This is a genomic window from Bacillus hominis, assembly GCF_030348325.1.
Taxonomy (GTDB): Bacteria; Bacillota; Bacilli; order Bacillales; family Bacillaceae_G; genus Bacillus_A; species Bacillus_A hominis.
Window position 1 is genome coordinate 1460067 of record NZ_JAUCFS010000005.1, and the last position, 57671, is coordinate 1517737.

Genomic DNA, 57671 nt, shown 5'->3' on the forward strand with positions numbered 1-57671 from the left:
ATATTTTTCATCCTAGTTATGTTCTATTCTTGTCCAATTCCACATATTTTGTACTAGTAGTTATAGGGGGGACCGGGATGAAGAGAACATTAATTGGACTGATAGCATTTCTAATTATAATGTTTCCAGTACGTATATATGCTGAAGAGTGGAGTGAATTAACTGGATTGCTAGATGACTCTTTGCAGTTAGTGAAGAAAAAAGAAGATGAAAAGGCAATACAAGTACTGCACCATTTTTCAGAGCAGTTTCTATCAAGGGAAAATGAAAAAAATTCAAAAGTAACTCCGGGACAAATTAGAGTCGTTTCTTTGGCGTACGATAAGGCGAAACAATCTCTCGCGGAAGATTTAGATAGGCAAGTTAAAGTGGATAATATGTTAGCGTTACAACTTGCTGTTGATGCACAAGTATCTAAATATCAGCCACTTTGGGTGGAAAGAGAAAGAAAGATAATGAATGCTTTTTCTCAAGTAGAAAAAGCGATGGAAAAAGACGATGATGGACAGTTCCAACAGACGCTAAATACATTTTTAAATGAATTTAATATTATTTATCCTAGTTTAATGATTGCTCTGCCAGAAAACGAAGCGCAGCGTGTAAATGCACATTTATCTTATTTGGATGAATTTCGTAATATTATGTTAAAAACGAAAGGTGGACAAATGCAACTAGGGATTATTAAAGGTGATTTGCAAAAAATATTTCATACCGTAAAAAAAGATGAGGTTGCTCCCTCTCTCATTTGGTTTATGACAATTACTGGAGGACTTATTCTGTTCACTTTAACGTATGTTGGATGGAGAAAGTATAAAGGTGAGAGAGAGAAGCGGAGAAGTAGCTTGCATTCTAAAGATAGATAATGCGTATAAATAAAGATACGGATTGTAAGGTTTGTTTATTGACAACGGTGGAAGAAAAAAATAGAATGAGAAGTACTATAATTAAAACTTCAATGGAGGTTTATGATGTTTTATTTAATTTACTTCGCGATCATTTTGATCATACCGTTGTATGCACAGTCAAAAGTACGTAGTGCCTATAGCAAGTATTCACAAGTTTATTCAACATCAGGTATGACAGGAGCGGAAGTGGCTCGGAAAATTTTAGATGAAAATGGATTGTACAATGTAGCTGTAGAAGAAACGCCAGGTCATTTATCGGATCATTACGATCCAACTGCCAAAACAGTTCGATTATCAACAGATAACTATTATGGACATTCAGTTGCTGGTACAGCTGTAGCAGCACATGAAGTAGGACACGCAATTCAAGATGCGAAAGATTATAACTTCATGCGTGTACGCCATTCGCTAGTGCCAGTTGCTAATTTTGGTTCAAACATGTCATGGGTTTTTGTCCTAATTGGTGTATTTGCACAAATGTCTGGTTTGTTGTTACTAGGAATTATTTTAATGGCAGCAGGTGTTATTTTCCAACTTGTTACATTACCAGTTGAGTTTGATGCATCAAAACGTGCAATGCAACAAATTGAAGCACTTGGTATCGTATCGACAGATGAGTACGGTCAAGCTCGTAAAGTATTAAATGCGGCAGCATTAACATATGTAGCAGCAGCTGCTGTAGCAGTATTTGAATTATTACGTCTCGTATTAATTTATACTGGTATGCAGCGTAGCGACGATTAAAGACTATCAATTATGATAGTCTTTTTTTGTTTTGTGGATTGAATCTTATAACATGTTACAAATGGAAATAATAGAGATAATATGGGTATAGAACTAGTTAAAATAAAGATAAGTATGGAATGATGAAAGAAGGTGACGGAAATAGAATATCCAGATTATTTAGTTAAACAAGTGAAGGAGCGTAGTGCTACGTACCAATTAGAAGGTTTTTTAAGTGGACAGGGTCCTAGAAATCCGAAATTAATGATTGTTGGAGAAGCACCTGGTGAAACAGAAATTCATAATGGTATCCCGTTTAGCGGGAAAGCTGGAAAACATTTAATGGAGTTTTTAGGACGTATTCACATTACGAGGGAAGAAGTATATATTACGAGTGCGGTTCGGAGTAGACCGTATAAGTGGAGAGAGAAAAGAGAGCGAAGCGGCGAAATAATACAAAAGAAGTACAATAGAACACCGAATCAAGGTGAGATACTTGCCCATGCGCCGTTGTTAGATTATGAATTGGCACATATGGATTCGCCAGTTATCGTGACGCTTGGTAATATTGCGTTAAAGCGTTTAGCCGGAAATAATAAAAAGATTACAGATGTTCACGGACAATTATTAAAGCAGCCGATCCAAAAGCTAAAGAATATACAACAGGCAGAGTTTATATGGACTGAAAAAGAATATAATATATTTCCTACTTTTCATCCGGCTTCAATTTTTTATAATCGCAGTTTATTGGAGCTCATTTATGAGGATTTGGAGAAACTTAAAAGATATGTAATAAAAAACTAGAAAAGCTAAAGAGCTTTTCTAGTTGAATTTAATTATGTAACGGATTTTTATTTTCATCTAATGTAAATCCTTCGCCGACGACATCATGTACATCACTTACAGCAACAAAGGCGTGAGGGTCTACAGAAGTAATGATATTTTTTAATTTCACGATTTCGTTTTTTGCAACAACACAATATAGTACATTTCGTTCAACTTTTGTATAGGATCCAACTGCTTTTAAAAAGGTTGCTCCGCGCTCCATTTCGGATAAAATTTTTGAAGCAATTTCATCGTTTTTATCCGAGATAATAGTAGCTCCTTTTGCTGCATAAGCTCCTTCTTGCATAAAATCAATAACCTTAGCCCCGATAAATACAGCAACTAACGTATACATGCCTTCACGATATGATAAATATGTAAGAATAGAGACAATGATAACGACCGCATCAAACATAAACATCGTTTTTCCCATACTCCAGCCAACATATTTGTGAGCTAGTCTTGCGATAATATCAACACCGCCAGTAGTCCCGCCATATTTAAATATAATTCCAAGTCCTATACCGATAAATGCTCCTGCGAATAAAGCAGCCAGTGTCATATCATTTTGCAAGTTTAAATGTAAGTTGAGTACTTCGTAGCGCTGGAAAATCCATAGGAATAAAGATACGCTAAATGTACCGATTAATGTATATAAAAATGTTGTTCGGCCGAGTAACTTCCAACCAATAAAAAATATAGGGATATTTAAAATTAAGTTTGTATAGGAAGGGTCAAGCGAAAATAGAAAATATAATAATAGCGTAATACCGGTAAATCCACCCTCTGCAAGGTGGTTTTCAATATTGATATTCACAATACCGAAAGAAAAAATAGCGGAACCGATTAAAATGAAAATGATATTTCGAATCTTCAAGTTTGCTTTCATATAGAAATCCCCCTAGTTATGTAATGATTGGAATTGCTCCGCTTAAACGGTAAAACATAATAATAAGTTATTTCTAGTTGCTAGTAAAAATAGAGAATGGTATAAGAGCTTAATTAGTTCAGGCTAATCTTTTGCAAAAATCACGCAAAAGAAAGTTTCACTTTACCCCGCTCAAACGGCTGGTAGGGGGTAAAGCAGAGAAGACAGAGCGAACCAGCCGTAAGAGCCCGATTGGTTCAACTAATCTTTTGCAAAAATCACGCAAAAGAAAGTTTCACTTTACCCCGTCCCAACGGCTGGTAGAGGGAAAAGCAAAGGAGAAAAGGGCGAACCAGCCATAGGGACCCGATTGGTTCAACTAATCTTTTGCAAAAATCAGGCAAAAGAAAGTTTCACTTTATTATAGTCTATCCAAAAAAGAGTCGTAAATAGTGATATGAGAGAATAATATTTGTCAAATCGCGATGAATTGGCTAACATGAAAGAAGAAGGAATAGAGGTGACAAGTATGGAAGCAAAAACGATGAAAGATATGCAGAAGGAAGTAGATGCATATATTGGTCAATTTAAAGAAGGTTATTTTAGTCCGCTTGCAATGATGGCCCGTTTAACTGAAGAAATGGGAGAGCTTGCAAGAGAGGTTAACCATTATTATGGTGAGAAGCCGAAGAAAACGACTGAGAAAGAACGAAGTATTGAAGAAGAGCTTGGAGATGTGTTATTTGTTATGATTTGTATGGCAAATAGTTTAAATATTGATTTAGAAACAGCGCATAACATTGTAATGAATAAATTTAATACACGTGATAAAGATCGCTGGACACGTATTGATGAGGGAGAGAAAGACGCATGAAAGAAATTAAAGTAATTATCGCTGGACCAAGAGGACGTATGGGACATGAAGCAGTCCTTCTAATGGAAAGAACAGCGCATTTCAATTTAGTAGCAGCAATTGATTATAAGCATGGCGGCGAAAAAATTTCTGATTTACCTGGAATGCCAGCGCTAGATGCACCTATTTACGCGGATTTACATACTTGTTTAGATGAAGTAGAAGCAGATGTATTGTTAGATTTAACAACACCAGAAATTGGAAAGAAACATGTGACACTTGCAGTTGAACGAGGACTTCGATCTGTTATTGGTACAACTGGATTTACTGAAGAAGAACTAAAGCAATTAACAGAAAATGCAAAAGAAAAAGAAGTAGGAACAATTATCGCTCCAAACTTTGCAATTGGTGCAGTTCTTATGATGAAATTTTCACAAATGGCAGCGAAGTACTTCCAAGATGTTGAAGTAATTGAATTACACCATGATCAAAAATTAGACGCACCATCAGGTACGGCTGTAAAAACAGTAGAATTAATCCGTCAAAATCGTGTACCAAAAGAGCAAGGACACCCTAATGAAACGGAACAATTAGAAGGAGCACGTGGTGCAAATGTAGATGGTATTCACATTCATAGCGTACGTTTACCAGGGCTTATTGCACACCAAGAAGTAATGTTTGGCGGAGATGGACAAATGTTAACAGTTCGTCACGATTCGTTCAATCGTGCATCATTTATGTCAGGTGTAAAATTATCAATTGAAACAGTAATGAACTTAGATCATCTTGTGTACGGTTTAGAAAACATTATCGACTAAAGGGGAGACAACGGATGAAAATTGCCTTAATCGCACATGACAAAAAGAAAGATGATATGGTTTCGTTCGCATACGCATATAAACCAATTTTTGAAAAACATGAACTTTTTGCAACAGGAACGACAGGACTTCGTATTATGGAGGCAACTGGTTTAGTTGTAACAAGATATCAATCTGGTCCTCTTGGTGGTGATCAAGAAATTGGTGCAATGATTGCAAAAAATGAGATGGATATGGTGATTTTTTTCCGAGATCCACTAACAGCCCAGCCGCATGAACCAGATGTCAATGCGTTACTTCGTTTATGTGATGTATACGCCATCCCACTAGCAACGAATATGGCAAGTGCTGAAATGTTAATGCATGCATTAGAGCGGGGAGATTTAGATTACCGAAAGTTAAGAAAATGAGGGGAACAATTATGAGTGGATTACATATATTAGCGTTTGGTGCTCATGCCGATGATGTGGAAATCGGCATGGCGGGTACCATTGCAAAGTATACGAAGCAAGGATATGAAGTAGGCATTTGCGATTTAACAGAAGCCAACCTTTCTTCAAATGGAACGGTAGAACTGAGAAAAGAAGAAGCAAAGGCTGCAGCTCGTATTATGGGAGTAAAAACGAGAATTAATTTAGCGATGCCAGACCGTGGTTTGTATATGAAAGAAGAGTACATACGTGAAATTGTAAAGATTATTCGTACATATAAACCAACACTAATTTTCGCACCATATTACGAAGATCGTCATCCAGACCATGCTAATTGCGCGAAACTTGTGGAAGAAGCTATCTTTTCAGCGGGAGTTCGTAAATATATGCCTGAACTTCCGCCGCATCGTGTAGAGTCTTTTTATAATTATATGATTAATGGTTTTCATAAACCGAATTTTTGTATAGATATTAGTGAATACCTTTCTAAAAAAGTGGAAGCGCTAGAAGCGTATGAAAGTCAGTTTTCAACAGGGAGTGATGGTGTTAAGACGCCACTAACTGAAGGTTACGTTGAAACAGTAATCGCTCGTGAGAAGATGTTTGGGAAAGAAGTTGGAGTGATGTATGCCGAAGGATTTATGAGTAAGAAACCGGTTTTATTACATGCTGATTTAATAGGGGGATGTAAATGAAATTGAAAATAGGTATTACATGTTATCCTTCTGTAGGTGGTTCTGGTGTTGTTGGAACAGAATTAGGAAAGCAATTGGCGGAACGTGGGCATGAAATTCATTTTATTACATCGGGTTTACCATTCCGATTAAATAAAGTGTATCCAAACATTTATTTTCACGAAGTAGCAGTAAATCAATATTCAGTATTTCAATATCCACCTTACGATTTAGCATTAGCAAGTAAAATGGCCGAAGTTGCTCAAAGAGAAAACCTTGATATTTTACATGTGCATTATGCGATTCCTCATGCTATTTGTGCATATTTAGCAAAACAAATGATTGGGGAGCGTATTAAAATTGTTACAACCTTACACGGAACAGATATTACTGTGTTAGGTTCCGACCCTTCGTTAAATAATTTAATTCGCTTTGGTATTGAACAATCTGATGTAGTTACTGCTGTGTCGCATTCGTTAATTGAAGAAACGCATGAGCTTGTAAAACCAGATAAAGAGATTCAGACAGTATACAATTTTATTGATGAACGAGTATATTTTAAGCGTGATATGTATCAACTAAAGAAAGAATACGGTATACAGGAAAATGAAAAAGTGCTCATTCACATTTCGAATTTCCGAAAAGTTAAGCGAGTACAGGATGTGGTTCATGCATTCGCCAAAATTGTTAAAGAAGTAGATGCAAAGTTGCTTCTTGTTGGGGATGGACCAGAATTCTGTACGATTTTACAGTTAGTGAAAAATTTACATATTGAAGATCGTGTCTTATTCCTAGGAAAGCAAGATAATGTTGCAGAGCTTCTTGCGATGAGTGATCTAATGCTACTTCTATCAGAAAAGGAAAGTTTTGGTCTTGTTTTATTAGAAGCAATGGCATGTGGCGTGCCTTGTATCGGCACAAGGGTTGGAGGTATTCCAGAGGTCATTCAACATGGTGAAACAGGATACTTATGTGAAGTTGGAGATACAGATGGAATAGCTAAGCAAGCAATTCAACTACTAGAAAATGAAGAACTTCACCGTAATATGGGAGAGCGAGCGATGAAATCTGTATATGAGCAGTTTCGTTCGGAAAAAATCGTTTCACAGTATGAGGCGATTTATTATGACATACTAAGGGATGACAAGAATGGAAAGATTTAAAAAAGCTAGTTCAATTATTGAGATATTAAAACAGCACGGACATGAGGCTTACTTCGTTGGTGGAAGTGTACGCGATCTTATTATCGATAGACCGATTGGAGATATCGATATCGCAACATCTGCTTTACCAGAAGAAGTAATGGCTATTTTCCCAAGACATGTTCCGGTTGGTCTTGAGCATGGAACTGTAATTGTTGTAGAAAATGGTGAACCGTATGAGGTAACTACTTTTCGAACAGAAAGCGAATATGAAGATTTTCGGAGACCTAGTAGTGTTCAATTTGTCCGTTCATTAGAAGAGGATTTAAAACGACGTGATTTCACGATGAATGCAATTGCAATGACAGAGGAAGGCGAAATGGTTGATTTATTTGCTGGGCAAGAAGCGATTTGTCTGAAGGAAATTACAACGGTTGGAGATGCTGCAGACCGTTTTCAAGAAGATGCGCTGCGAATGATGCGTGGTATTAGGTTCGTAAGCACGTTAGGTTTCTCTTTGGAAATAAAGACGAAACAAGCAATTGAAACGTATGGGCATTTGCTCGAACATATAGCGATTGAAAGAATTACAGTTGAATTTGAAAAATTGTTGACCGGTACATATTGTGTGAATGGTCTTCAAGAGTTAGTAGAAACGAAGTTATTTTCTCATCTGCCATATTTACAAATGTCAGAAGAAAGACTCTTGAAAGCTACGCAGTATAAATGGGATTCTTTCGAAACAGACGTTGAGGCGTGGGCATTTTTCTTATATTGTATCGGAGAAGAGCATCCATCTGTCTTTTTACGTCAATGGAAGTTCTCGAATAAAAAGATTAAAGATATTGTAGCGGTTTTATTAGCAATTCGTTCTAGAAAGGAGAAGGAGTGGGATACAATCCTTCTTTATAAAACTGGACTTCACATCGCTGAGATGGCGGAAAGAGTATATGAAGCGATAATAGAAAGTTATAATAGTGCGTCTGTTAAGCAAGTACAATCATTATTTCATGCATTGCCGATAAAAAATCGTCAAGAAATGAATGTGACTGGTAATGATTTATTAAGCTGGGCAGATAAAAAGCCAGGTCCGTGGGTTGCCGAAATGCTTCAAAATATTGAAGAAGCAATCGTACAAGGAGATTTAGTTAATAAGAAAGAGAATATAAGGGAGTGGCTACAAAGATGCAATCTACTATAAGAAAGCAGTTATTACAAGTTTTTTCTGAAGCAGATGGTGCATTTGTATCTGGTCAAACACTTAGTGACAAACTCGGTTGTTCGAGAACCGCTGTATGGAAGCATATGGAGGACCTTCGTAATGAAGGATATGAACTAGAAGCTGTACGCCGCTTAGGGTACCGAATTGCTAGTAAACCAGATAAAGTAACTGCTAATGAGATTCAATTAGGATTACAAACAGAGCGTATCGGTAGAACGGTTTATTTTGAAGAATCGGTTGAATCTACTCAGTATATTGCAGCAAGACTTGCTTATGAAGGCGCAGAAGAGGGAACAATTGTCGTTGCAGAAGAACAAATAGCAGGTAGAGGACGTTTAAGTAGAAAATGGTATTCTCCAAAAGGAACAGGAATTTGGATGAGTATTATCTTGCGTCCATCTATTCCAGTTCATCATGCACCACAGCTTACTTTATTAGCAGCTGTTAGCGTAGCTCAAGCAATTGAAAAATGTACTGGTGTAAACGTAGGGATTAAATGGCCAAATGATATTTTAATTCAAGGTAAAAAAGCTGTCGGTATATTAACGGAGATGCAAGCTGATCCAGATAAAATTAATGCTGTTATTATGGGAATTGGCATTAATGCAAATCAGAAACAAGAACATTTTGATGAGGAAATTCAGCAAATTGCAACTTCATTAGCAATTGAATCGGGTAAGCCGATTGTTCGTGCGGAACTTATGCAACAAATTTTCTTGCAACTAGAGAAATTGTATGAAGAGTATTTAAAAAATGGCTTCTCTGTTATTAAAATTCTTTGGGAAAGTTACGCAGTAAGTATCGGAAAAGAAATTACAGCTCGAACGATGAAGGAAACTATTACTGGGCTAGCAAAAGGGATTACGGAGGAGGGTGTATTGTTACTTGAGGATCATCAAGGACAAGTGCACCACATTCATTCTGCTGATATAGAAATTAAGTAAAAGAAGTTCCTATTTTGGAGCTTCTTTTTGTCATGTAGATACTAATAAATTTCACATACCGTAATAGGAATAGAAAATTATTTTTTCGAAAAAATGTAGCAATTCCTTTTCAGAGTTTGCTATAATTAGTTCGAATATGGGCAGTATCAAAGCGAACTGCACCATTATTTTACGCAGTATGAAAAAATAATAATTTGGATTCTGCCTTGATCCAATACCGGACTGGGACAGAGGGATGAATAATGCCGACTAACACACAACCCTTCTGCCCTTTTATGGCCAGAGGGGTTTTTTATATGATTTCGGCCATCTCCTCTCTCCTGCATAAAGGAGGAGTAGTTTTTGAAAACAAAAACAGATTTTTTGAAAATGAAAGAGCAAGGTGAGCCGATTACAATGCTAACGGCGTATGATTATCCATCTGCTAAATTAGCAGAAGAAGCTAAAGTCGATATGATTTTAGTGGGTGATTCTCTAGGAATGGTTGTACTTGGGTATGATTCAACAGTTCCAGTAACAGTAGAGGATATGATTCATCATACGAAAGCTGTACGCCGCGGAGCGAAGGAGACGTTTATTGTAACTGATATGCCATTTATGTCTTATCATGTCTCATTGCAAGATACGATGGTTAATGCACGTCGCATTGTTCAAGAGAGCGGGGCACATGCATTAAAGGTAGAAGGTGCTGGAGAAGTTATATCAACTATTCACTACTTAACGAATGCGGGAATTCCCGTTGTGGCGCATTTAGGTTTAACTCCTCAATCTGTAGGAGTGTTAGGTGGATATAAAGTACAAGGGAAAGATGCTGAAAGTGCAAAAAAATTAATAGAAGATGCAAAGAAATGTGAGGAAGCTGGTGCGATAGCACTTGTGTTAGAGTGTGTGCCAATGCAATTAGCAGAACTTATTTCAGAGCAGTTAACAATTCCTACAATCGGAATTGGAGCAGGAAAAAAAGTAGATGGGCAAGTTCTTGTATACCATGATCTTATCTCGTATGGCGTAAATCGTGTTCCGAAATTTGTGAAGCAATATACGTCTGTTCAAGAGGAGATTGTGCGAGGGATTTCGCAATATGTTACTGAAGTAAAGACAGGGCAATTTCCTGAAGAAAAACATTCATTCACAATGAAAGAGGAAGAATGCTTAGCGTTATACGGAGGAAAACAATAATGAAAATCATAACTACAGTGCAAGAGATGCAGCAAATTACAAACGAACTTCGTACAAGTGGAAACAGTATCGGTTTTGTTCCAACGATGGGGTATTTACACGAAGGGCATGCTACTTTATTGCGTAAGGCAAGGGAAGAAAATGAAATTGTAGTTTTAAGTGTATTTGTAAATCCACTACAATTTGGACCAAATGAAGATTTAGATCGATACCCACGTGATATTGATAGAGATGAAAATGTAGCAAAAGAAAATGGTGTGGATTATTTATTTTATCCGAGTGTAGAAGAGATGTATCCAGCAGAACAAACGACAACAGTAGAAGTTGTGAAGCGTACCGACGTATTATGTGGTAAACAAAGACCTGGTCATTTCGCTGGTGTTGCTACTGTACTAATGAAACTATTTAATATTACATTGCCAACGCGTGCTTATTTCGGTATGAAAGATGCACAGCAAGTAGCTGTAATTGAAGGATTCGTAACAGATTTTAATATTCCAGTTACGATCGTACCAGTTGATATTGTAAGGGAAGAAGATGGATTAGCGAAAAGTTCTCGTAATGTGTATTTATTACAAGAAGAACGTGAAGAGGCTCCTCATTTATACGGCAGTCTATGTCTAGCGAAAGAACGAATTGAGGCAGGCGAACGTAATCCAGAAATCATTATGAATCTTGTGAAAGAGCATATTGAGAAGTATACGAAAGGCACTGTAGATTATGCTGATTTATATGCATATCCTTCATTAAAAGCAATAGATAAAATTGAAGGAAGAATCATTTTAGCGATTGCAGTTAAGTTTGAAAATGTACGATTAATTGACAATATAACATTAATGGGGAAATAAGGGGGAGCATCTATGTTTCGCACAATGATGAGAGCGAAGTTACATCGCGCAACTGTAACAGAAGCAAATTTAAATTATGTAGGTAGTATTACAATTGATGAAGATTTAATGGATGCGGTAAATATTGTAGAAAATGAAAAAGTACAAATTGTAAATAACAACAATGGGGCTCGCTTAGAGACATATGTTATAAAAGGAGAGCGCGGTAGTGGAGTTGTTTGTTTAAATGGTGCAGCTGCAAGGCTTGTACAACCGGGCGATAAAGTTATTATTATTTGCTATGGTTTAGTGGCAGAAGAAAATATTCATAAACAAGAGCCGAAAATTGCAGTATTAGACGATGATAATCAAATTATTGAAATGTTAGGTGCTGAAAAAGCTGGCACGATATTATAAGTAGGATGGCTATCTCTAATTAAGGAGATAGCTTTTTTGTGCATCTTTTCATTAAGATGAGGTAAAACGTGGTATAGTAACATTATATAATTTTTGTGTTTGATAGGTAAGAAATTGAGGTGTTACATATATGAGTAAGCGTTATGTCGTTGTTGATTTAGAGACGACAGGGAACTCCTGGAAGGATGGGAAGGATAAAATCACCCAAATTGCAGCTGTTGTAGTGGAAGATGGAGAGATATTAGAGATTTTTTCATCTTTTATTAATCCGAAGAGAGAGATTCCCCTATTTATTACAGAATTAACTGGGATTGATGAAGATCTTGTAAAACAAGCCCCGTTATTTCGAGATGTAGCCCCGATGATTGTTGAGCTATTACAAGGTGCGGCTTTTGTTGCACATAACGTTCACTTTGATTGGAATTTTTTAAATGAAGAATTAAGGCAGTCTGGATATACAGAAGTACATTGTCCTAAAATCGATACAGTTGAATTGGCGCAAATTCTTTTGCCGACAGCTGATAGTTATAAATTACGTGATTTAGCTAAGCAACATGAACTAGAGCACGATCAACCACATCGTGCGGATAGTGATGCTCTTGCAACAGCGGAGTTGTTTTTACAATTTTTAAGTGAAATTGAAAAGTTACCACTTGTCACATTACAATCGCTTTATGAATTAAGTGATGTTTTCCAAAGTGATATAGCTGATGTACTTTCTGAAAATATTTTAAAGAAAATGATGCATGGTAAAGAAAGGGCAGAAGAGTATGAAGTGTATCGAAATATTGCGCTTCGAAAGCGGAATTATTCTTTAAGCCTCAGTGAAACATGCTCATCTAAATTTGATGCTTTCTTACATAAGACAATGGATAAACTTGAATTGAATATGCCAAAGTTTGAAAAAAGAGAAAGCCAACAGATTATGATGAAGGAAATATATACAGCGCTAAGAGATTCTAGGTTTTCACTGATTGAAGCAGGAACAGGTACGGGGAAGACACTTGCATATTTACTTCCAAGTATTTATTTTGCAAAGAAAAAAGAAGAACCTGTCATTATAAGTACACAAACTGTACAATTGCAACAACAAATACTAGAAAAAGAAATTCCGTTATTACAGAAAATAATGCCATTTTCATTTGAAGTGGCTCTTCTGAAAGGAAGAAAGCATTATCTTTGTCTGCATAAATTTGAATATGCTTTGCAAGAGGAAGAGAAAAATTATGATATGGCGCTCACAAAGGCAAAAATTTTAGTGTGGTTATTGCAAACGGAAACCGGCGATCGTGATGAATTAAATATTCCTGAGGGTGGAAAGTTACTTTGGAACCGTATTTGTAGTGATGCATATAGTCCGGGCGGAATGCAAAGTAACTGGTTTAGTCGTTGTTTTTATCAACGAGCGAAGAATAAAGCATTGTTTGCAGATATTGTTATTACAAATCATGCGTTATTATTTCAAGATTTTTCAAGTGAAGAACCACTGTTTGCTTCATGTGAATATATTATTTTTGATGAAGCTCATCATATCGAGGAAGCGGCGAGTAGAACATTCGGTGAACAGTTCTCATGTATGTATTTTCAATTAGCTTTATCCCGTCTTGGTACGCTAGAAACAGATGATGTGCTTTCTAAAGTATATAAAATGATGAAAAAATCAGAGCAAGCCTCTCGTTCGACTTTCCGTATGGTGAGTCATAGTTTGAAGGAATTGAAATTTGATGCGGATGAACTATTCCAAATGTTACGTGCTTTCATATTTAAACAAACAAAGCAGGAACAAGGGATGAGCAATATGCCGCTCATTTATCGATATAACACGGAAGTAGAGAAAGGTAAGTTGTGGGATAGCATTACCGAGTTAACAAATCGTTTTGTATATGATGTAAGAAAATTAGTGACTACACTTGAGAAGCAAGTTGATATATTGCAAAGTAAATTAGAATGGCAGATGCATGTTGTTACAGGTGAATTTATGCACTTAATTGAATTGTTGAGAACGATGGTACAATCTTTACAATTACTCATTTTAGAAAAAAATTCATACGTGACATGGATGGAGACTGAAACGAAGGGAACGATTCATTCAACAGTTTTATATGCGCAGCCTGTTCATATTGGTGAAAGATTTGCGGATGAATTTTTAACAGAAAAAAAGAGTGTTATTTTCACATCAGCAACGTTAACAGTTAGTGATTCATTCGACTATATAAAAGAGGAGCTAGGTTTGCATGATTTTGCGCCCAATACATTAAAGGTTCCATCACCATTTCGTTTTGAAGAACAAATGAAATTAATGGTTTCAACGGATGTGCCTTTTATTAAGCAAGCAAGTAATGAGGAATATATTGAGTCTGTATCGGCACATATTGCGAAAATAGCGAAAGCTACAAAAGGTAGAATGCTCGTTTTATTTACTTCGTATGAAATGTTAAAAGAAGCGTATACGAATTTGAAGAATGATGATGCATTAGAGGGATATTTATTATTAACGCAAAGTGTGAATAACAAGAGTCGAAGTCGCTTAATCCGTAAATTTCAGGAGTTCGACAAATCGATTTTGTTAGGAACAAGCAGTTTTTGGGAAGGAATAGATATTCCAGGAGATGCTTTGAGTTGTCTTGTTATTGTCCGTCTCCCATTCACACCTCCTCATCAGCCAATGATGGAAGCGAAAGGTGAGTGGCTAAAAAATCAAGGAGAAGACGTATTCGCTAAGTTAGCGCTCCCACAAGCGATATTACGTTTTAAACAAGGGTTTGGTCGTCTTATTAGAACAAATACAGATACGGGGACGGTATTTGTGTTAGATCGTCGCTTGACAAGCTCTTCCTATGGAAAACGATTTTTACAATCAATCCCGACTGTCCCGCTCTATGAAGGACCGTTAGAAGAATTGTTAGAGCAATTAGAGGAACGGCCAAATAAATAAAAATTGGAAGAAAAAATACGCCTGAAGTACATTTAAACTTCAGGCGTAAAAAATGTGGGTAGGAGGAATTTTATTTTTCTTACTTCTTGTATACAAAATGTATTGCTTTTCGACTTGAAACCTTTTTTTGCTGTACATGTCCTGCTATAATAGATGGGTGATGAAGCAGGGGTTGTAAAGAATGTACTCTTATTGTAACCGCATTGCGTTCTTCTATAATTAGAAATTTTTGTGTAACGGAGGAGTTTTTTCATGGATAAGAAAATCGAAGTCCTATCAACGACGCGTATTAAATATTCATCTGACTTGTATAAAATTGTTGATAGCTTGAATCGTACGTTAAAAGAGCAGGACCTCATGTTCGGGTTAGCATTAGACGAAAAAGAGAAAGAAATAGCTGTATTTACGATTTACAGAACGTAGTGATACAATGAAAAAGTGGATCTTTGCAATCATTATCGTTATCGTTGCTAGCGGAATATATGGGGCGTATGTTTATAATAAAGCAATGGGGAAGAAAATTCCAAAAGAGTCGAAATTTGTAGAAATTGCTAAAGAAAAAGCAAAGCTTACAAAGGTGAAATCTGTTGATTATTACAACGGAAAATCTGCATATATAGTCGTGCAAGGTACAGATGAAAAGGGAGAACAACTTATCGTTTGGGTGCCGGAGAAAAAAGGGGATACTGTAGTAAGGAAAAAGAGCGAAGGTATTTCTGAAAAAGAGGCTATACAAAGAACATTAGAACAAGTCGGCAATGAAAGTAAGGAATCAAAAAGTAAGCCGAAAGAAATTATGAAAGTGAAATTAGGCTTTGAAAATGATGTACCACTATGGGAAGTTACATATATTGATGATGACAATCGTTATAGTTATTACTATCTTGAATTTAAAGATGGAAAATTTTTAAGACGATATAGCATTGAAAAATAGATGTAGGGGGAACTACAAATGAAATTAGCAAAGCGAGTAGCTGCTTTAACACCATCTGCAACTTTAGAAATTACAGCAAAGGCTCAAGCATTAAAAGCGGAAGGTCATGATGTAATTGGATTAGGAGCAGGAGAACCTGATTTTAATACACCAGAGCATATTATGGATGCTGCGCATAAAGCGATGTTAGAAGGACATACGAAGTATACACCAACGGGTGGATTACAAGCGTTAAAACAAGAAATTGTGAAGAAATTTACTCGCGATCAAGGCATTGCGTATGATCCGTCTGAAATTATTGTATGTAACGGTGCAAAGCATGCGTTATATACATTATTCCAAGTGTTACTTGATGAAGGAGATGAAGTTATCATTCCAACTCCTTATTGGGTAAGTTATCCTGAACAAGTAAAGCTTGCTGGTGGTAATCCAGTTTATGTAGAAGGTTTAGAAGACAATGAGTACAAAATTACAGCAAAGCAGCTGCGTGAGGCAATTACAGAGAAAACGAAAGCAGTTATTATTAATTCACCGAGCAATCCAACAGGAATGATTTACAGCAAAGAAGAATTACAACAGCTTGGAGAAGTATGTTTAGAACATAATATCTTAATCGTTTCAGATGAAATTTATGAAAAATTAATTTATGGTGATGCAGAATATACTTCAATTGCCCAGCTTTCTAATGTATTAAAAGAACAAACACTTATTATTAATGGTGTATCTAAATCACATTCGATGACAGGATGGCGCATTGGATATGCAGCAGGAAATAAGCAGCTTATTAAAGCGATGACGAACTTAGCGAGTCATAGTACGTCAAACCCTACTTCAATTGCTCAATACGGTGCAATTGCTGCGTATGCAGGCTCACAAGAACCTGTAGAAACAATGCGTCAAGCGTTTGAAGAAAGATTGAACATTATTTATGATAAATTAATCCAAATTCCTGGTTTCACTTGTATCAAACCACAAGGTGCTTTTTACTTATTCCCAAATGTAAAAGAAGCCGTAGCGTTAGCGGGTTATGATACAGTTGATGAGTGGGCAAAAGCATTATTAGAAGAGGAAAAAGTAGCTCTTGTTCCAGGTACAGGATTTGGTGCACCAAATAACGTTCGATTATCGTATGCGACATCTCTTGAGCAAGTAGAGAAAGCATTAGAACGAATTCATACGTTCATGAAAAGCAAAGTACAGGCTTAATCTTCTGTCTTTTGTAGTAAATGGCAAGTAACCTCCCTATATATAGGGAGGTTTTTTTGACGAATTGTGGCAAAAAGAAATGACTGAAGGTGTGTTATACTAGAGAACGAGGTGTTTGGTGATGAAAAAGAAAATGATGTTACAATGGTTTGAACAGGGAAGCATAGCAATTCCTAAATTGCTTATGATGCATTATAAAAAGTTAGGCTTAAATGAAACGGAATTTATGGTGGTACTTCATGTACACACATTTTTAGAATCAGGTAATTCGTTCCCGACTCCTTCAGAGATTTCAGAGCGGATGACGATAACAGAAATGAAATGTATGGAAGTGATTCAGACATTAATCCAAAAAGGTTTTTTAGCACTAGAAGGTGGACAAAGATCAGAAGCGATGATGTGTGAAAGTTATTCTTTACAACCACTTTGGGAAAAAATATTGCATTTTTTAATGGACGAATCAATAGAAGAAGAACAGAAAGAAAAAAAGAAACTTCAAGTAAATTTATATACAGTATTTGAAAAAGAATTCGGAAGACCGCTCTCACCGTTTGAATGTGAAACATTAGGAATGTGGGAAGATCAAGATCAACATCATCCGAATTTAATTCAAGCTGCTCTCAGGGAAGCTGTTATGAGTGGTAAACTTAATTTCCGGTATATTGATCGTATTTTATTTGAGTGGAAAAAGAACGGAATTAAAACAGTAGAGCAAGCGCAAAATCAAGGCCAAAAATTTAGAGCGAATCAACAGCGCGCGCAACAAACAACAAAACAAGAAACAAAATTTACTGGGAAAGTGCCTTTTTACAATTGGTTGGAGCAGTAATGTAGGAGGAAAGACATGTTGAATAAAACGCAAATTCGCTATTGTTTAGATACAATGGCGGACATGTATCCAGAAGCGCATTGTGAATTAATTCATGATAACCCATTTGAACTTGTAATCGCGGTGGCATTATCTGCGCAATGTACAGATGCACTTGTGAATAAAGTGACGAAAAACTTATTCCAAAAATATAAAACACCAGAAGATTATTTAAGTGTGTCTTTAGAAGAATTACAACAAGATATACGTTCCATTGGGTTATTTAGAAATAAGGCGAAAAACATTCAAAAATTGAGCAGGATGTTACTAGATGATTATAACGGGAAAGTTCCAGAAGACCGTGACGAGCTGACGAAATTACCAGGAGTAGGGAGAAAGACAGCGAATGTAGTTGTTTCGGTAGCGTTTGGGATTCCCGCAATTGCTGTTGATACGCATGTAGAGAGAGTGGGTAAACGGTTAGCAATTTGTAGATGGAAAGACTCTGTGTTAGAAGTGGAAAAGACATTGATGAAGAAAATTCCAATGGATGAGTGGGGAGTTACACACCACCGTATGATTTTCTTCGGACGTTATCACTGTAAGGCGCAGCGACCACAATGTGAAGAGTGCCGATTACTAGAAATATGTCGCGAAGGAAAGAAACGAATGAAGGGGAAATAAAGGATGGAGCGAGTTATAGAAATACCGAAAGAGTTTCGGTGCGTACCATTTTTTAAAGAGAGTGCAAATTCGATTACGTATCACACAGACCAATCTTTTGAAGAAATAATACAAAATACTTACTTTATATTTGATATTGAAAGACAATATGAGCCATGGAATGAAATTGAAACAAGTATTCCAGCGGTGTTAAATGTATGGAAAAGCAAGCATGAAGAAATTGCTACACTATTTCGAAACAGAAAAAAACAAGAAGCTGAGGGTCCGATGATTCTTTTTGCAGCGCACTTTCTATCGGTTATATATTGGTTAAATGAGCAGCCTGTTCATAGTTTGAATGATATGCAAGTAAATACGAATAAATTGGAAGTACAACCTGTTAATTTTATGGAGCGATATTCATTTATTATAAAGAAACCGAGTAATTACCATTCATATATTCAATTAGTACAGTTGTATATCGAAATAGAAAAGCTATATGTAAAGAAAATGATAACAAAAAAGAAGTCGGTTTCTCGTTAAGAGAAACCGACTTCTTTTTTGTTTATTAAGACTCTGTTGTAACAACATCTCCGTCTGCGTGAGGTGTATCTCCTCCGGTATTTTGTTGCTGTTGCTGTTCTTCTTCAGCTTTTTTTCTAGCTTCTTCGTCAGCTTTTTTCTTAGCTTCTTCATCAGCCTTCTTCTTGGCTTCTTCGTCAGCCTTCTTCTTAGCCTCTTCTTCAGCAGCTTTCTTTTGAGCTTCTTCTTGCTGTTTACGTTGTTGTTCTTGTTGCTGTTCTTGTTGTTTACGCTGATCTTCTTCAGCTTTTTTCTTAGCTTCTTCTTGTTTTAGTGTATCTTCATTGGCCTTTTTCAGGGCTTCTTCTTCAGCTTTTTTCTTAGCTTCTTCGTCAGCCTTCTTCTTAGCCTCTTCTTCAGCTTTTTTCGCATCTGGAGTTCCGCCAGGCGCAGTGAATGATGCACCAACTGCAGGGCTTGTTCCAGTACCCTTTTTCGCTACTACAGAGAAGCTGTAAGTAACACCTGGTTTAATGCCACCAAGAGTAGCTGTCGTACCGCTTACTGATAAGCTACCACTAGAACCGTCAGTAGCTTTATAGCTTGCTGCGTATGCATCAACATTTGATGATGGTCCAGACCAGTTCAGTGTCACTGTGCTAGCGCCATCGAAAGCGACATTAAGACCGCTAGGTGGATCTACTTTAATTTCTTTAACTGCATCTTTTTTCGCACCTTTAATGTACAGTTCTCCATTTAATTCTTGTACAGAAGAAGGGCGCTCGAAACGAGATTTATCTGTAGCGAATTTGCTCATCATTACTTGGAACATTTGCTGAGCAATTCTAGTAGAACGATCGCTAATGTAATTTTCTTCACTATCTTTTTCATAACCAGTCCATACAGCCATTGTATATTGAGGCGTATATCCTGCGAACCAACTATCTCTGTTTGCATCTGCTGGAATACCGTATTTTTTAATAACAGATGCATCAAAGTTTTGTGTTCCTGTTTTACCTGCTACGTCTATTCCTGGAACGTATGCTGTTGGACCTGTACCACCAGAACCAGGTTTTACTACGTCACGAAGAACATCAGTAATCATATAGGCAGTATAGTCATGCATCGCACGTTTTTCTTTTGGTTTAAAGTTTTTCTTTTTCCCATCTGGGAATGTAACTTCTTTTACGAAGTGAGGTTTATTATAAACACCATCATTTCCGAATGTGGCATAGGCACCAGCTAATTCTAATGGAGAACTATCGTTACTACCAATAGCTGTTGATTCATATACCTTTCCGTCTTTGAATGTCATTCCTAAACCTTCAGCAAATTCTTTGGACTTATCGAGACCAACTGCTTGGGCTGTTTTTAAAGCAGGAATATTTAATGATTTCTTCAAAGCTTCACGAAGTGAAACGTCACCTTTATAACTATTGGTTGCATTTCGTATCTTTTTCCCATCAGAATACGTATACTCTGAATCGTTCAGTTGATGATAAGTAGACCATTGTAGGTTCTCAATTGCTGGACCATAGTCGAAAATCGGCTTCATTGTAGAACCAACTTGGCGTTTTAAATCAATTGCCATATTATGACCTTTGAAAGTAGATTTACTTTCTTTGCGACCAGCACCAATTGCTCGAACTTCCCCGGACTGAGTATCCATAAATACGAATGATCCTTGGAATTGATCGCTTGGATATTTAATGAGATTTCCATCCATTATTTTATCAGCATAGTCTTGAGCATCAAGGTCAAGAGTCGTATGGATTGTTAAACCGTCTGAACCGATATTTACATCAGGGATTTCTTTTTCAACTTCTTTTACAACTGCATCTAAAAAGGCTTGATATTTCATTTCAGTTACATCTGAAGATGGAAGAAGTCCTTGTGTTACAGGAATTTGCATCGCGTCATTCATTTCTTGTTTCGTTATATACCCGTGTCGATTCATTAAAGATAATACGATATTACGACGTTTCGTTGCTCGCTCAAAGTTATCCGGTTTTGTTGGATCATAAATATTAGGACCTTGGGGTAAACCAGCGAGCATTGCAGCTTCATGTAATTGTATGTCTTTTAAATCTTTACCATAATATTTTTTTGCAGCTGTTGAAATACCATAAGAGCGATTACCTAAGTTAATCTTATTTAAGTACATTTCTAAAATTTCATGTTTTGAGTACTGTTGCTCTAACTTATAAGATAAGTACCATTCCTGCACTTTTCTCTTTGCAGTTTTGTCCATCGTTAGAAAATAGTTTTTAACTACTTGCTGTGTAATCGTACTACCACCTTGTGAGCCAAAGCCACCAGTGACATTTTCCATAATTGCCATTCCAGTACGTCTAAAATCAATTCCATCATGCTCATAGAAGCGAGCATCCTCAGTCGCAAGGAATGCACTTTCAATTACTTTGGGAATTTGATCGTAAGTAACATGGGTTCGTTTTTCAGCACCGTATTCATAGAAGAAATTCCCGTTTTTATCAAGGAATTTTGTTGATAAAGGATTGACAAGTTTTGATTTGTCTAATTTCGGAGCGTCCTTTATCATAACAAAGAAAGCCGAAACGCCAGCTACGAGGCCAACGATACCAAGAAGTAGACAACCTATAAGGAATTTCTTGAAAAAGGAACCTTTTTTCTTTGGCTTTTCTTCTTTATGAGTTTCTTTCGTTTGATTTTTTACATGATTTCGTTCTGTACGAGAACGATAATTATCTGACATTATACTTTCTCCTACCTTTCATTCTCTCCCCCAAAAGTCGAAAAAAGAGCCTTAGTGATGACTCTATCACGAAAAATAAACCGTGTCTAGTACGCGGATATAATCAATTCGAGGGTGATAACCGCATGATAATAAAGCCCCATGCTCTTCTATTTCTTGTTTTGTAATCGATTTACGTCCACCAGTATTTTGGCGATTCCAAAATGCAATAATATGTTTTGCATCTAATAAATAAAATTCATCAAAAAGTGTAAATTTAATAATAACAAATGCAATTCCATTATGAGCGACTACTTGCTTCATATGTTCAATTTGATGAAGGTGGAAGTTTTGAAGTGGAAAACTGGTTTTATTTTTAGTTTCTTTCGCTTCAAAATCGATGTATTTCCCTTTGTATACACCGTTGTAATCTGTTGTAGAAGGTTGTTTGAAATACGCTTCTTTTACCACTGCAGCACTTCGAGCGGGGTAATCTACTTTTACAATTTGAAGAGGTGTAGGTTTTTTATGTACGCATGCAATATTATGGGTTAAGTAATATTGATTGGTTTCATTCAATTCCTCTTCAAGGGACATACCTCTATTACTGTAAGTATGTTTTTTTATTGGTGTTTTATGAGGTTGTGAAGCTTGATCGTACCTTTTTCCATTTGGGTAACGAATGGTCATATTTTGTCCACTCCCAACTTGATAAGAATTACTTACAAAGGTGATTATATCAAAAAATGAAAAAAGATGTGACCTTTTTCAAGAAAGGTATGGTGACTTACTCATGTTTCGATGGGATGATTACGAAAAAATTAAACAGAACCGTAAGGATATTTTTTGTACAGAAGAGGAAAAAGCTATAGTTCTTCATATTAAAGAGAGAACGGATGTAGCTAACGTAGATAATATTTCACGTACACAATCTTACCAAGAATATTATTTGAGAAATAGAGAAATTAGATGGTCTTTTTTAGCAAGTATGGTTTCAAGGAATGGGGGATGGAACATGACAGATTTAGAAGGAGAATATTATTCTAACCTTTTATCTCAAACAGTTAAGAGACGATTATTTCTTTTGTATGAGAAAGCCAATTGGCTCATTTTCTTAGATGCATTTCCTCAACTATTACTGTATGAGGAAAGTAAAAAGAGATGCGTACCGCTCTTTCATTTGTTACAATTTTTCAACATATCAATTTTTATGGAAAAAGAATGGGTCGCGTTTTGGGAGAAAAAAGATGTAAATAGGCTTATGACGGCACTTATTATTAATGAACAAAATAAAATTCAAAAACCAGTAATTGAGAATGCATACTTTCAAAAGCATGTATTTGACACTGCACTGTTCAAATTTCAAGAAATAGTTCATGTTAGTGCAGTTATTTTTCCAACGGTGGAAGGGGGAATGTATGGATTTTCAGTTTATCAATTTGAAACGTTGCAAAAACGTATAGAATTGGGGAAACAATTAGCTTGGTTATTATTTCATCCAAAGTATAAGGCTTCTTTTTATACATTTGCAGTGCAAACTAGACATACAGGGTCAAGGATGGATTATGAATGCAATATAAGAGGGATTAGAAAATCAGGTACGCCGGCTCTTAGGGATGTGTATTCTATTGTCACTCATGAAAAATTAATTGAAAAAGATTGGTTTAGTGAAGGGTTGGAAATAGATTCTTTATTTTTATTTAAAAAACCTAAGGGGGAAATTAATATAACAGAATGGTATAGAAAGAAGAGGGAGCAAATACATACTCTTTCTATATTAAGTAGTTTTGTTAAAAGAATAGATGGGTTCATGATATAATAAAGAAGTCCCGCTTTCCTAAATGAAGGCGGGGCTTCTTTATTAAAAGTAATATGCTCTACAACAAATTACTTTCTAATCCGCTATTGGTCGGCAGTACGACTTTAACTTCAACACTTATAGAAAGCGAAGAGGTAAGGTTAGACTAGAAAATAGCTGTTTGTAAAAGTCACTTTGATTAAAGTGGCATTTTATCCCGCTATTTGCGGGCAGTAAAACTCCCACCTCAAAATTTGGCTGGAGCAAAGAAGTTAGGTGGGAGATCAATTGCCCGTAAACGCCCGATTGGTGAGGGCTGATTAAAGTTTTACTTTATGTAGCGGGGAAATTTGGGCCATCAAGCTTTGGATTACCAGTCTCAGGTTTGTTTTGTTGTTTGTTTTGCTTTTTCTTTTTTTCGTTTTTATTTTTTGCCATCGTAATACACCTCCTTTTTGTATTGTTACCATTTCTAAAAATGGCATACTAAACGATTTCTTTGACGAATATCAACTAGTTTTGTCATGTGAGAAGGAGTAATCAATCAATCGGCGAAATTACATGACAAAGGAAAGGCAAAGAAGGGGGCGTTTTAAATATGGCGATGGTTCAGAAGGAAGATGTTATGAAAAAAATGGATCAAATGTTAAGTTCTCTCGATTTGCTGGAAATGAATATTGGGATTAGAATGAATCATGCATTGAAGGATAAAGGTGAAAAAATATGCAATAAGATAGAAATAACAGAAATGCATATCGAGCATATGGAAAATAAATTAGTGCATCACGAAGAAAAAGGGAGCTGGGTAAAGACATTTCAAAACGTCGTAGTGAGTGCATAATAAGGTGGGAACAAAATGGGATATGAAGCATTAATCCAGTCCTCGGAGAAGTTAATGCAGTATAATGATGAAGCGAATATGAAAAAAAGAGAAATGGTTGAATATGATTTTTATAAGGATATGAAGCCATTTGTTGATATTGTAGATGCGGAGTTAGAGATGTGGAAAGAATTAGCTTATAGGTGGATAAAGGAAGAACGACCTAAGTATATACATGTACAACAAATTGATCAAGTGTATGATAATTTACAAACTAATGTGCTACAATGTTTTGTTAATAAGGGAAAAGGTAAACGTTTCTTTGAAACTCATCAAGCTATTTCGTATACTTTGCAAAATATCGTAGATCAATGTAAGTAACAAGAGGGAAAACCCTCTTGTTTTTTTATCCCGGGCAGTAAGATTTCCACCTCGAAACTCGGCTGAAGCAAAGAAGTTAGGTGGGAGATGAACAAAACCCCCACTGATTAAAGTTTCACTTTATGCTTCTGTCACTGTTGTAGGTTTTGTTGCACCGTTTATTTCTAATTCACGTATTAATGTTCGGTAATCTGATATGCATATTTTTCCTTCAAGATAACAATGCCTTGCAAAGTCTAACAGTTCATTCGAATTTTCTGTGTCATACCCCTTTTTTTGAGAAAACGCTTGTTTTAAATCCCCTAATACCATGTTGATTCCTCCCCAATGAGAATCTTCTTCCTTATTATCATAGCATGGAAGGGTTTACTTTCTAATTTTTTTAAAAATTTAAACTTCCGACAAAAACAGACAGATACTCCTTCACACATTTTATTTTATAGGTACATATTCTATATGTAGAAACTTATGCGAAGGAGGAGAGAATGCATGTTTCAACAACCTAATGTATACCAGCAAGCAAATCCATATGCACAGCAAAATATGTACCAATATAATGAGGATACATATTTGCGATATAATATGTATCCTTTCGAGCCTCATTATGGAAACCAAAATTATTATCAACCATTTGAAGTGTCGTTTGGGAATCAATCGCAACAAGCACATGTGAATCAACCACAACAAGCACATGTGGATCAACCACAACAAGCACATGTGAATCAACCACAACAAGCACATATGAATCAATCGCAACAAACATATATGAATCAACCACAGCAAACATATATGAATCAACCGCAGCAAGCGCATATGAGTCAGTCGCAGCAAATGTATACGAATCAACCACAGCAAACGTATATGAATTCACAAAATTACATGTCGCCATCTCAATATGCAAATCAACAAGCTATGTTTTATCCACCAAAACAACCATATCCAACGATGAATAAACAAAAGCAACAGCAACAGCAACCAAGTCAGTTTTCTAGTTTTGTTTCACAATTTAAAACATCAGATGGTAACTACGATGTAAATAAAATGATGAACACAGCTGGACAAATGATGAATGCGATGAATCAAGTGACAGGAATCGTTAAGCAAGTTGGGGGTTTTTTTGGTAAATAATGATGGATTGTTGTCCATTATGTATATTATGGACGAAACATAGTTCTAGACAAATTTCCATGAAATAAATGGGTGTATATAACAAGCGGCTTCACCTCTTTTCTCATATTGTAAAGTGTAATCAGATTTTCTTAATGAGAGAGGAGAGAAAAAAACTATGCATCATTGTCATCCTTGCTTTGGAGGGCATAAGCCTGTAGGACCTATTTGTACAACTGCTCCTGTCATTCATCCGACGAAACAATGCGTAACACATTCTTTTTCAACAACGGTGGTGCCACACATTTTCCCAACGCATACAACACACGTACATCATCAACAAATTAAAAATCAAAACTTCTTCCCACAAACAAACTCGAACGTAAATGTTGTAGACCCTGGTGATCCAGGATCTGTTGGCGGATTTGGCGGCGGATGTGGACCATGTGGTCACGGTCACCATGGACATCATGGTCATCAAATATCTCCATTTGGTCCAGGACCAAATGTATCACCATTTGGACCAGGGCCGAACGTGTCACCATTCGGACCTAATGCAGGACCAAACGTGTCACCATTTGGACCTAATGCAGGACCAAACGTTGGTGGAATGTTTAAAAAGTAAATGATATGTTAGAACTAGCGAAATGCTAGTTCTTTTTTTGTAATTGAGGTGTGGATATGAAAGTTGTTGCTGTAACAGGATATAAGCCATTTGAACTTGGGATATTTAAAAATGATCATCCAGGAGTAGAATGTATAAAAAAGGCGCTGCGTCGTAAATTAACTGCTTTTGTAGAAGATGGTTTGGAGTGGGTGATTATAAGCGGCCAGTTAGGAGTCGAACTATGGGCTGCTGAAGTTGTTTTTGATATTCAAGTAGAATATCCAGATTTAAAATTAGCGGTATTTACTCCTTTTTTAGAACAAGAAGAAAATTGGAAGGAAGATAACCGTGAATATTACGAATTTATTCTTTCGCAAGCAGATCACATTGATAGTATTACGAAACGGAAGTACGAAAGTCCAGAGCAATTTAAATTAAAGAATCAATTTTTTATTGAAAAAAGCGATGCACTTTTAGCTGTGTATGATGAAGAAAAGTCTGGGAGCCCTAAATATATTGTAGAAGCAGCTAAGAAAAAAGGAGAAATAGAAAATTATCACAGTTATTTCATTCTTTTTTCTGATTTACAAGATATAATGGAAGAGGAACAGTGGAATAATGCAGAGTAATATGTAATATAGTACTCGTATATTTGATTGACAAAAGGCATTGTTTCTGAAAAAATTTAGTTAATGAAAGCTTTGGCAAAAATTTGAGGTGAAGAAAATGATTTCGGATAAAATTAAATTAACAGCGAAAGATATTTTAGAAAAAGAATTTAAAACAGGTATGAGAGGTTATCAACAAGAAGAAGTAGATAAGTTTCTTGATATGATTATTAAAGATTATGAAGCTTTTCATAAGGAATTTGATCAATTAAAACAACAAAATGCTCGTTTGAAACGTGAATTAGAAGAACAGAAAGTAGCGGCAACACAAGTTCCGCAACAACCGGTACAAACACCAGTTGCACAACCTGTATATAACAATACGAATACGGATATTTTAAAACGTCTATCTAATTTAGAAAAAGCTGTATTTGGAAGTAAGTTATACGAATAATGTAAGGTGGTAAAAAGGTTAAAGCATTTTACATAGAAAAAAACATTGCAAAATCTTTTTGTTTCCACTATACTAATGGATGTCATAACGTTTGGGTAATCGCTGCAACGCCAACGTTGTAGAGGAAAGTCCATGCTCGCACGGCCTGAGATGGCTGTAGTGTTCGTGCCTAGCCAAGTCATAAGCTAGGGTATTCTGGCTGTAAGGCTGGTTTAACGGCAGGGAAAAAACCTAAGTCCTTTCGGATATGGTTTGACTACCTTTAAAGTGCCACAGTGACGAAGTCCTTGAAGAAATGATAGGAGTGGAACGAGGTAAACCCCACGAGCGAGAAACCCAAATAATGGTAGGGGAATCTTTTCCAAGGAAATGAACGACGGAAAAGGACAGGTTTTCGTAACCTGTAGATAGATGATTACCACCGGAGTACGAGGCGTGGGCCGTTTGCAGTACAAAGGAACAGAACATGGCTTACAGAACGTTATGAACCAACTATGAAATAACTCAGCTCTCCTTTGTTAGAGGAGGGCTTTTTATTTGTATGAAGTTATAAGTTGTGAGTTAAAATGGTAAGTGAGAATATTCTTCGTAATATGTAATAATTAATAGGACAACATGTTATTAATTATTGTTTGATTATACATAAGAGGTGAATGCAAATGGGAAAAGTTACTTTAATTGCAACAGCGGCAATGGGTATTGAAGCGTTAGTTGCCCGAGAAGTTCGCGATCTTGGTTATGAATGTGAAGTGGAAAACGGAAAGATAACGTTTGAAGCGGATGAAAAAGCGATTTGTCGTACGAATTTATGGTTACGTACTGCAGACCGTGTGAAAATTAAAGTCGGCGAATTTAAAGCGACAACATTCGATGAGTTATTTGAAAAAACGAAAGCATTAAACTGGGGAGATTATATTCCAGAGAACGGTGAATTCCCTGTTATTGGGAAATCTTTGAAATCAACATTATTTAGCGTTTCAGACTGCCAACGTATTGTTAAAAAGGCTGTTGTTGAGAAATTAAAAACAACGTATAGACGCACAACTTGGTTTGAAGAAGACGGTCCATTATTCCGTATTGAAATTGCAATGCTCAAGGATATTGCAACGTTAACAATCGATGCGAGTGGTGTAGGTCTTCATAAACGTGGATACCGTCTTGAGCAAGGTGAAGCACCTTTAAAAGAAACATTAGCTGCGTCTTTAATTAAGTTAACAAACTGGAAGCCGGATCGTCCTTTCGTTGATCCTTTCTGTGGATCTGGTACGATTCCAATTGAAGCTGCATTAATTGGACAAAATATCGCACCAGGATTTAACCGAGGTTTTGCATCGGATGAATGGGGCTGGGTTGGTAAACAAAATTGGCGCGAAGCTCGTCAAGAAGCTGAAGATTTAGCAAATTATAATCAACCATTGCAAATCATTGGATCAGATATCGATCACCGTATGATAAGAGTTGCCCAAGATAACGCAGAAGAAGTTGGATTAGGGGATCTTATATCATTTAAACAAATGCAAGTAAAAGATTTCACGACAAAAGAGGAATATGGCTATGTTGTAACGAATCCTCCATACGGAGAACGTTTAAGTGAAAGAGCGCTTGTTGAAAAATTATATAAAGAAATGGGAGAGGTATTCCGCCCATTAGATACGTGGTCAATGTATTTATTAACAAGTTATGAAGCATTTGAGAAGTGTTACGGAAAAGATGCATCGAAAAAGCGTAAACTGTTTAACGGATTTATCCGTACAGATTACTATCAATACTTCGGCAAACGTCCACCGCGTAATTCATAGTATAAAACTCCTCCAGCGCGCATATACTGGCTATTATGTAATGCGTAAAGGAGGAAGTGATATGGATAGTTTCCAATTATCAATGATTCAAAAAGCTATTCACCGTACGTATGATGAGCTCGGAAAAGAAGTGGATAGTCAAGGTGCGATTGTAGATGAAATACAAAAAGCGCAGGAAGAATATTTGTCAGCTCTTTCACATGAAACAGCGATTGATAAACGGTATTTAAAGTCATTAATATAGAAAAAAATTTTCCTTTTTCGAAAGGGAAATTTTTTTTCGTGTATTTCTATGTATTGCAACAGGGGAAAGTGGCTGCATACATGTGAGTAGCAGTCGCTATATCTTTTTATAGAAAAACTGTTTGGTTGGAGGCTAAGGATGTTTACTGAGAATAGGTTACCATTTGAAGTAGGAAAACAAGATAATTTTTATGATAAGTTGAATGAGTGGATTGGAGATGTGTTTTACGACATCCTTCCGGAAAAAGGCTTTGAAGAGCGTGATGAACAGATTTTTATGGCGTTTCAGTTAGAGCGCGCTTTCCAAGAGAAGAAAGTTATGTTTGCAGAAGCAGGTGTAGGAACAGGGAAAACAATTGTATATCTTCTATATGCAATTTGTTATGCACGTTATACAGGGAAGCCAGCTATTATCGCTTGTGCAGATGAAACGTTAATTGAGCAGCTTGTGAAAGAAGAAGGAGACATTGCTAAGTTATCTGAAGCATTAGGGCTATCTGTTGATGTTAGACTTGCGAAATCAATGGATAATTATTTATGTTTGCGTAAACTTGAAGATGTTATGAGTGGACGAGCTCCAGAAGTAATTGAAGATGTATATTACGAATTACCTCAGTTCGTATTTGATCATGGTACGATGCAGAACTTTACTCACTATGGTGATCGAAAAGAATTTCCACTGTTAAATGATGAGGAATGGTCAAAGGTAAACTGGGATTACTTCCAAGATTGCTTCACTTGTGATTCTCGTCATCGTTGTGGTCAAACACTTTCTCGTGAACATTATCGTAAAGCGGCAGATTTAATCATTTGTTCTCAAGATTTCTATATGGATCATATTTGGACGTACGATGCTCGTAAACGTGAAGGACAAATTCCATTGTTACCTGAAAGTAGCTGCGTTGTATTTGATGAAGGGCATCTTGTAGAGTATGCAGCTCAAAAAGCTTTAACGTACCGTTTAAAACAAACGATGATGGAGCAACTTTTAACGAGATTGTTACAAAATGATATTCGTGAAGAATTTGCGCACTTAGTTGAAGAAACAATTTGGCAAACAGAACGATTCTTTGAAGTGTTACAAGAGAATAAAAAGGAAATTGCTGGTTCTGATCGTTTAAAAATTACTGTAACAGAAAAGGTAACAGCTGAAGCGAAGCGACTTTATGCGAAAATTGGTGAAGTCGGTGATGCATTAGTGTTTGAAAGTGAAATGCATACAGTAAACACGTATGATTTAAATATTGTTGATGAACATTTAGATGTATTAGAACATTCACTTCGTCTTTTCATGCACGAGAAAAATGTAATTACGTGGGGTGAAGAAGGTGATGGTGCCTTCACATTAGTTATTATGCCGCGTGCAGTTGAAGAAGTGTTACAAGAAAAAGTATTCTCGAAGAAGATTCCGTATATTTTCTCTTCTGCGACGTTATCTGACAATGATTCGTTCGCATTTACTGCAAATAGTCTAGGGGTAAAAGATTACTTATCATTCTCAGTTGCTTCGCCGTTTGATTATGAAGAGCAAATGACAGTAAACTTACTTCCGTATACGAAAGAAAATGAATGGGAAAGAAAGTGTCAATATACACTTGAAAATATACAAAAAACAAATGGACGTACACTCGTATTATTCCGTACAACGCAAGAACTTGCAGCGTTTAAAGAATATGTAAGTAAAGAGCAAATGTCAGTTCCATTCCTATATGAAGGAGATCAAGAAATTAGTCAGCTCGTTTCTCGTTTCCAAAATGAAGAAGAGACTGTACTTTGCGCCGTTCATTTATGGGAAGGCTTAGATATTCCTGGTTCATCGTTATCGCACGTTATTATTTGGTCATTACCATTCCCTCCAAACGATCCTGTGTTTGAAGCGAAGCGTAAACATGTAAATGATCCATTCTGGGATGTAGATGTACCATATATGATTTTACGTCTTCGTCAAGGAATTGGACGTTTAATTCGTACAAGTGACGATAAAGGTGCTATATCATTATTCTTATCAGATAATGAAGATGAAAAAGTGATAGAAGCAGTGAAGAAAGTGCTTCCGGTAGAAGGAAAAGTACTTTAAGCGAAAAAATGTTGTAGGGAAAAGTTTGGCACTTGCCAAGCTTTTTTTCTATTAGAAAAGGAATTTATGTTTTAATGTCGAAATAAGGTTGAGGTAGAAAAAGGAGGTTTTTTTATACTATGACAGTTGCTACATATGAAGTAGAAAAACAATTTTTAACATATGTGAAGAAGATAGAGAATTACGGAGAAGCATTAAGTTTAATGTTTTGGGACTTAAGAACAGGTGCGCCTAAAAAGGGTGTGGACCAGCGTTCAGAAGTAATCGGCATGCTTTCATCAGAGGTGTTTGTAATGTCGACTTCAGATGAGATGGGAAACTATTTAACAGAGCTTGAAGCTTTAATACGTGAAGAAAAACTTTCTGAAACGACGAAGAAAATGGTTGAAGAATGTCGTAAAGAATATGATAGAAATAAGAAAATTCCACAAGCGGAATATGAAGCGTATGTGAAATTAGAAGCGAAAGCAGAAAGTGTATGGGAAGAAGCTCGCGAAAAATCTGACTTTGAAATGTTCCGTCCGTATTTAGAAAAAATTGTTGAATTCAAAAAGAAGTTTATTGCATATTGGGGTTACGAAACATACAAATATAACACGCTATTAGACATGTATGAGCCGGGAATCACAGTAGAAGTGTTAGATCACGTATTTGGTCAACTTCGTGAACGTATCGTTCCGCTTGTAAAAGAAATATCTGAGTCTAAAAAGGGATTAAAAACAAGTGCTTTATCAGAACATTTTTCAAAAGAAAAACAAAAGAACTTTACATTAGAGTTATTAAAGCAATTGAATTATGATTTTGAAGCAGGGCGTCTTGATGAAACGGTACATCCTTTCGAGATTACATTAAATAGAGGGGATGTTCGTATTACGACACGCTATGATGAAAAAGATTTCCGTATGGCTGTGTTTGGAACAATTCATGAATGTGGTCATGCTGTATATGAACAAAATATTGCAGAGAAATTTGAAGGTACACCGCTATGTAGTGGTACATCTATGGGTATTCATGAGTCTCAATCATTATTCTTTGAGAACTTTATCGGGCGTAATAAATCGTTCTGGAAGAAAAATTATGATTTGTTAAAAGAGTATAGCGATGGCCAATTTGACGATATATCAGTCGATGAGTTTTACGATGCGATTAACGAATCGAAGTCTTCATTCATTCGTATAGAAGCAGATGAGCTTACATATCCGCTTCACGTTATGGTTCGTTATGAACTTGAGAAAGAATTATTCGATGGCACATTACAAGTGAAGGATTTACCAGCGGCTTGGAATGATAAGATGGAAGCATATTTAGGAATTCGCCCGGAAAATGATGCACAAGGTGTATTGCAAGATGTTCACTGGGCTGGCGGTTCATTTGGATACTTCCCATCTTATGCGCTTGGTTATATGTATGCAGCGCAATTTAAGCAAAGAATGTTAAAAGACATTCCGAACTTTGATGCATTATTAGAAAAAGGAAACGTGACACCAATTCGTGAATGGTTAACAGAAAATATTCACCAATATGGTAAAACGAAAAAGCCACTTGAAATTCTAGAAGATGTAACAGGTGAAGGGCTAAATGCAAACTACTTAGCAGACTATTTAGAAGCGAAATATAAAGAAATTTATGAGTTGTAAAAAAGAGCTGCTTAATTGCAGCTCTTTTTGTTAAAGGGGATAGGAGAATGAATTATACATATACAGTAATGACGCAAGAGGAAGCGGAGGAAATTGCATACAACTGGCATTATCAAGGGGAATATTCTTTTTACGATATGGAGGCAGATCAAGAAGACTTAGCTGAGTTTTTACATGATGAGAGTAGAGGAGACGATACATTTTCTGTGAAGGAAAATGGTACTCTCATTGGGTTCTTTAGCTTCTGTAAAATAAATAATCGAACGGTTGATATCGGGCTTGGAATGAGACCTAATATAACGGGCAATGGATTCGGTTTACAGTTCGTAAAAGCTGGATTAGATTTTAGTAAAGAAAACTATAACTGTGACTATATAACATTATCAGTAGCGGCATTTAATAAAAGGGCAATCAAAGTATATAAAAAAGTAGGATTTGAAGCAGTTGGAACGTTTATACAGAAAACAAATGGCAGTTGTTTTGAATTTTTGAAAATGAATTATATATGTAAAAATGACTAAAAAACAGAAGAATCTCTTTCTGTTTTTATTTTGATGCAGAAATAAATAATACTTTTTGTAATTGGGAGTTTTGAAATTTTGATAGAGGATGTGTATGATTGAACTTTAGTAGCAAATAGCAAGCTTAGCAAGGAGAGGTAGAATGATTACAATTAAAACGAAAAATGAAATAGATTTGATGCATGAATCTGGGAAGTTACTAGCTTCTTGTCATAGAGAAATTGCAAAAATGATGAAACCAGGTATCACTACACAAGAAATTGATACGTTTGTTGAAGCATATTTAGAAGAGCATGGTGCCAGATCCGAACAGAAAGGGTATAACGATTATCCATACGCAATATGTGCATCTGTGAACAATGAAATGTGTCATGGGTTTCCAACAGATGTTCCTTTAAGTGAAGGAGATATTGTGACAATTGACATGGTAGTAAACTTAAATGGTGCGCTCTCGGATTCTGCATGGACGTATATAGTTGGAGATATTTCTGATGAAGCAAAAAGGCTATTGTTAGTAGCAGAGAGTGCTTTATATAAAGGGATTGAGCAAGCGATAAGTGGTAACCATGTTGGAGATATTGGATACGCAATTGAAAGTTATGTAGCTTCTGAAGGGTTTTCTGTTGCAAGAGACTTTACGGGGCATGGAATTGGTAAAGCCATTCATGAGGAACCAGCCATTTTTCATTTTGGTAAGCCAAGGCAAGGTCCAGAGTTACAAGAAGGCATGGTAATTACAATTGAGCCGATTGTAAATGTAGGTATGCGCTATTCTAAAGTTGATTTAAATGGATGGACTGCAAGAACGATGGACGGAAAATTGTCAGCGCAGTATGAGCATACAGTTGCAATTACGAAGGATGGGCCAGTTGTTTTAACGTGCCTTTAAAGAGAAAATATGAAATGTAAGAGTTTTCAAAAAACGAACAAAAATGGTGTTTTCATAAAATTCGTACGTGTTTTTTTGATAAATGCTTTTCAAAGCGCAAAAAGTACGTTATAATCCTTCTATAAATAAATAAGTTAGCTACACTCATATAATCGCGGGGATATGGCCTGCAAGTTTCTACCGAAGTACCGTAAATACTTTGACTATGAGTGAGGACGAATATATTTGCTTGTTTAGCATTCTTTTTTTGCAAAACTCCAAAGGCACGTCTCTCACTTGTAACGAGTGGTGGCGGCTTTTGGAGTTTTTTATTGCATAAGAGGAGGAACAAACATGAAAGTATTACAAGAAAAGATTTTGAACGAAGGAAAGGTTTTATCTGGTGATGTATTAAAGGTAGATGCGTTTTTAAATCATCAAATTGATCCAGTACTTATGCAAGAGATCGGAAAAGAATTTGCTAAACGTTTTAAAGAAGATAACATTACAAAAATCGTGACGATTGAATCTTCAGGCATTGCACCAGCAGTTATGGCTGCTTTAGAGCTTGGTGTAAAAGTAATTTTTGCAAGAAAGCGTAAATCGTTAACGTTACAAGATAATATGTATGTTGCGAAAGTATACTCATTTACAAAGCAAGAAACGAACGAGATTTCACTATCTCGAACTCATATCGATGAAAATGATCGTGTACTAATTATTGATGACTTTTTAGCAAACGGTCAGGCTGCTTTAGGTTTAATGAGCTTAGTAGAGCAGGCTGGGGCAAGTATTGCGGGGATTGGAATTGTTATTGAAAAAGCATTTCAAGATGGAGGAAAGAAACTGCGTGAACAGGGAGTTCGTGTTGAATCACTAGCAGAAATTGCATCACTTGATAACGGCACAGTTACATTTGTACAGCAAGAAACTGCGGAGGTGAAATAACGATGAAGCAGCATCCATTTAAAATCGCATCGCTTGGCATTCAACACATGCTTGCGATGTATGCGGGCGCAATTATTGTCCCGCTTATTGTTGGCGGTGGACTTGGTTTAAATCAACAAGAATTAACGTATTTAGTATCGATTGACTTATTAATGTGCGGCGTTGCGACAATTTTACAAGCATTATCAAATCGCTTTTTTGGTATTGGGCTTCCGGTTGTACTTGGTTGCACATTTACAGCAGTGGGACCGATGATTGCAATTGGTAAACAATACGGCGTGTCCTCTATTTATGGGGCGATTATTGCTGCTGGATTATTCGTTGTTATTTTCGCGAAATTATTTGGGAAACTTGTAAAACTGTTTCCTCCTGTTGTAACAGGATCTGTCGTTACAGTCATTGGGGTTACACTTGTTCCAGCAGCTATTAATGATATGGCTGGAGGAGTTGGAAGTAAAGATTTTGGAAGTCTAGAAAATTTAGCTTTAGCATTTGGTGTTTTATTATTTATCATTATTATGTATCGTTTCTTTGACGGATTTATCCGTTCAATTTCTATATTACTTGGTCTTTTGTTCGGTACAATCGTTGCAGCGTTTATGGGGAAAGTAAGCTTGCAAGCGGTTGGAGAGGCAGATTGGTTCCACGGTATTCAGCCGTTTTACTTCGGTACACCAACATTTGAATTAACGCCAATTATTACGATGATTCTCGTTGCTTGCGTAGGGATTGTGGAAGCAACAGGTGTATATTTTGCATTATCTGATATTTGCAATAAAAAAATTGGTGAGAAAGAATTAACAAAAGGCTATCGTGCAGAAGGATTAGCGATGATTTTAGGTGGTATTTTCAACGCATTTCCATATACAACGTACTCTCAAAACGTAGGTCTAATTCAATTAACTGGAGTAAGAAATCGCGTTATTATTTATACTTGCGGTGGGATGTTGATCGCTCTTGGATTTATTCCTAAAATTGCAGCCATTACAACCATCATTCCGAAGTCAGTACTTGGCGGTGCTATGTTAGCGATGTTCGGTATGGTTATGGCGTATGGCATTAAAATGTTAAGCAGTGTTGATTTTGGGAAACAAGAAAATTTATTAATTGTTGCATGTTCTGTCGGAATTGGACTTGGTGTTACAGTTGTTCCAACTTTATTCTCACAACTTCCTGAAAACATTCGTATTTTAACAGATAACGGGATTGTACTTGGAAGTGCATCAGCAGTACTTTTGAATATTGTATTTAATATGGTGCCGCAGCGTAAAGTGAAAGTAAAAGAAGAGCCAGTTCCGATGCAAAGTGCAGTAAGAGAAGCATAGAAAAGCAAGGTCTCATTATGAGACCTTGCTTTTCTTTTTAAGTGGCATCATCTTACCGTACGTACCAAGACGCCAAATGTATTCAAGTGGCCCGTATTGATAACGAGAAAGCCACCAGCGGCTAATGAAGATTTGTAACGTGTAGAAACCGATGCAAAATAGTGGCCCAACCCATAATGGAGCGGGATAATAATTTTTGAAAAATAGACCGAATACAAGTAACGTAACAATCGTATGCGTGATGTAATTTGTTAACGCCATTCTTCCGACATATTGGAATGGGCGTAATAATTTTTGCCATCTTTCTTTTTGTAATAAGCGTATCAGTGTAAAAATGTAAAAGATGAATAAGGTTTTTCCGCTAAACATTGTAAAGGCACTCATGTAAATCGGATCATAAGGTTGTTTTGACAAGAAATAACGAACCATAAAGAACCACATTGGTAATGTTAAAACGAACATAATAATTTGCCATTTTTTTAGTTTTGGATCTAATTCTTTTGAGCGGCGGAAAATATCTTTTTTGCCAGCATATAAGCCAAGCAAAAATAATCCAACTGTTTCTGGAAGCATGAATGCACTTAGCCCAATTGCTTCAGAATAAAACGCATGGAAACGATTTTGTATTTGTAACATCCAGTCCTCTAATGGCATGATTGGTAAGGAGAGTCCTAGCTCATCTCTTGGCATTAAGGCAATTCCAATGCTACTAATTAGCATTAAAAATTGAAAAATACTTAGTAAGATTAATGCCCAAATCAAAATAGTACGAGGTTCTCTCTTATAAAATAACAATAAGAAAAATCCAGCGATTGCATAACTATGTAAAATGTCCCCGTCCCATAAAAGAACGTAATGCAAGAACCCAAATAATAATAAAATGAGCAAGCGGCGAACAAATAAAGTTTTCGGACGATCTGTTTTCGCCTCAGCACGATTCATAAAGATATAAAAACCTAATCCGAATAAAAATGAAAAAATAGTATAAAACTTTGTTTGAATAAACATGTCATAAAACAAGCGAATATAGCTGTCTAATCCATCATAAACGCCGGAAATGTCTCGAGAATCAACACCAGCGATAACTGGCCAGTTAACAAGAAAAATACCTAGTACAGCTATTCCTCTAATAATATCGATTGAGTGTATCCTCTCGCCTTGCGTGAGATTTTGTGTCATTTTTTTCCTCCTTGTTAAGTAATTCCCTTTTATTATACAAAATGTAAAGAGGAGGGTATATAGGTAATTTCCAGTTTTTAAAGCTGTTAAGTTGTGTATTATGAGATATAATAAGAGTGCACAGCAAGTTTTAAACTTCTTTAAAACAGGCAGTAAAGCTCCTTTTCCCGAAGGAGCTTTCTTTTTTAGAAAATTGTTGATAATGATTATCTTTAATGATAAAATGTATTCAAAAGTGATAATCATTATCAAAAAAGGTTGGTGTGTTAATATGGTGTATGCACTTGTTGCAGGAACGATTGCTATATATGTTGGTGTTACAAAGTATGTATTAAATGGAGTAGGAACAACAAAATGAATAATATTACATAAAATCCCTTTCATTTGTAAAAAGAATGAAAGGGATTTTTTATTTTTGATGTGAATATGCTGAAAATTTAGTATGATAATAAAGTGAAACTTTAATCAGTAGGGAGGTCTATCCCTCACTGATTATTAGCCCGCACGAAACGGGCTTTTACTGCCCACAAATAGCGGGATAAAGTATATACATCTTGGATAAAGGGGAACAAGGGGATGACAAACATAGTACAGACAAACGGTATGAAAAAACTTGTTTGTTTTTATGAAGAGTGGCAAAAAAACGGTGATGCAGAGAATAGTTTGAAGTTGTTTGAAGTGATTCAAAAATATAAACAAGAGCAGCTTATGCTAGCTTTTTGTGGTCATTTTTCTGCGGGGAAATCGACAATGATGAATCACCTATATAAAGCGCAATTATTACCGACAAGTCCGATTCCAACAAGTGCTAACGTCGTTAAAATTGAAAGAGGATCTGATCGCGTTGTTGTAACGATTAAGTCTGGAGAACAGTATGAATATGACGGCGCATATTCAGCAGAAGAATTAAAACAAATATGTAAAGACGGTGATGAAGTAATTGGTGTTCATATTTATCGAAATGATGCACCAATTCCTGACGGAGTTATGCTAGTTGATACGCCAGGAATTGATTCTACAGATGATGCTCACCAATTAGCAACAGAATCAACACTCCATCTTGCAGATGTTATTTTCTATATGATGGATTATAACCATGTTCAATCAGAGGTTAACTTACAATTTGTTAAAGAATTGAAACAACGTAATAAAACGGTTTATCTCGTTGTAAACCAAATAGATAAACATAAAGCAAATGAGTTATCGTTTGAAGAGTATAGAGATAGTGTAAAACAGTCTTTTTCTAACTGGGATATTGAAGTAGATGGTATTTTTTATACATCATTGCGAATGATGAATCATCCATACAATGAAATTCAAAGTTTAGAAGCATTAATCTTTTCTATCATGAAAGAAAAAGAGCAGTATGTAAGAAAGGGAATGGAGCGAGAAACAGAATATTTATTGGGGGAGCATTTCTCGTTTATTCTTTCTGAAAATGAAAAACATCTCATGAAATATGAAGAAGAATTAACATCACCACTGTCACTTTCAGAGATAGTTGAAAAAAAGGAAGAGTTAACTGAAAATAAAAATAGCGCGGCTAGTAAAGAATCTGATGTGAGAAATGAATTTATAAAAGGTTTACAAGCCATATTAGATAACGCATATTTAATGCCATTTGAAATGAGAGAATTGGCAAATGAATATTTGGAAACGAAATTAACGAAGTTTAAAGTTGGTTTGTTATTTGCGAAAGGAAAGACGGAGCAAGAAAAACAGAGACGTGTAGATGCTTTTTATTCTGCTCTTCAAAAGACTGTTGAAACGCAACTTGATTTTCATGTGAAAGAATTTATTGTAGCCTTCTTAAAAGAAGAAGGGTTATTTACAGAGGAAATAGGGAAAGACATATATGCGTTAGAGATTGCTTTCGGACCGGAAGTGTTGGCTGAAACAATTAAACAAGGGGCTGGATTTACCGGTGATTACTTACTTCTTTATACTGCTGACGTTGCAAATGAGTTAAAGAAAAGATACTTTATGAAATCTCAGCAAATTTTTGAAAAAAGTACGGGTATATTGCAGAAGAAAGTGAAGATAGAGATTGCTCGTATTGAAGAAGAGATTGAAAAATACACGATGTTACAAACAGCAAAAGAAACGAAATTACAATACATTAAGACGTATGAGGAATATGAGAGCTATTTAGGAGATATTTGGAATGAACATGTTTCTATACCAGATGGATTACAAATAGACGAAATATTACAAAGTAAAAACCAAGTTGTTAGTGAGAAGTTTACACTACAAGAGCAAGAAATGGTAAATGAAAACGTAGCGGCTAGTGAAGAAGAGATTAAAGGAACGAAAGCTTTAAATATTCAGCGTATATTAGAAAAAGTGAAGAAAGCTGAAACGATATTAGATCCATTGCCTACACTGAAACATTTACAGCAAGAAGTAGTTGGAAAAAGACAGCGTGTAGAAACGAAGCAATTTACAGTAGCGTTATTTGGAGCTTTTAGTGCTGGAAAATCATCATTTGCTAACGCATTGCTCGGTGAAAAGGTACTTCCTGTATCGCCAAACCCAACGACAGCAACGATTAATCAAATTTTACCGGTTACAGAGGAAAAACCACACGGAACAGTAATTGTTCAGTTTAAATCAAAGCAAGCACTATTAGAAGATATGAAAGCTGTTTATAAGCTGTTTCATTATGAGATTACTACGCTAGAGGAAGCATTAACGCAAATTGATAAAATTATGAAATATCCTTCACCAAGCGGGAAGCAAAAAACAACATTTAGCTTTTTACGAGCGGTACAAAAAGGATATGAGGCAGTTGCTGATCATTTAGGGGAACAAGTACAAGTTACGTTAGAGGAGTTCTCTGATTATGTAGCTAATGAAGAAAAATCATGCTTTGTTGAGTATATGGAGCTTTATTATGATTGTGCTTTAACAAGGCAAGGAGTAGCTCTTGTAGATACACCAGGGGCGGATTCTATTAACGCTCGCCATACGGATGTTGCATTCCAGTATATTAAAAACGCAGATGCTATTTTATTCGTAACATACTATAATCATGTTTTCTCTCGTGCAGATCGTGAGTTTTTAATTCAGCTCGGTCGTGTAAAGGATACATTTGCACTTGATAAAATGTTCTTCTTAATAAATGCTGCCGATTTAGCAGAGTCTGAAGAAGAACTTGAAATGGTAAAAGGTTATATTGCGGATCAGCTCTTGCAATACGGTATTAGAAATCCACGTTTATTTGCAATTTCAAGTTTATGTGCGCTTGAAGAAAAGCAAGGGAAAAGTATTGATAAAGAAAAGTATGGTATTTTACAAAACTCTGGGATTGCTAAGTTTGAAGAATCATTTACGTCCTTTATGATGAGGGATTTAATGCTTGTATCTGTGCATGCTTTATATGGTGCATTGCAAGGAGCGAAGCAGCTTCTTGTAAATATGATAAATGGCGCGAAGCAGGGAAATGATGAGAAAGAGAAGCAAACAAAAAAATATGAAGCAGAGCGTGATCAGCTACTTCATATTATTTCATCATATAGTGTACTTGCTGAAGAGCAAGCAATGCAAAATGAAGTGAAAGAATTGCTTTATTATGTACACCAACGTCTATTTTTACGCTATAACGATGTGTTTACTGAATTTATTAATCCAGCGTCGTTACGAACAGATGGGAATGTGAAAATGCAGTTGCAACAATGTGTAATGGAATTAGTTGCATTTATTCAACATGATTTATTACAAGAAATGCGTGCGACATCATTACGTCTTGAAAAATGGATAGATGAAGCGATGAAGCGTGCAAAGGATGAAATTGTTGTGAATTGCAAAGTGGAAAATGAATCGATTTCTATGGGTGGAACAGTGGATTATGAATATAAAGTTATTACACATAAAGAGCCGTTTCCTTCAATAGAAATAAAAGATTTTAAAAAGGCACTAGCACATTTTAAAAATGAGAAAAGCTTTTTTGAAAAAAATGATAAAGCTTTTATGCAAGAAGACGCTAAAGGAGTGTTAGAACCTTTCGTATCAAACTATGTAGCTGATGAAGAAGATTTATTCGTTCATCATTATAAGCAAGAGTGGGATGCAAAATGGAACCTATTCCAAAAAGTGATGCAGCAAGATGTTGAGAATTATTATGAAAGTATATTATTCGCTTTAGCTGAAACAATTGATGTATCACTATATGAACAAAGTAAAGAAGAGCTTCAAAAACAGTTAGTAGAAATTGAAAAAGAAATTTATATTAAATAGCTGTTATGAAAAAAAGATTCGTTCAATTTTCTTTTGTAGTACAGTATCTAAAGATTTTACAAACCCTGCAAACTCATCAGTAGAAATCATATGGGTAAGAACTAAGCGTCTGCCGTCTGGTGTTTCACCGCATAAGACGAATGAAGAAAACTCATACGTTTTGTTTTCTACTACTAATTTTGGATAGGAATATGTGTCGCTCTTCTTTTTCTTTCCATCAATAGAGATGACGTTGCATTTTTTCTCATTGTTGTCCATGGTGAATCCCTCCTTTCTATTATCTATGGTAGACAAGGGGGGTTTAGAACAATAGGGAAGGGGGAATTTTATGTCTGTTGTAATAGAGCGTATTTCGAAAGAAGCTATACCGAAATCTTTATTGCTCCTTGCTGATCCAAGTGAACGCCAAATTGATGCATATGTACAGAGAGGGTTTACGTATATAGCTAAACAAGAAGAACGAATTATCGGTGTATATGTGCTTTTGGAAACAAGACCAAAGACAATGGAAATTATGAATATTGCGGTTGTAGAACATATGCAAGGAAAAGGTATTGGTAAGGGGTTATTGTTGCATGCAATAGAAAAAGCTAAAGAATATAATATGTACAAGCTTGAAGTTGGTACAGGTAATTCTAGCATTTCACAACTTGCGTTATATCAAAAATGTGGATTTCGTATTTTTTCTATTGATTTTGATTACTTTTCGAAGCATTATGAAGAAGAGATTATTGAAAATGGGATTGTATGTCGTGATATGATTCGGCTTGCAATGGAATTGAATAAGAACGTATAACTTATTTAGGGGGAAGAGAAGATGGAAGTACATAAAGCAATTACAGCACATTCTCGTAAACAAAATGAAAGTGTAAAAGCATGTTTACAATTAGATGCGCAGCGTGAAGCAGCTATTGAAGCAGCCGTATCTCTTGCGTCAAAGGGGAAAGAATTTTCTGTTGATGTCATAAATGTTGTAACAAAGCAAATTAATGATCTTGCAAAAAATGGTGTTACACTGCAGCGTAAATTTGTTACAGAAGAAATGGTTATGGAGTATGTAAGTCGTTTGCAAGAGAAAGAAGGTCGTTAAAGATGATAGTTACAGTCGAATGGTTGCGTGAGCATTTAGAAGATGAACATGTCCGTATAGTCGATTGTCGTTTTGATTTAGCGAATTCAAATTGGGGTAAAGAGAAGTATGAGGAAGAACATATTCCCCATGCGTTATATTTTGATTTAAATTTAGATTTATCAAGTTCTGTAATAGAACATGGTGGTCGCCATCCATTACCAAATATAGAGCAGTTTGCAGACAAGCTTTCAGGGGCTGGGATTGATGAACATACGACAGTGATTGCGTATGACAGTCAAGCTGGTGCAATGGCTTCTCGTTTATGGTGGTTATTAAACTATGTAGGACATGAGAAAGTGTATATATTAGACGGTGGATTTCCGGCTTGGAAAGAGAATGGATTACACACAACGTCGAATACCCCAGTTATTGCACGAAAACCTTTTAGACCGGAAATACAAGAAAATATGCTTGTAACGATGGAAGATGTGAGAGGGAAAATTCGTGCAGATGCAAATATGACATTAATTGATTCTAGGGAACCAAAACGTTATGCTGGTGCGGAAGAGCTCGTTGATTCGAAGGCAGGGCATATTCCGACGGCAGTAAACTATTTTTGGAAAGATGGAATTTTAGAATCGGGACACTTTAAAAACGAAGAGGAACAGCAAGGGCGTTTCCAAAATCTTGATAAAGAGAAGGAAACAATCGTATATTGTGGTTCTGGTGTTACAGCGTGTCCGAACATAGTTGCATTAAAATTAGCTGGTTTTCAAAATGTTAAATTGTATGCAGGTAGTTGGAGTGATTGGATTTCTTATCCAGAAAATCAAATTGCAAAAGAAGAAGATTAATCACTTGCATGCAAAAATAATTTGTATTAAAATAAGGTCACAAGCAAGAGATTGCTTCAAAAATATTATATTTTACACATTGGAAACAATGTGATAATATAACGACAAGTAAATAATACATCCTGCGGTGTGCGTAACTTATTTATGTCTAAAACCGATGTTAGTTTTACGGAAGCTCAATATTTAGTGACCATTATCAAGCCTTCCTTGTGGAGGAAGATATACGGTAACTGTGAGGGCATCCACCTGCGAGTAGCGGGTTTTTGGACATTTACGAGAGACGGCACTTGCGGGGGTCTTATTTCAACTAACAGTATATAAAATTCCTACGGTGTACGTAGCTTGTGTATGTCTTAAACCAATAAGTATAATACGGAAGTTCAATATTTAAATGTAGATAGCAGGCCATCTTTTTAAGAAGGAAGTTACAAACATTTGTGAGAACATCCACCTGTGAAAGCAGGTTTATGGACATCTATAGATAACGGCATATGTGGGACTATATAAAAACCTTACGTTTTATACGTAAGGTTTTTTTGTTGAATAAATATGCTCATGTTATCTCGATTTACCTGTAAAGTTCCCATAATAAATATAGCACTTGCGGTCTTCATCAATTTCTCTTGAATCTAGGGTGAATTCCAAATGTATTCCATCCTGTTGAATATATATAATATCTGAATGGAGAGAGGGTAAGATGTCCTCGTAATTCCACACATCTTTACTTTCTATCATAATTGAGCTTGTTTCCTTTAGTTCTCTAATTTCAAAACCTATGTGCGAGTATGTAGGATCTGAAGGGTCGTTGAAAAAAACTTCTTTTTGTATATATAACACTGCTGTCCCGTCTGGATCTACTGAAGTTGCAGTAACGACATATGTATTTCCATCTTTTATAAAATATTCACAAGTCATGCGCGCGACAATTTCAGAATTAGAAATATTTGCGTAGTTCCATAAAGCCGGATACCCGTTACTTTCATCATTGAGCCGATATTCCAATCGCATTTTATCCCTCTTCTTCCTTTTTCTTCTACTTTATCATGACATCCTATATAATAGAAATATAATTTAAAAAGGGGAGTGCAAAGGTGACAAAAACGAAATGGCTAGTAGGTGGTGTCCTGACATCTTTAATGACGGGCACTTTATTTGGCTGCACGCAAGATATTCCCCCCGAACCGAATGATAATAGTTGTTCTGATTGGGATTGGGATGATGAACTTGGTGTTTGGCAGTGTGATGATAGTAGTTCAGGTTATCGTGGACATTACTTTTATGGTGGTAAATACTATCAAAATAAATCCACCTTCAAAAATTCATCAGAGTTTAAAACTTATCAATCTTCGGCCGAATTTAAAGGTGGAATTGGAAGCGGTTCAAAAGGTGGATTTGGAGGTTAAAATATGTCGCAATACATAAAGAAACGAAAAGAATTTTATTCGAATTATCCGCATTTCTGGTCGGATTTATATGAATGTGAGTATAGTTTGTTTCATGTTTTCCCAATAACAGAGCAAATGATGAAACAATTACAATTAGCAACTGAACGAATGGGGAAAATATTTTTTAAGACTGCTAGAATTCTTCGGAATTTATCCAATGAACAGCTTCTTGAACTCGGTTTTCCAACTGCAAGCTGGCCTTTTATTAGACTGAAAGGAATGTATCCTGAATCTGTTATTTCACGATTTGATTTTGCTTTAACAGATGATAATCGTATTAAAATGCTTGAGTTTAATAGTGACACTCCAACTTTTATTGTGGAATGCTTTCAAATGAATGGAAAAGTTTGTGAAGAATTAGGCTATGATGATCCAAATGCAAATCAAGAGCGCTTACTTTCTTCTGGTATTACAAAAGCCGTAATGGAAGCTACAAAAGGAATGGAAGATCCAAATGTTGTTTTCACAGCTCATCATGAACATATAGAAGATTGGAATACGACTATGTATTTGAGTGGGTTATGTCATGTTGAAAATAAAGTGATGCCAATGACAGAACTTCGAATTACAGCCGATACTTTAGTAGATAGAGAGGGCGTACCAATTGATGTTTTGTATCGCCAAACATATCCAATTGAAGACTTGATTGAAGATCAAGATCCCGAAACGGGGGATTTGGTGGGAGTAGAACTTTTGCAACTTGTAAAAAAAGGAAAGCTTTTTATTATAAATCCTTTGTCGGCCTTTTTACTTCAGCCAAAATCAATTCAATGTCTTATTTGGGGATTAGCAGAAGAAGGTGCTTTTTACACAAGTGAGGAACAAAAGTGGATTAAAGAATATATGCTTCCTACATATTTAGAGCCAGATTTATTTTTTGGGAAAAGTCCTTTCGTTCAAAAACCTTCGTTCGGTAGAGAAGGTGACACGATTACGATTCGCGATAAGGATACAAACATTATGATTCGAAATGCACATGAAACGTATAAATCGTCACTTCCTATATTTCAGAAATATACAGAGCTTCCAGTTGTATTTTTGGAAACTGAAAAAGGAATTGAGAAGCTGTCGTACGTGTTTGGGGCGTTTTTAATTGCTGGAAAAGCGAGTAGCATCGGTATACGTGCCGGAGAAAAAATTACGGGAAATGAATCATATTATTTACCGGTAGGTATTAAGAAGGAGGAAAATAAATGATTAATTTTTTACTATATTTAGCAGTATCACTTGCACTTTTATGTATCGGTCTTTTTCTTATGGAAGTGACAACGAAAGTTAAGGAATTTAAGTTAATGGCTCAAGGGAATAAAGCGGTAAGCTATGTACTTGGAGGAAGACTACTTGGTCTTGCTATCGTTTTATATTCAACGGCTGCTAATTCTATTTCAATTCTTGATATGGTTTCATGGGGAGCTGTTGGGATATTAGCTCAAATTATTGTCTTTTATTTAGCGGAATGGCTTACACCACGTTTTAATATTAATAAAAGCCTTGAAGAAGATAATCAAGCAGTTGGTCTTTTCCTTATGTTTTTATCACTTTCCATCGGAATTGTAATTGCTGGTTGTGTAACGTATTAAAACCCTTACATTTTAACGTAAGGGTTTTATTTTTTATGTGCTAATTTTTTGCAATATGTGCTCAAGTAATTTATCCCGCTATTTGTGGGCAGTAAAACTTCCACCTCAAAATTCAGCTGGAGCAAAGAAGTTGGTTGGGAGATTAACTGCCCGTAAAAGCCCGATTGGTGAAGGCTAATAATCAGTGGGACTGATTAAAGTTTCACTTTATGTAGTCGAATGCTGAGCAGGATGCATATTAGTGTACTAAACTCGAGGTAGTTGTTGTAATAAGGAAAAGTTTCCATACAAAGTGTTGACATCTATTTTAAATAAGAGTAACATTTTCTATGTAATTAAAATAAGTCTCTGTTAGGTGAGGCTCCTGTATAGAGAAATGCTACTGCCCAAAAATGTCGAGAGACGCCAATGGGTCAACAGGAATGATCGAATTAAGGTTTTTCTTAACGTAGCTGGTAATGAACCTATGCTATACAGTGCTAAAACTCGGCGAGGGAGCGGTCTGTAGATTTCTAATTGTATTATATTAGGAATCGCTTATTTGTGTATGCAATGACCTTTGCTCTCTTATGAGTAAGGGTCTTTTTTGTTAGCAAGCTATGAGTAATTTCATAGTATAGATTATAACTAAAAAATTAAAAAGGAGGTGAGGAGCATGTCAAATTCTGACTCGGTTCCGTTACCCATATACTTCAAATCAAAAATATATGATGTAGGCAGGAAACGACTTGTTCCTCCCTCTATATTTATCATAATGTAGCGTTTATTCGAGTATTTGAGCGCTAGACACTTTCACGGTGAAGTGGATAAATTGAGAAACAAAGCGTTTCTTCCTATGTTGTAAAGGAGGAGACGATAATATGTTATATGTAAATAAAAGTGTGGGTAACACTGCGTATAAATTAAGTAAAAAAGCAATGAAAGAACAAACAATGCTTCAAAAAAATAAAGATTTATTAATTGAAATCGCAACAAGAGATGTAAAATCTGTATTTGCGTATTTTAAAACAACAAGAGACGGACTATCTATGAAAGAGGCACAAAAACGTATTCAAATATACGGTCGAAATGAATTAACTTCAAAAAGAGCGCGTATTGCGGAAGTAATGATGAAGCTAAGTGGAATGATCCCAGGTTTTTCAAAACAAAATATGCGTGATGAATTGCAATGTGAAACAGTTACTGTTTCTAGAGTAGAAGCCTCTAGCGTAACAGGGCTAAACAATGAATTAAAAATGATGAAGCTATCAGTACAAGAGCTTGTACCTGGAGATATGATTTTTCTTTCAGAGGGCGACACAGTGCCAGCAGATGTACGTATTATTTATGCAAATGATTTATTAGTAAATGAATCTATGCTGACAGGAAACGATGCTAGTATTGAGAAATTTGAAAGTTGCTATCATCTTGAACGTAAACGATTTATTCCATTAAAACGGATGAAAGACTATAATCCACTTGAACTTGAAAATGTATGTTTCAACGGTACGTATATTGTTGGCGGAAATGCAAAGGCTGTAGTTGTTTCGACAGGTAAAAATACGTATTCAGGAATACTTCATACTTGTTGCGGTAGAACGTCTTAATGTGTTAATGATGCTAAATATACAAAAACAATGTATAATAGACAAAGTTGAACAAAAACGTAGAATGGTAATCTATATATAACCTTACGTGATAACGTGAGGTTATTATTTTTTGTTAGTAGGAGAGGAATTATGAAAAAGGTATTATTAGTTGATGGTATGGCACTATTATTTCGTGCTTTTTACGCAACAAGTGTATATGGACAATTTATGAAACGACAAGATGGTACCCCGACGAATGGGATTCATGGTTATATGAAGCATTTATTAACAGCAACACAAGCAATCGAACCAACGCACATTGTAACGTGCTGGGATATGGGAAGTACGACATTTAGAACGGAATCTTTCTCGAATTATAAAGCAAATCGTGCAGCACCGCCGGAAGAATTAATTCCGCAATTTGATTTAGTGCAAGAAATGACTGCGAAATTATCTATGCCTGTAATTGGTATGAAAGGTTATGAAGCGGATGATTGCATCGGTACGCTCGCAAAACAATATTGCAATGAAGCGGAAGTTTATATTTTGACAGGTGATACAGATTTACTTCAACTTGTTGATACGAATGTTACAGTTATGCTTCTTCGTAAAGGAATTGGAAATTACGAGTATTACACACCAGAAAAAATCATGGAAGAGAAAGGTGTAGAACCTTGGCAAATTGTTCATGCGAAAGCTTTTATGGGAGATACAAGTGATAATTATCCAGGTGTAAAAGGTATTGGTGAAAAAACAGCGTATAAGCTTATTCAAGAATACGGGACAGTATCGGCAGTACTAGAAAATATAGCATCATTAACGAAAGCGCAGCGCACAAAAATTGAAAGTGATTTAGAGAATTTAAATATCTCTTTACAATTAGCGCAAATTCATTGTGAAGTTCCAATTTCATGTTCGTTAGAAGAAGGGTTACACACAATGAACGAAGAAAAACTACGATTTGTTTGCGACGAAATGAATTGGGGAAGACCTGAAATATTGATTAATATGCTTTAAAGTGTATGGAAAGGTAGATCAAATATAATTTTGATCTATCTTTCTTTTTTTGTTCACAAAGTTGTCAGAATATAAACTCAGTTTTCATATGAAGTTCAAATGGATTTCACAACAATCAATTATTATAAGTCTACACAGATAATTACTTATCCCGCATTAACGGGCAGTAGGACTTCCATCTAAATATTATAGCTGACTGAATAAAGAGGAACGATGGAAGATCAACTGCCCGTAAAAGCCCGATTGGTTTAACTAATAATCAGTGGGATAAATCCTCCCCACTGATTAAAGTTTCACTTTATCTATTAAATAAACCATCTCCCCAAGGAGGAAAATGAAAATGCGAAAAAAAGTGAGAAAATCCTTTAAACAATTATTAATAGAAAATAAACAGTCACTATTAAGTAATAAAGAAAATATGAAAGAAATTGAAGAACGGATTGAGAAACGGCATGTAGCATATAGTGGTGCTAATAATTAAATAAAGTAAAAAAAGATAGCTGATAGAGGCTATCTTTTTTATTTTATATGAAAAGAATCACATACATGTTATTGTCTTTAAATTTTTATAAATAAGAAATATATATTTATAGTGTTATTCTGCCAATATTTCTTATTTTTCGAGGTTGAAATTGATATATGCCAATTATTGGGATTTTATATTCAAAATATTACAAAAAGTGTTACAATACATTCAAAATTACTTTATATCATCGTTTTAATATCAATATAAAAAGTGGAATAAATAGAGAGGAGGAGAATATGAATAATGATGTCGCTTTTAAATCATTATGATCATTTCATTTGGAGTTGATGTCAAGCGATGAAGAGGTATGAAGAACTGGATTCTATAAGAGGGATTTCTTCATTTTTAGTAATGATTGGACATCATTTAATGATTTTTACAGTATATCAAACTTACAGTTATGAAGATAATAAACCATTTGTTGTATATCTATTAAAAGAAACGCCTCTTCGTATTATTTTTAGTAGTGGTAACGAATCAGTTATTGTCTTTTTTATTTTGAGTGGATTTGTTTTATATGAATCTGTTCAAAAAAATAATAGTCGTTATGGATTATACCTTTTAAAGCGTATATGTAGAATATATATTCCATATGTTGTGGCAATCACGATAGCGATTTTGTGCCAACTTACAATGAGTCAATATGGTATTTCTTATTTAAGCGAATGGTTTAATCGAATATGGACAATTGAGGGTTCTTTCAATTTAGTGATGCAGCATGTTTTATTGATTGGGAAATATAATACAGATGCGTATAACAGTGTTATTTGGTCACTTGTCCATGAAATGCGAATTTCAATTATTTTTCCGTTAGTTTTAATGGTTTGTTTACGTAAAACAGTACGATATTCATTATTGTTCTTGTTTGGTTTCAGTATATGTTCTGTCTTGATATTGTTTTTATTTCACTCAAGTTTAACGTTAACAAGTTATGCATTAACGTTTCATTATACAGTGTTTTTTTTAGTAGGAGCACTAGTTGCGAGGTATAAAAATAATTTAATAATGTTTTATAGTAATTGTACTAAGTACAAGAAAATTTTATGGTTTTTATTGGCGATTTTGTTTTATATGTATGAAGGGGTTATTGGAGAAATTAAGATACTTAATAATTTTATATTTCGGGACTATGTTGTAGCGATAAGTGCATGTCTATTTGTCATATTAAGTCTTTCAGTATCAACATTTTCATCCTTGCTACGCAATAAATATTTATTATATTTGGGGAAAATTTCTTACAGTCTGTATTTGTACCATCTTATATCATTATTTTCTTTAATATATATGTTCAATGAAATATTACCGTTAACCATTATTTTGATTATGTCGCTCATTCTTTCTTTTATACTTGCAATGATTTCATATTTGTTTGTAGAGAAATTTGCATTCAGAGTAGGAAAGTATATAACAAAACAAGCAGATATAGAAAAGAAAGGGTTATCTGTACAAAATGATTAACAGGATGCTATTCATAAAAAAAGGCGGTGGAATCATTGAAGCAAGAAATTAGTATAAAAGACTTTCAGCAGTTACTGAAAAGAAGATTTATAACGATCATTTTGACGATGTGTTGTTTAACAGTTTCTCTAGTTCTTATCTCTATGTATGTGCTAAAGCCTTCGTATCAATATTCAACGCAAATTCTTGTTGGAAATTTAGATGAGTTTAATAAGGAGAATGCAGCGAATAAAACACAAGAAAATAAGCAACTCGTAACATCGTTTGTTGATATTTTAAAAAGTCCACTTATTATTTCGACAGTAAAAAACACTTTGAAATTAGAACAATCAAGTTATGAATTAGCACAAAAAATTTCGGTGGTGAATACGGACAACTCACAAATTGTTACTGTAACAGTAAAAGATTCGGATCCTCAAGTCGTAAAAGAGATTGCAAAGTCATTGGCAGAACAATCTCAAAAAAGCTTTCAACAGTATACGAATGTACAGGGAGTAAAAATATTGATTAATCCAGACTTACAGGAAAAAGCGGAGAAATTGTTTCCAAAATTACAACTTATTATTCCTATCTCTTTAATTGTTAGCTTTTTTGTTGGTGTTGGTTTAGCTATATTTCGTGATTATTTTGATGAGCGAATATATGTAGAACAAGATTTAGAGAAAATAACCACAGTTGCTGTTATTGGCCACATAAGTATGGGGCCGAAAAGAAAAAGAAAATCTACAGAAGTTGAAACACAATCATCTATATATCGAGGTGAACATGTTGATGTTTAAGACAAAGAAACAGTTGCAGTTCGATCCGCATGATGCTGTGATGAAAGAGCAATTTTATACTGTATATCATGAATTGAAAAAATCAGGAAAACAAGTATTCACAGTTAGTTCAACGAAGGATAGAGGTGTTGTTGCTGCACTTATAGTAAATATGGGATTAGTTTTTGCGGAAATGAAAAAAAAGGTATTACTTGTCGATATGAATTTTTCTGATCCTAAACTCCATCTACTATTACACAGCAACCATATGACAACAGTAAACGATATATTAAGCTCTTCCGCCTTAAATTATGAATCGTTTTCCAGTTCTTTTTCTGAATATTTATATTGTATTCCCGCAAAAAAAACAGTACATACGACGCCCTTAGTTGCTATGGATGAATTTGATAATGTAATAGATAAGTGGAAAGAAGATTTTGATTATATTTTCTTTTATTCATCCGAAGTATTTGAGCTTCCTGCTACGTATATTATTGCGGAGAAATGTGATGGAGTAATTTTGGCAGTCAAAAAGCGAAAAGATTCGCTACGTACAGTGAAAAAAGTAATAGCGGACATAAAGCGGAAAGAATGTGAATTGCTAGGTATAGTTTTATATTCTTGAATTTGGGGGTAACGATCCATGATTCGTGAAACAAATCAAGCTAAGTTGTATGCTATTCCGGCTCAAGAAAAGGATAAGGTTTTGAATCGAAGTGTAAAACGCTTGTTTGATATTATATTTTCAATCATATTGTTACTTTTTACGATACCAATTATGTTGTTTTTTTGTATTTTGATTGCTTTAGAAACATCAGGGGCTCCAATCTATTTTCAAGAGCGTTTAGGAATCAATGGAAAGAGATTTTATTTATTTAAATTAAGATCGATGGTTAGCGATGCTGAAAAGAACGGACCACAATGGGCAAACGAAAATGATCCGAGAATTACAAAGGTTGGATTGTTTATAAGAAAAACGAGAATTGATGAATTACCACAACTTATAAATATTTTAAAAGGTGATATGTCTTTTGTTGGACCTAGGCCAGAGAGAGAGTATTTTTATGGGAAATTCGAAGTTAATATTCCAGAATTCAGGCACCGTTTATTAGTGAAACCAGGGTTAACAGGGTGGGCACAAATAAATGGGGGATATAATCTTGATCCGAAAGAAAAGTTGAAATTGGATATGGAATATATTGAATTGAAAACGATTAGAATGGATATTCGTATTTTATGTAAGACAGTTTTTATTGTATTGAACGGGAATGGTGCAAGATAAAAAACATAGTAAATATAATTTTATGTAAATATTAAATTAATACAGAGCAAATATAAGTAGGTTACATGCAAAGGAGAACTGGTATGGGTAGATCCATTCTAAACAATATTGTACATCTATTTTATAGTACGATTTTAGCTAATCTTCTTCAGGCCATTAGCTTAATTGCTTTAGCCAACTTTTTTAATGCACAAAACTATGGGATGTTTAGTGTTGCGATAGCATTTACGTTTGTAATGTTATTTTTTACAGATTTAGGGCTTAGTAATACATTTCTTCGAGAAGGGGCAAAGGATGGAGTAGATTTAGGAACGATTGTATCTTCATACATAAAGATAAGGATGCTTCTTCTTATTTTTATTTCCGTAATTGGTTATATAGCTATTCATTATGTGTATGAGGATAAGAATTTAATTTATATGATGTTAAACGTAATGTTCCTGATGTTAATAGGACTTACATGGCAAAATATAGGGATTGCCTACTTTCAGCTTATGGAACGTATGAAATATATAGCACTAATTAAAGTTGTATCCGCATCAGTTGTCATTATAATTACATGCTTTTGTATTTTCGGGGAATTACCAGTGTATATAACAGCTCGCTTATATGCTTTTGGTTATATGATTGGCGGTTTATTTAGCATATACGTTATGAGAAAAAAGACGAATATTAATATGAAAGTAGCAATTCATAAAGGATTGTTTTGGCAATTAGGTCCTTTTATTGTTAGTGGTTTTTTAATAATGAGTACGCCACAATTAGCACCCATCTTACTCAATTATACATTACCGTTAAGTATGGTGGGTGTTTTCGCGGTTGCTTATCGGATGCCAGCGGCTTTATATCAAGTGCCAGGGGTAATTGCGGGGGCATTTTTCCCAGTGCTCTTTAAACACTATAACCAGAATAATTTAGAAGAGCATACGAAATTAAATATGCTTCAAATAAAATCAATGGCGGTCGTGGGAATATGTATGACGATAGGTTTATATAATTTAGCACCCTATTTTATTTCTATATTTTTTCATGAGGAATGGAGTAATGCAGTAGAGCCGCTCCAAATACTATCTTTTCTCATTGTATTACAAAGTTTAAATATTGCTATCGCTGATGGTTTAACAACGAGTGGATTTCAAAATAAGAGAACTGCCGTACAGTGTGTTGCTTTAGTGATTGGAGGAATTATGCTATATAGCTTCAGTAGCATTGGTGGAGTTAGAGGAGCGGCTTACGCTATGGTTTTATTTGAAATAGTGGCTTTGATTGGATATATAGCAGTAAGTACAGTGAGGGGGAAAATTGTATTCCAAATTGTAATACCGTATACAATTTATTTTGCTGTAACTTTTATTGGGGTGCAATATGTATTACAGAAATATAACTTGATTGCACTTGTTCTTAATACGTTAATCGTAGTAGTTGGGATATTCCTATATGATCACGAATTAAAAAAACTTATTCTTTCATTTACAAGAAAAACACGAGAAAAGGATTATATTACGAAACAGGGGATATAGCCTATGGAAAATAATATGCAAATTCCGATGAAATGGATTTTTCTTCTAATCTTGTTTGTTATGTTAAGTAAATACAACATATATATAGGATTTTCTTTGAAGATATATATGATTTTTCTAGTCATTTATTTTTGTTTAACAATTAAAGATTTTTATATTCGAAAGCTATATTTTCATGAAGTTGTATTTTTACTGTTTTATTTCATCTATTGTTTAAGTGGTATTCTTTCTATATATTTAAGTGCTAGTATTCGTATGATTTTTGGCGTATTACTTGTTTTAGGATGTTATTTTATTATGAGGAATTTACTGGGGAACACGGAAATAGTAGTACTCGAGTCAGCCATTGTATATGTAGGATTAGTATTTAATATTGTGAGTCTCATACTCTATATAGTTGGATTACAACATTTTGGATTATATGGCGGAGAAGAGAGAGAGGTTTATGCTGGATTATTAGTAGATAGAGGATATCCGAGATTAATTGGATTATTAGATGATCCCAACATCTTTATTTTTTATAATACAATATTTTTTATGTATTATATGACAAATTTATATAATATCACCAATGTAATAGGATTGATTCTATGTGTTACAACGAGTTTATTAACTTTTTCAAGAGGTGGTATTTTAGCAATTGCGCTTGTCATTTTTGTATATGTATGCATGTCCAGTTTTGCTAAAAAAGTAAAAATAATAATGGGTTTAGTATTGTTTAGTGTTATTATTTTTAGTTTAGCGAATGTAGTAATGGGCGGACAACTAGATGATATATTGAATGATCGAATTTCTGATTTTTCACACGATAATGGGAGTGGCAGATTTACACTATGGGAAGCAGCTTTTAAATATTTTTTATCTAATCCATATATCGGTATCGGTGCGTTTAATTTTTCGAATTATTATGAGTATCAGTTCAATGAAAAACTATATGTGCACAATACATTTTTAGAAATTCTATCTGAATCCGGTACAATTGGTTTCCTTTTATATTGCGCCTTTCTATGTCTTCTAATGGTGAAGTTAACTAAGTGGGGATTGTTTCGTGAAAAGCCATATCTTTTATTGACTATGATTGCATTTTTATTTCAGATGATGTCATTATCACTTATTATTAACGAAGCTTTCTTTCTATTTTTAGCAGTTGTTGTGAAGTACATTTCAATATATGAAGGAAGGGGAACGATAGATGGTAAAGTGTCTATCAGTACATAATGAGGGGCCTTGTGTTTCTATAATAACACCTTCTTATAATAGTTTACGTTTTATTGGTGAGACAATCACATCTGTGCAGAGTCAATCTTATGAAAATTGGGAAATGCTTATCATTGATGATGCTTCAACGGACCACTCAGCTGTAAAAATTAAAGAGATGATAGAAGGGGATTCACGAATTCGTTTATTAGTATTAGAAGAAAATATGGGTGCTGCTAGGGCTCGGAATATAGCGATTAAAGAAGCGAGAGGAAGGTATATTGCCTTTTTAGATAGTGACGATATTTGGCTACCAAATAAATTGGAGATGCAATTGTTATTTATGGAAGAAAAGAATGTTGCGTTTTCATATACATCTTATAGTTTAATAGATGAAAATAGTAATGAATTGAATAGAGAAGTGTATGTACCAGAATGTGTTGACTATCATTATTTAGTAGGAAATACAATTATTGGGTGTTTAACAGTAATGCTTGATCGTGAGAAGATTTCTTGCATTGAAATGCCCAGTGTGCAGCCTGAAGATACAGCGTTATGGCTGAACTTGTTAAGTAAAGGATATGAAGCGAAAGGGATACAACAAGTATTGGCAAAATATAGAATTGTTGCAAATTCTGTTTCGAGAAATAAAATAAGGGCGGCCTTCCGATATTGGAAGCTATTAAGAGCACAAAAACCACTTAATTCATTGCAAACCTTTTTTTATTTTAGTAAGTATGCTTACCATGCTTATAGAAAAAATAAAATCAATGTAGTTGGGAAGACGCAATTATGAATATATTGTTGATGACAGATAAATTGATAACTGGGGGAGCCGAGAGTTACTTCTGTAAATTGGAAAATAATTTGCAATATGAAAACTTTACGGTTTATACAGCTGCAGGTGATGGGGAATTATATCAATCTCTAAATAAAAAAGAAAATTTCATTTTGCTCAGCCGCGGGAATCATTTGAGAAATATTTATGCCTTACGAAAAGAAATTTGTAAACGAAAGATAGATATTATTCATGCGAATAGTTTGCGAATGGTATTATATGCTTTGTTACTTCAAAAGTTTATTAAAAGAAAGATAAAAGTTGTGTATACAAAACATAATGTTACGATACTAGAAAAGAAAATGCCAATGATCTTTCGTTATTTCATGAATAAATACG

At 35.2% G+C, this 57671-nt stretch carries 62 protein-coding genes, 3 other RNA genes and 2 riboswitches (1 of these 67 only partly in view); of the genes, 57 read left to right on the forward strand and 8 right to left on the reverse strand.

All coding sequences use genetic code 11. The features are described 5' to 3' along the window. The first annotated feature begins 77 nt into the window (after nt 1–77). The 3 genes from ypjB (at nt 78) to QUF93_RS09875 (ending at nt 2432) form a co-directional block, all read left to right on the forward strand. Nucleotides 78–863, forward strand: coding sequence for a sporulation protein YpjB (gene ypjB, locus QUF93_RS09865; RefSeq protein ID WP_289358624.1), 786 nt, complete (start codon nt 78–80; stop codon nt 861–863). 105 nt (nt 864–968) lie between these two features. Next, nucleotides 969–1649 (forward strand): zinc metallopeptidase, encoded by a 681-nt coding sequence (locus QUF93_RS09870; RefSeq protein WP_000499538.1) that lies wholly within the window; start codon nt 969–971, stop codon nt 1647–1649. A 132-nt stretch (nt 1650–1781) separates the two neighbouring features. Beyond that, a complete protein-coding gene (locus QUF93_RS09875) occupies nt 1782–2432 on the forward strand; it encodes a uracil-DNA glycosylase (protein ID WP_289358625.1) in 651 nt (216 codons plus the stop codon). 28 nt (nt 2433–2460) lie between these two features. Here QUF93_RS09875 and QUF93_RS09880 read toward each other — a convergent pair whose 3' ends face one another. After that, complete coding sequence (locus QUF93_RS09880) at nt 2461–3342, reverse strand: YitT family protein (protein ID WP_002149325.1); 882 nt, start codon at nt 3340–3342, stop codon at nt 2461–2463. A gap of 508 nt (nt 3343–3850) precedes the next feature. Between QUF93_RS09880 and QUF93_RS09885 the strand changes: the two genes are divergently transcribed. The 17 genes from QUF93_RS09885 (at nt 3851) to QUF93_RS09965 (ending at nt 18917) form a co-directional block, all read left to right on the forward strand. Further along, nucleotides 3851–4195 carry a nucleotide pyrophosphohydrolase gene (locus tag QUF93_RS09885; protein ID WP_002117709.1) on the forward strand — a complete coding sequence of 115 codons (345 nt, stop codon included), beginning with the start codon at nt 3851–3853 and terminating at the stop codon, nt 4193–4195. Then, on the forward strand, nt 4192–4992 hold the full coding sequence (gene dapB / locus QUF93_RS09890; protein WP_000658792.1) for a dihydrodipicolinate reductase: 801 nt from the start codon (nt 4192–4194) through the stop codon (nt 4990–4992). The genes QUF93_RS09885 and dapB overlap by 4 nt, the downstream gene beginning before the upstream one ends. Before the next feature lie 14 nt (nt 4993–5006). Further along, nucleotides 5007–5402: a methylglyoxal synthase gene (gene mgsA, locus QUF93_RS09895; RefSeq protein WP_000684753.1), complete on the forward strand. Its 396-nt coding sequence runs from the start codon at nt 5007–5009 to the stop codon at nt 5400–5402. Between the two features lie 11 nt (nt 5403–5413). Further along, complete coding sequence (bshB1, locus tag QUF93_RS09900) at nt 5414–6118, forward strand: bacillithiol biosynthesis deacetylase BshB1 (RefSeq protein ID WP_002117713.1); 705 nt, start codon at nt 5414–5416, stop codon at nt 6116–6118. Continuing rightward, entirely contained in the window at nt 6115–7260 is a 1146-nt protein-coding gene (gene bshA / locus QUF93_RS09905; protein WP_289358627.1) for an N-acetyl-alpha-D-glucosaminyl L-malate synthase BshA, read from the forward strand. Before bshB1 ends, bshA begins: the two co-directional genes overlap by 4 nt. Next, nucleotides 7247–8440 carry a CCA tRNA nucleotidyltransferase gene (locus QUF93_RS09910; protein WP_289358629.1) on the forward strand — a complete coding sequence of 398 codons (1194 nt, stop codon included), beginning with the start codon at nt 7247–7249 and terminating at the stop codon, nt 8438–8440. The genes bshA and QUF93_RS09910 overlap by 14 nt, the downstream gene beginning before the upstream one ends. Beyond that, nucleotides 8425–9405, forward strand: a complete 981-nt coding sequence (locus QUF93_RS09915; RefSeq protein ID WP_289358630.1) for a biotin--[acetyl-CoA-carboxylase] ligase — start codon at nt 8425–8427, stop codon at nt 9403–9405. Before QUF93_RS09910 ends, QUF93_RS09915 begins: the two co-directional genes overlap by 16 nt. Before the next feature lie 342 nt (nt 9406–9747). Continuing rightward, the gene (panB, locus tag QUF93_RS09920) at nt 9748–10584 is read left to right on the forward strand and encodes a 3-methyl-2-oxobutanoate hydroxymethyltransferase (protein WP_128281616.1); all 837 of its coding nucleotides are present in this window, start codon (nt 9748–9750) and stop codon (nt 10582–10584) included. Further along, entirely contained in the window at nt 10584–11432 is an 849-nt protein-coding gene (panC, locus tag QUF93_RS09925; RefSeq protein ID WP_289358632.1) for a pantoate--beta-alanine ligase, read from the forward strand. Before panB ends, panC begins: the two co-directional genes overlap by 1 nt. Nucleotides 11433–11444: 12 nt before the next feature. Next, entirely contained in the window at nt 11445–11828 is a 384-nt protein-coding gene (gene panD, locus QUF93_RS09930) for an aspartate 1-decarboxylase (protein WP_000490176.1), read from the forward strand. Nucleotides 11829–11958: 130 nt separating this feature from the next. Next, nucleotides 11959–14763, forward strand: coding sequence for an ATP-dependent DNA helicase DinG, 3'-5' exoribonuclease type (dinG, locus tag QUF93_RS09935; protein ID WP_289358634.1), 2805 nt, complete (start codon nt 11959–11961; stop codon nt 14761–14763). A gap of 252 nt (nt 14764–15015) precedes the next feature. Continuing rightward, a complete protein-coding gene (locus QUF93_RS09940) occupies nt 15016–15186 on the forward strand; it encodes a YpmA family protein (RefSeq protein ID WP_002117730.1) in 171 nt (56 codons plus the stop codon). Nucleotides 15187–15193: 7 nt separating this feature from the next. Further along, on the forward strand, nt 15194–15697 hold the full coding sequence (locus tag QUF93_RS09945) for a cell wall elongation regulator TseB-like domain-containing protein (protein ID WP_000758740.1): 504 nt from the start codon (nt 15194–15196) through the stop codon (nt 15695–15697). Nucleotides 15698–15715: 18 nt separating this feature from the next. Then, nucleotides 15716–16903, forward strand: a complete 1188-nt coding sequence (aspB, locus tag QUF93_RS09950; protein ID WP_128281613.1) for an aspartate transaminase AspB — start codon at nt 15716–15718, stop codon at nt 16901–16903. 121 nt (nt 16904–17024) lie between these two features. Next, the gene (gene dnaD, locus QUF93_RS09955) at nt 17025–17732 is read left to right on the forward strand and encodes a DNA replication protein DnaD (protein ID WP_002117737.1); all 708 of its coding nucleotides are present in this window, start codon (nt 17025–17027) and stop codon (nt 17730–17732) included. Nucleotides 17733–17747: 15 nt separating this feature from the next. Next, nucleotides 17748–18395, forward strand: a complete 648-nt coding sequence (gene nth / locus QUF93_RS09960) for an endonuclease III (protein ID WP_128281612.1) — start codon at nt 17748–17750, stop codon at nt 18393–18395. A 3-nt stretch (nt 18396–18398) separates the two neighbouring features. Continuing rightward, the gene (locus QUF93_RS09965; protein WP_002117744.1) at nt 18399–18917 is read left to right on the forward strand and encodes a YpoC family protein; all 519 of its coding nucleotides are present in this window, start codon (nt 18399–18401) and stop codon (nt 18915–18917) included. A 25-nt stretch (nt 18918–18942) separates the two neighbouring features. Here the strand turns inward: QUF93_RS09965 and QUF93_RS09970 are convergent, their stop codons facing one another. After that, the gene (locus QUF93_RS09970; RefSeq protein ID WP_289358635.1) at nt 18943–21630 is read right to left on the reverse strand and encodes a penicillin-binding protein 1A; all 2688 of its coding nucleotides are present in this window, start codon (nt 21628–21630) and stop codon (nt 18943–18945) included. A 66-nt stretch (nt 21631–21696) separates the two neighbouring features. Further along, nucleotides 21697–22299: a Holliday junction resolvase RecU gene (recU, locus tag QUF93_RS09975; protein ID WP_002117747.1), complete on the reverse strand. Its 603-nt coding sequence runs from the start codon at nt 22297–22299 to the stop codon at nt 21697–21699. A gap of 103 nt (nt 22300–22402) precedes the next feature. On the opposite strand from recU, the gene QUF93_RS09980 reads away from it, so the two are divergent. Continuing rightward, on the forward strand, nt 22403–23428 hold the full coding sequence (locus tag QUF93_RS09980) for a DUF2515 domain-containing protein (RefSeq protein WP_289358636.1): 1026 nt from the start codon (nt 22403–22405) through the stop codon (nt 23426–23428). A 312-nt stretch (nt 23429–23740) separates the two neighbouring features. On the opposite strand, the gene QUF93_RS28860 is transcribed toward QUF93_RS09980, so the two are convergent. Further along, on the reverse strand, nt 23741–23887 hold the full coding sequence (locus QUF93_RS28860) for a phage portal protein (RefSeq protein WP_306475192.1): 147 nt from the start codon (nt 23885–23887) through the stop codon (nt 23741–23743). A 118-nt stretch (nt 23888–24005) separates the two neighbouring features. Between QUF93_RS28860 and QUF93_RS09985 the strand changes: the two genes are divergently transcribed. Together QUF93_RS09985 and QUF93_RS09990 are read left to right on the forward strand one after the other, a co-directional pair. After that, nucleotides 24006–24248, forward strand: coding sequence for a hypothetical protein (locus tag QUF93_RS09985; RefSeq protein WP_002117753.1), 243 nt, complete (start codon nt 24006–24008; stop codon nt 24246–24248). 15 nt (nt 24249–24263) lie between these two features. Beyond that, the gene (locus QUF93_RS09990; protein ID WP_128281608.1) at nt 24264–24608 is read left to right on the forward strand and encodes a YppE family protein; all 345 of its coding nucleotides are present in this window, start codon (nt 24264–24266) and stop codon (nt 24606–24608) included. Nucleotides 24609–24728: 120 nt separating this feature from the next. On the opposite strand, the gene QUF93_RS09995 is transcribed toward QUF93_RS09990, so the two are convergent. Further along, nucleotides 24729–24920, reverse strand: a complete 192-nt coding sequence (locus QUF93_RS09995; protein ID WP_002117758.1) for a YppF family protein — start codon at nt 24918–24920, stop codon at nt 24729–24731. Nucleotides 24921–25097: 177 nt separating this feature from the next. On the opposite strand from QUF93_RS09995, the gene QUF93_RS10000 reads away from it, so the two are divergent. From QUF93_RS10000 to pbuX, 13 genes are all read left to right on the forward strand, one after another. After that, nucleotides 25098–25736, forward strand: coding sequence for a YppG family protein (locus QUF93_RS10000; protein WP_289375273.1), 639 nt, complete (start codon nt 25098–25100; stop codon nt 25734–25736). A gap of 157 nt (nt 25737–25893) precedes the next feature. After that, complete coding sequence (locus QUF93_RS10005) at nt 25894–26340, forward strand: CotD family spore coat protein (protein WP_289358638.1); 447 nt, start codon at nt 25894–25896, stop codon at nt 26338–26340. Between the two features lie 56 nt (nt 26341–26396). Continuing rightward, the gene (locus QUF93_RS10010) at nt 26397–26951 is read left to right on the forward strand and encodes an SLOG family protein (RefSeq protein WP_002117764.1); all 555 of its coding nucleotides are present in this window, start codon (nt 26397–26399) and stop codon (nt 26949–26951) included. Nucleotides 26952–27048: 97 nt separating this feature from the next. Continuing rightward, nucleotides 27049–27384 (forward strand): cell division regulator GpsB, encoded by a 336-nt coding sequence (gpsB, locus tag QUF93_RS10015; RefSeq protein WP_000622426.1) that lies wholly within the window; start codon nt 27049–27051, stop codon nt 27382–27384. An 87-nt stretch (nt 27385–27471) separates the two neighbouring features. Then, nucleotides 27472–27863: RNase P RNA component class B (gene rnpB / locus QUF93_RS10020), an RNA gene on the forward strand. A gap of 180 nt (nt 27864–28043) precedes the next feature. Next, on the forward strand, nt 28044–29183 hold the full coding sequence (locus QUF93_RS10025; RefSeq protein WP_289358639.1) for a THUMP domain-containing class I SAM-dependent RNA methyltransferase: 1140 nt from the start codon (nt 28044–28046) through the stop codon (nt 29181–29183). 61 nt (nt 29184–29244) lie between these two features. Beyond that, complete coding sequence (locus QUF93_RS10030) at nt 29245–29427, forward strand: DUF3921 domain-containing protein (protein WP_000376895.1); 183 nt, start codon at nt 29245–29247, stop codon at nt 29425–29427. A 138-nt stretch (nt 29428–29565) separates the two neighbouring features. Further along, a complete protein-coding gene (locus tag QUF93_RS10035) occupies nt 29566–31503 on the forward strand; it encodes an ATP-dependent DNA helicase (RefSeq protein WP_289358642.1) in 1938 nt (645 codons plus the stop codon). Between the two features lie 119 nt (nt 31504–31622). Next, nucleotides 31623–33140 (forward strand): carboxypeptidase, encoded by a 1518-nt coding sequence (gene ypwA / locus QUF93_RS10040; protein WP_289358643.1) that lies wholly within the window; start codon nt 31623–31625, stop codon nt 33138–33140. A gap of 47 nt (nt 33141–33187) precedes the next feature. Next, nucleotides 33188–33661 carry a GNAT family N-acetyltransferase gene (locus tag QUF93_RS10045; protein WP_289358644.1) on the forward strand — a complete coding sequence of 158 codons (474 nt, stop codon included), beginning with the start codon at nt 33188–33190 and terminating at the stop codon, nt 33659–33661. 142 nt (nt 33662–33803) lie between these two features. Further along, nucleotides 33804–34550, forward strand: a complete 747-nt coding sequence (locus tag QUF93_RS10050; protein WP_289358645.1) for a type I methionyl aminopeptidase — start codon at nt 33804–33806, stop codon at nt 34548–34550. Between the two features lie 124 nt (nt 34551–34674). Further along, nucleotides 34675–34776: riboswitch (purine riboswitch) on the forward strand. 107 nt (nt 34777–34883) lie between these two features. Further along, nucleotides 34884–35477 carry a xanthine phosphoribosyltransferase gene (locus QUF93_RS10055; RefSeq protein WP_289358647.1) on the forward strand — a complete coding sequence of 198 codons (594 nt, stop codon included), beginning with the start codon at nt 34884–34886 and terminating at the stop codon, nt 35475–35477. Between the two features lie 2 nt (nt 35478–35479). Next, nucleotides 35480–36802, forward strand: coding sequence for a xanthine permease PbuX (pbuX, locus tag QUF93_RS10060; RefSeq protein WP_002117781.1), 1323 nt, complete (start codon nt 35480–35482; stop codon nt 36800–36802). A 15-nt stretch (nt 36803–36817) separates the two neighbouring features. Here pbuX and QUF93_RS10065 read toward each other — a convergent pair whose 3' ends face one another. Continuing rightward, entirely contained in the window at nt 36818–37981 is a 1164-nt protein-coding gene (locus tag QUF93_RS10065; RefSeq protein WP_289358648.1) for a DUF418 domain-containing protein, read from the reverse strand. A 202-nt stretch (nt 37982–38183) separates the two neighbouring features. On the opposite strand from QUF93_RS10065, the gene QUF93_RS10070 reads away from it, so the two are divergent. Both QUF93_RS10070 and QUF93_RS10075 read left to right on the forward strand, forming a co-directional pair. Beyond that, complete coding sequence (locus QUF93_RS10070) at nt 38184–38339, forward strand: hypothetical protein (RefSeq protein ID WP_289375275.1); 156 nt, start codon at nt 38184–38186, stop codon at nt 38337–38339. Between the two features lie 218 nt (nt 38340–38557). Further along, a complete protein-coding gene (locus tag QUF93_RS10075; RefSeq protein ID WP_289358649.1) occupies nt 38558–42217 on the forward strand; it encodes a dynamin family protein in 3660 nt (1219 codons plus the stop codon). 3 nt (nt 42218–42220) lie between these two features. Here QUF93_RS10075 and QUF93_RS10080 read toward each other — a convergent pair whose 3' ends face one another. Further along, nucleotides 42221–42475 carry a DUF3931 domain-containing protein gene (locus QUF93_RS10080; RefSeq protein WP_000369740.1) on the reverse strand — a complete coding sequence of 85 codons (255 nt, stop codon included), beginning with the start codon at nt 42473–42475 and terminating at the stop codon, nt 42221–42223. Nucleotides 42476–42545: 70 nt separating this feature from the next. On the opposite strand from QUF93_RS10080, the gene QUF93_RS10085 reads away from it, so the two are divergent. The 5 genes from QUF93_RS10085 (at nt 42546) to ssrS (QUF93_RS10105) (ending at nt 44647) form a co-directional block, all read left to right on the forward strand. Continuing rightward, entirely contained in the window at nt 42546–43013 is a 468-nt protein-coding gene (locus QUF93_RS10085) for a GNAT family N-acetyltransferase (RefSeq protein WP_289358650.1), read from the forward strand. A 21-nt stretch (nt 43014–43034) separates the two neighbouring features. Then, a complete protein-coding gene (locus QUF93_RS10090) occupies nt 43035–43307 on the forward strand; it encodes a YpbS family protein (RefSeq protein ID WP_000451807.1) in 273 nt (90 codons plus the stop codon). A 2-nt stretch (nt 43308–43309) separates the two neighbouring features. Further along, on the forward strand, nt 43310–44143 hold the full coding sequence (locus QUF93_RS10095) for a sulfurtransferase (protein ID WP_289358651.1): 834 nt from the start codon (nt 43310–43312) through the stop codon (nt 44141–44143). 116 nt (nt 44144–44259) lie between these two features. After that, nucleotides 44260–44442: non-coding RNA, 6S RNA (gene ssrS / locus QUF93_RS10100), on the forward strand. Between the two features lie 21 nt (nt 44443–44463). Further along, nucleotides 44464–44647, forward strand: a non-coding RNA gene (gene ssrS / locus QUF93_RS10105) — 6S RNA. 54 nt (nt 44648–44701) lie between these two features. Here ssrS (QUF93_RS10105) and QUF93_RS10110 read toward each other — a convergent pair. Then, nucleotides 44702–45151: a hypothetical protein gene (locus tag QUF93_RS10110; protein ID WP_289358652.1), complete on the reverse strand. Its 450-nt coding sequence runs from the start codon at nt 45149–45151 to the stop codon at nt 44702–44704. Between the two features lie 83 nt (nt 45152–45234). Here QUF93_RS10110 and QUF93_RS10115 point away from each other — a divergent pair, with 83 nt between their 5' ends. From QUF93_RS10115 to QUF93_RS10180, 14 genes are all read left to right on the forward strand, one after another. Beyond that, complete coding sequence (locus QUF93_RS10115) at nt 45235–45546, forward strand: hypothetical protein (RefSeq protein WP_002117794.1); 312 nt, start codon at nt 45235–45237, stop codon at nt 45544–45546. Nucleotides 45547–45549: 3 nt separating this feature from the next. Continuing rightward, nucleotides 45550–46785, forward strand: coding sequence for a glutathionylspermidine synthase family protein (locus tag QUF93_RS10120; RefSeq protein ID WP_289358653.1), 1236 nt, complete (start codon nt 45550–45552; stop codon nt 46783–46785). Beyond that, nucleotides 46782–47168: a DUF350 domain-containing protein gene (locus QUF93_RS10125; protein WP_002117799.1), complete on the forward strand. Its 387-nt coding sequence runs from the start codon at nt 46782–46784 to the stop codon at nt 47166–47168. Before QUF93_RS10120 ends, QUF93_RS10125 begins: the two co-directional genes overlap by 4 nt. 340 nt (nt 47169–47508) lie before the next feature. Beyond that, nucleotides 47509–47672, forward strand: a riboswitch (M-box (ykoK) riboswitch). A gap of 356 nt (nt 47673–48028) precedes the next feature. Beyond that, a complete protein-coding gene (locus QUF93_RS10130) occupies nt 48029–48754 on the forward strand; it encodes a P-type ATPase actuator domain-containing protein (protein WP_002117802.1) in 726 nt (241 codons plus the stop codon). Nucleotides 48755–48886: 132 nt separating this feature from the next. Continuing rightward, nucleotides 48887–49753 (forward strand): 5'-3' exonuclease, encoded by an 867-nt coding sequence (locus tag QUF93_RS10135; protein ID WP_002117805.1) that lies wholly within the window; start codon nt 48887–48889, stop codon nt 49751–49753. 340 nt (nt 49754–50093) lie between these two features. After that, nucleotides 50094–50234: an FbpB family small basic protein gene (locus tag QUF93_RS10140; protein ID WP_002117807.1), complete on the forward strand. Its 141-nt coding sequence runs from the start codon at nt 50094–50096 to the stop codon at nt 50232–50234. A gap of 342 nt (nt 50235–50576) precedes the next feature. Continuing rightward, the gene (locus QUF93_RS10145) at nt 50577–51737 is read left to right on the forward strand and encodes an acyltransferase family protein (RefSeq protein WP_289358655.1); all 1161 of its coding nucleotides are present in this window, start codon (nt 50577–50579) and stop codon (nt 51735–51737) included. Between the two features lie 35 nt (nt 51738–51772). Further along, nucleotides 51773–52516, forward strand: coding sequence for a YveK family protein (locus QUF93_RS10150; RefSeq protein WP_002117810.1), 744 nt, complete (start codon nt 51773–51775; stop codon nt 52514–52516). Next, complete coding sequence (locus QUF93_RS10155) at nt 52503–53120, forward strand: CpsD/CapB family tyrosine-protein kinase (protein WP_002117811.1); 618 nt, start codon at nt 52503–52505, stop codon at nt 53118–53120. Before QUF93_RS10150 ends, QUF93_RS10155 begins: the two co-directional genes overlap by 14 nt. An 18-nt stretch (nt 53121–53138) precedes the next feature. Then, complete coding sequence (locus QUF93_RS10160) at nt 53139–53777, forward strand: sugar transferase (RefSeq protein WP_002117812.1); 639 nt, start codon at nt 53139–53141, stop codon at nt 53775–53777. Nucleotides 53778–53860: 83 nt separating this feature from the next. Further along, on the forward strand, nt 53861–55297 hold the full coding sequence (locus QUF93_RS10165) for an oligosaccharide flippase family protein (RefSeq protein ID WP_289358656.1): 1437 nt from the start codon (nt 53861–53863) through the stop codon (nt 55295–55297). 3 nt (nt 55298–55300) lie between these two features. Next, complete coding sequence (locus QUF93_RS10170; protein WP_289358657.1) at nt 55301–56515, forward strand: O-antigen ligase family protein; 1215 nt, start codon at nt 55301–55303, stop codon at nt 56513–56515. Then, the gene (locus QUF93_RS10175) at nt 56490–57290 is read left to right on the forward strand and encodes a glycosyltransferase family 2 protein (protein ID WP_289358658.1); all 801 of its coding nucleotides are present in this window, start codon (nt 56490–56492) and stop codon (nt 57288–57290) included. Before QUF93_RS10170 ends, QUF93_RS10175 begins: the two co-directional genes overlap by 26 nt. After that, nucleotides 57287–57671: the beginning of a glycosyltransferase family 4 protein gene (locus QUF93_RS10180; protein WP_289358659.1), read on the forward strand. 668 nt of this gene lie beyond the right edge of the window; 385 of the gene's 1053 nt are visible here — the first part of the coding sequence; it begins with the start codon at nt 57287–57289; its stop codon lies off the right edge, out of view. The genes QUF93_RS10175 and QUF93_RS10180 overlap by 4 nt, the downstream gene beginning before the upstream one ends.

Bases quoted from the DNA above. Each gene is read 5' to 3' on its own strand.
- ypjB (WP_289358624.1), top strand. From the start codon at position 78: ATGAAGAGAACATTAATTGGACTGATAGCATTTCTAATTATAATGTTT.
- QUF93_RS09870 (WP_000499538.1), top strand. From the start codon at position 969: ATGTTTTATTTAATTTACTTCGCGATCATTTTGATCATACCGTTGTAT.
- QUF93_RS09880 (WP_002149325.1), bottom strand. From the start codon at position 3,342: ATGAAAGCAAACTTGAAGATTCGAAATATCATTTTCATTTTAATCGGT.
- QUF93_RS09885 (WP_002117709.1), top strand. From the start codon at position 3,851: ATGGAAGCAAAAACGATGAAAGATATGCAGAAGGAAGTAGATGCATAT.
- dapB (WP_000658792.1), top strand. From the start codon at position 4,192: ATGAAAGAAATTAAAGTAATTATCGCTGGACCAAGAGGACGTATGGGA.
- mgsA (WP_000684753.1), top strand. From the start codon at position 5,007: ATGAAAATTGCCTTAATCGCACATGACAAAAAGAAAGATGATATGGTT.
- bshB1 (WP_002117713.1), top strand. From the start codon at position 5,414: ATGAGTGGATTACATATATTAGCGTTTGGTGCTCATGCCGATGATGTG.
- bshA (WP_289358627.1), top strand. From the start codon at position 6,115: ATGAAATTGAAAATAGGTATTACATGTTATCCTTCTGTAGGTGGTTCT.
- QUF93_RS09910 (WP_289358629.1), top strand. From the start codon at position 7,247: ATGGAAAGATTTAAAAAAGCTAGTTCAATTATTGAGATATTAAAACAG.
- QUF93_RS09915 (WP_289358630.1), top strand. From the start codon at position 8,425: ATGCAATCTACTATAAGAAAGCAGTTATTACAAGTTTTTTCTGAAGCA.
- panC (WP_289358632.1), top strand. From the start codon at position 10,584: ATGAAAATCATAACTACAGTGCAAGAGATGCAGCAAATTACAAACGAA.
- panD (WP_000490176.1), top strand. From the start codon at position 11,445: ATGTTTCGCACAATGATGAGAGCGAAGTTACATCGCGCAACTGTAACA.
- dinG (WP_289358634.1), top strand. From the start codon at position 11,959: ATGAGTAAGCGTTATGTCGTTGTTGATTTAGAGACGACAGGGAACTCC.
- QUF93_RS09940 (WP_002117730.1), top strand. From the start codon at position 15,016: ATGGATAAGAAAATCGAAGTCCTATCAACGACGCGTATTAAATATTCA.
- QUF93_RS09945 (WP_000758740.1), top strand. From the start codon at position 15,194: ATGAAAAAGTGGATCTTTGCAATCATTATCGTTATCGTTGCTAGCGGA.
- aspB (WP_128281613.1), top strand. From the start codon at position 15,716: ATGAAATTAGCAAAGCGAGTAGCTGCTTTAACACCATCTGCAACTTTA.
- dnaD (WP_002117737.1), top strand. From the start codon at position 17,025: ATGAAAAAGAAAATGATGTTACAATGGTTTGAACAGGGAAGCATAGCA.
- nth (WP_128281612.1), top strand. From the start codon at position 17,748: ATGTTGAATAAAACGCAAATTCGCTATTGTTTAGATACAATGGCGGAC.
- QUF93_RS09965 (WP_002117744.1), top strand. From the start codon at position 18,399: ATGGAGCGAGTTATAGAAATACCGAAAGAGTTTCGGTGCGTACCATTT.
- QUF93_RS09970 (WP_289358635.1), bottom strand. From the start codon at position 21,630: ATGTCAGATAATTATCGTTCTCGTACAGAACGAAATCATGTAAAAAAT.
- recU (WP_002117747.1), bottom strand. From the start codon at position 22,299: ATGACCATTCGTTACCCAAATGGAAAAAGGTACGATCAAGCTTCACAA.
- QUF93_RS09980 (WP_289358636.1), top strand. From the start codon at position 22,403: ATGTTTCGATGGGATGATTACGAAAAAATTAAACAGAACCGTAAGGAT.
- QUF93_RS09985 (WP_002117753.1), top strand. From the start codon at position 24,006: ATGGCGATGGTTCAGAAGGAAGATGTTATGAAAAAAATGGATCAAATG.
- QUF93_RS09990 (WP_128281608.1), top strand. From the start codon at position 24,264: ATGGGATATGAAGCATTAATCCAGTCCTCGGAGAAGTTAATGCAGTAT.
- QUF93_RS09995 (WP_002117758.1), bottom strand. From the start codon at position 24,920: ATGGTATTAGGGGATTTAAAACAAGCGTTTTCTCAAAAAAAGGGGTAT.
- QUF93_RS10000 (WP_289375273.1), top strand. From the start codon at position 25,098: ATGTTTCAACAACCTAATGTATACCAGCAAGCAAATCCATATGCACAG.
- QUF93_RS10005 (WP_289358638.1), top strand. From the start codon at position 25,894: ATGCATCATTGTCATCCTTGCTTTGGAGGGCATAAGCCTGTAGGACCT.
- QUF93_RS10010 (WP_002117764.1), top strand. From the start codon at position 26,397: ATGAAAGTTGTTGCTGTAACAGGATATAAGCCATTTGAACTTGGGATA.
- gpsB (WP_000622426.1), top strand. From the start codon at position 27,049: ATGATTTCGGATAAAATTAAATTAACAGCGAAAGATATTTTAGAAAAA.
- QUF93_RS10025 (WP_289358639.1), top strand. From the start codon at position 28,044: ATGGGAAAAGTTACTTTAATTGCAACAGCGGCAATGGGTATTGAAGCG.
- QUF93_RS10030 (WP_000376895.1), top strand. From the start codon at position 29,245: ATGGATAGTTTCCAATTATCAATGATTCAAAAAGCTATTCACCGTACG.
- QUF93_RS10035 (WP_289358642.1), top strand. From the start codon at position 29,566: ATGTTTACTGAGAATAGGTTACCATTTGAAGTAGGAAAACAAGATAAT.
- ypwA (WP_289358643.1), top strand. From the start codon at position 31,623: ATGACAGTTGCTACATATGAAGTAGAAAAACAATTTTTAACATATGTG.
- QUF93_RS10045 (WP_289358644.1), top strand. From the start codon at position 33,188: ATGAATTATACATATACAGTAATGACGCAAGAGGAAGCGGAGGAAATT.
- QUF93_RS10050 (WP_289358645.1), top strand. From the start codon at position 33,804: ATGATTACAATTAAAACGAAAAATGAAATAGATTTGATGCATGAATCT.
- QUF93_RS10055 (WP_289358647.1), top strand. From the start codon at position 34,884: ATGAAAGTATTACAAGAAAAGATTTTGAACGAAGGAAAGGTTTTATCT.
- pbuX (WP_002117781.1), top strand. From the start codon at position 35,480: ATGAAGCAGCATCCATTTAAAATCGCATCGCTTGGCATTCAACACATG.
- QUF93_RS10065 (WP_289358648.1), bottom strand. From the start codon at position 37,981: ATGACACAAAATCTCACGCAAGGCGAGAGGATACACTCAATCGATATT.
- QUF93_RS10070 (WP_289375275.1), top strand. From the start codon at position 38,184: ATGATTATCTTTAATGATAAAATGTATTCAAAAGTGATAATCATTATC.
- QUF93_RS10075 (WP_289358649.1), top strand. From the start codon at position 38,558: ATGACAAACATAGTACAGACAAACGGTATGAAAAAACTTGTTTGTTTT.
- QUF93_RS10080 (WP_000369740.1), bottom strand. From the start codon at position 42,475: ATGGACAACAATGAGAAAAAATGCAACGTCATCTCTATTGATGGAAAG.
- QUF93_RS10085 (WP_289358650.1), top strand. From the start codon at position 42,546: ATGTCTGTTGTAATAGAGCGTATTTCGAAAGAAGCTATACCGAAATCT.
- QUF93_RS10090 (WP_000451807.1), top strand. From the start codon at position 43,035: ATGGAAGTACATAAAGCAATTACAGCACATTCTCGTAAACAAAATGAA.
- QUF93_RS10095 (WP_289358651.1), top strand. From the start codon at position 43,310: ATGATAGTTACAGTCGAATGGTTGCGTGAGCATTTAGAAGATGAACAT.
- QUF93_RS10110 (WP_289358652.1), bottom strand. From the start codon at position 45,151: ATGCGATTGGAATATCGGCTCAATGATGAAAGTAACGGGTATCCGGCT.
- QUF93_RS10120 (WP_289358653.1), top strand. From the start codon at position 45,550: ATGTCGCAATACATAAAGAAACGAAAAGAATTTTATTCGAATTATCCG.
- QUF93_RS10125 (WP_002117799.1), top strand. From the start codon at position 46,782: ATGATTAATTTTTTACTATATTTAGCAGTATCACTTGCACTTTTATGT.
- QUF93_RS10130 (WP_002117802.1), top strand. From the start codon at position 48,029: ATGTTATATGTAAATAAAAGTGTGGGTAACACTGCGTATAAATTAAGT.
- QUF93_RS10135 (WP_002117805.1), top strand. From the start codon at position 48,887: ATGAAAAAGGTATTATTAGTTGATGGTATGGCACTATTATTTCGTGCT.
- QUF93_RS10140 (WP_002117807.1), top strand. From the start codon at position 50,094: ATGCGAAAAAAAGTGAGAAAATCCTTTAAACAATTATTAATAGAAAAT.
- QUF93_RS10145 (WP_289358655.1), top strand. From the start codon at position 50,577: ATGAAGAGGTATGAAGAACTGGATTCTATAAGAGGGATTTCTTCATTT.
- QUF93_RS10155 (WP_002117811.1), top strand. From the start codon at position 52,503: ATGTTGATGTTTAAGACAAAGAAACAGTTGCAGTTCGATCCGCATGAT.
- QUF93_RS10160 (WP_002117812.1), top strand. From the start codon at position 53,139: ATGATTCGTGAAACAAATCAAGCTAAGTTGTATGCTATTCCGGCTCAA.
- QUF93_RS10165 (WP_289358656.1), top strand. From the start codon at position 53,861: ATGGGTAGATCCATTCTAAACAATATTGTACATCTATTTTATAGTACG.
- QUF93_RS10170 (WP_289358657.1), top strand. From the start codon at position 55,301: ATGGAAAATAATATGCAAATTCCGATGAAATGGATTTTTCTTCTAATC.
- QUF93_RS10175 (WP_289358658.1), top strand. From the start codon at position 56,490: ATGGTAAAGTGTCTATCAGTACATAATGAGGGGCCTTGTGTTTCTATA.